The 57,671-nt window shown below is 66.7% G+C and carries 50 protein-coding genes, 1 tRNA gene and 2 pseudogenes (1 of these 53 running past the window's edge); 25 read left to right on the top strand and 28 right to left on the bottom strand.

From position 1 onward, the window contains the following. On the bottom strand, positions 1-433 hold the beginning of the coding sequence (locus ABLE94_RS12105; RefSeq protein WP_348806456.1) for a LysR family transcriptional regulator. The gene continues 521 nt to the left of window position 1, outside the view; only the first 433 of its 954 coding nucleotides appear in the window; its start codon is at positions 431-433; the stop codon falls past the left edge of the window. 78 nt (positions 434-511) lie between these two features. Between ABLE94_RS12105 and ABLE94_RS12100 the strand changes: the two are divergent. After that, positions 512-1,903: pseudogene (locus ABLE94_RS12100) on the top strand (MFS transporter). Beyond that, positions 1,900-2,649, top strand: a complete 750-nt coding sequence (locus tag ABLE94_RS12095; RefSeq protein WP_348806371.1) for a 3-hydroxybutyrate dehydrogenase — start codon at positions 1,900-1,902, stop codon at positions 2,647-2,649. The pseudogene ABLE94_RS12100 and the gene ABLE94_RS12095 overlap by 4 nt, the downstream one beginning before the upstream one ends. A gap of 10 nt (positions 2,650-2,659) precedes the next feature. On the opposite strand, the gene ABLE94_RS12090 is transcribed toward ABLE94_RS12095, so the two are convergent. Then, a complete protein-coding gene (locus ABLE94_RS12090) occupies positions 2,660-3,565 on the bottom strand; it encodes an SGNH/GDSL hydrolase family protein (protein WP_348808840.1) in 906 nt (301 codons plus the stop codon). 345 nt (positions 3,566-3,910) lie between these two features. On the opposite strand from ABLE94_RS12090, the gene ABLE94_RS12085 reads away from it, so the two are divergent. The 6 genes and pseudogenes from ABLE94_RS12085 (at position 3,911) to ABLE94_RS12060 (ending at position 11,442) form a co-directional block, all read left to right on the top strand. Then, positions 3,911-5,776 (top strand): oleate hydratase, encoded by a 1,866-nt coding sequence (locus ABLE94_RS12085; protein WP_348806457.1) that lies wholly within the window; start codon positions 3,911-3,913, stop codon positions 5,774-5,776. Positions 5,777-5,919: 143 nt separating this feature from the next. After that, the gene (locus ABLE94_RS12080; RefSeq protein WP_348806373.1) at positions 5,920-6,429 is read left to right on the top strand and encodes an SDR family NAD(P)-dependent oxidoreductase; all 510 of its coding nucleotides are present in this window, start codon (positions 5,920-5,922) and stop codon (positions 6,427-6,429) included. Positions 6,430-6,648: 219 nt separating this feature from the next. Beyond that, entirely contained in the window at positions 6,649-7,065 is a 417-nt protein-coding gene (locus ABLE94_RS12075) for a hypothetical protein (protein WP_348808839.1), read from the top strand. A gap of 168 nt (positions 7,066-7,233) precedes the next feature. Beyond that, positions 7,234-9,450: an MMPL family transporter gene (locus ABLE94_RS12070; protein WP_348808838.1), complete on the top strand. Its 2,217-nt coding sequence runs from the start codon at positions 7,234-7,236 to the stop codon at positions 9,448-9,450. 38 nt (positions 9,451-9,488) lie between these two features. Beyond that, positions 9,489-10,766, top strand: a complete 1,278-nt coding sequence (locus ABLE94_RS12065) for a sensor histidine kinase (protein WP_348808837.1) — start codon at positions 9,489-9,491, stop codon at positions 10,764-10,766. Then, positions 10,763-11,442 (top strand): annotated as a pseudogene (locus ABLE94_RS12060) (response regulator transcription factor). Before ABLE94_RS12065 ends, ABLE94_RS12060 begins: the two are co-directional and overlap by 4 nt. A 4-nt stretch (positions 11,443-11,446) precedes the next feature. Here the strand turns inward: ABLE94_RS12060 and ABLE94_RS12050 are convergent. From ABLE94_RS12050 to ABLE94_RS12035, 4 genes are all read right to left on the bottom strand, one after another. Then, entirely contained in the window at positions 11,447-12,148 is a 702-nt protein-coding gene (locus ABLE94_RS12050) for a hypothetical protein (protein WP_348808834.1), read from the bottom strand. A 109-nt stretch (positions 12,149-12,257) separates the two neighbouring features. Then, complete coding sequence (locus ABLE94_RS12045) at positions 12,258-14,000, bottom strand: cadherin-like domain-containing protein (RefSeq protein WP_348806379.1); 1,743 nt, start codon at positions 13,998-14,000, stop codon at positions 12,258-12,260. Between the two features lie 1,040 nt (positions 14,001-15,040). Beyond that, positions 15,041-15,325, bottom strand: coding sequence for a YciI family protein (locus tag ABLE94_RS12040; protein ID WP_348806380.1), 285 nt, complete (start codon positions 15,323-15,325; stop codon positions 15,041-15,043). Next, positions 15,322-15,456, bottom strand: a complete 135-nt coding sequence (locus tag ABLE94_RS12035) for a hypothetical protein (RefSeq protein WP_348806381.1) — start codon at positions 15,454-15,456, stop codon at positions 15,322-15,324. Before ABLE94_RS12035 ends, ABLE94_RS12040 begins: the two co-directional genes overlap by 4 nt. Positions 15,457-15,559: 103 nt before the next feature. On the opposite strand from ABLE94_RS12035, the gene ABLE94_RS12030 reads away from it, so the two are divergent. Beyond that, complete coding sequence (locus tag ABLE94_RS12030) at positions 15,560-16,402, top strand: LysR family transcriptional regulator (RefSeq protein ID WP_348806382.1); 843 nt, start codon at positions 15,560-15,562, stop codon at positions 16,400-16,402. Between the two features lie 40 nt (positions 16,403-16,442). Here ABLE94_RS12030 and ABLE94_RS12025 read toward each other — a convergent pair whose 3' ends face one another. The 3 genes from ABLE94_RS12025 to ABLE94_RS12015 form a co-directional block, all read right to left on the bottom strand. Continuing rightward, positions 16,443-17,546 carry a protein kinase family protein gene (locus tag ABLE94_RS12025; protein ID WP_348806458.1) on the bottom strand — a complete coding sequence of 368 codons (1,104 nt, stop codon included), beginning with the start codon at positions 17,544-17,546 and terminating at the stop codon, positions 16,443-16,445. 187 nt (positions 17,547-17,733) lie between these two features. Continuing rightward, positions 17,734-17,964 (bottom strand): hypothetical protein, encoded by a 231-nt coding sequence (locus ABLE94_RS12020; protein WP_348806383.1) that lies wholly within the window; start codon positions 17,962-17,964, stop codon positions 17,734-17,736. Positions 17,965-18,099: 135 nt separating this feature from the next. Beyond that, entirely contained in the window at positions 18,100-18,303 is a 204-nt protein-coding gene (locus ABLE94_RS12015) for a YgaP family membrane protein (RefSeq protein ID WP_348806384.1), read from the bottom strand. Between the two features lie 147 nt (positions 18,304-18,450). On the opposite strand from ABLE94_RS12015, the gene ABLE94_RS12010 reads away from it, so the two are divergent. Continuing rightward, positions 18,451-18,621 (top strand): hypothetical protein, encoded by a 171-nt coding sequence (locus ABLE94_RS12010; protein WP_348806385.1) that lies wholly within the window; start codon positions 18,451-18,453, stop codon positions 18,619-18,621. Positions 18,622-18,894: 273 nt separating this feature from the next. Here the strand turns inward: ABLE94_RS12010 and ABLE94_RS12005 are convergent. Beyond that, positions 18,895-18,968: transfer RNA gene (locus ABLE94_RS12005), tRNA-Gly, on the bottom strand. Between the two features lie 164 nt (positions 18,969-19,132). On the opposite strand from ABLE94_RS12005, the gene dcd reads away from it, so the two are divergent. From dcd to ABLE94_RS11990, 3 genes are all read left to right on the top strand, one after another. After that, positions 19,133-19,711, top strand: a complete 579-nt coding sequence (dcd, locus tag ABLE94_RS12000; RefSeq protein ID WP_348806386.1) for a dCTP deaminase — start codon at positions 19,133-19,135, stop codon at positions 19,709-19,711. A 232-nt stretch (positions 19,712-19,943) separates the two neighbouring features. Next, positions 19,944-21,371, top strand: coding sequence for a UDP-glucose dehydrogenase family protein (locus ABLE94_RS11995; RefSeq protein WP_348806387.1), 1,428 nt, complete (start codon positions 19,944-19,946; stop codon positions 21,369-21,371). A gap of 52 nt (positions 21,372-21,423) precedes the next feature. Continuing rightward, positions 21,424-22,755: a hypothetical protein gene (locus tag ABLE94_RS11990; protein ID WP_348808833.1), complete on the top strand. Its 1,332-nt coding sequence runs from the start codon at positions 21,424-21,426 to the stop codon at positions 22,753-22,755. 9 nt (positions 22,756-22,764) lie between these two features. Here ABLE94_RS11990 and ABLE94_RS11985 read toward each other — a convergent pair whose 3' ends face one another. After that, the gene (locus ABLE94_RS11985; RefSeq protein ID WP_348806389.1) at positions 22,765-23,565 is read right to left on the bottom strand and encodes a MerR family transcriptional regulator; all 801 of its coding nucleotides are present in this window, start codon (positions 23,563-23,565) and stop codon (positions 22,765-22,767) included. 62 nt (positions 23,566-23,627) lie between these two features. Beyond that, the gene (locus ABLE94_RS11980; protein WP_348806390.1) at positions 23,628-24,209 is read right to left on the bottom strand and encodes a TetR/AcrR family transcriptional regulator; all 582 of its coding nucleotides are present in this window, start codon (positions 24,207-24,209) and stop codon (positions 23,628-23,630) included. Positions 24,210-24,310: 101 nt separating this feature from the next. Here ABLE94_RS11980 and ABLE94_RS11975 point away from each other — a divergent pair, with 101 nt between their 5' ends. Further along, positions 24,311-25,897 (top strand): MFS transporter, encoded by a 1,587-nt coding sequence (locus tag ABLE94_RS11975; RefSeq protein ID WP_348806391.1) that lies wholly within the window; start codon positions 24,311-24,313, stop codon positions 25,895-25,897. Here ABLE94_RS11975 and ABLE94_RS11970 read toward each other — a convergent pair. The 6 genes from ABLE94_RS11970 to ABLE94_RS11945 form a co-directional block, all read right to left on the bottom strand. Beyond that, positions 25,859-26,998: a PDR/VanB family oxidoreductase gene (locus tag ABLE94_RS11970; protein WP_348808832.1), complete on the bottom strand. Its 1,140-nt coding sequence runs from the start codon at positions 26,996-26,998 to the stop codon at positions 25,859-25,861. The genes ABLE94_RS11975 and ABLE94_RS11970 overlap by 39 nt on opposite strands. A 7-nt stretch (positions 26,999-27,005) precedes the next feature. After that, complete coding sequence (locus ABLE94_RS11965) at positions 27,006-27,932, bottom strand: metal-dependent hydrolase (protein WP_348808831.1); 927 nt, start codon at positions 27,930-27,932, stop codon at positions 27,006-27,008. Continuing rightward, the gene (locus ABLE94_RS11960; protein ID WP_348806394.1) at positions 27,929-29,722 is read right to left on the bottom strand and encodes an SDR family oxidoreductase; all 1,794 of its coding nucleotides are present in this window, start codon (positions 29,720-29,722) and stop codon (positions 27,929-27,931) included. Before ABLE94_RS11960 ends, ABLE94_RS11965 begins: the two co-directional genes overlap by 4 nt. A 120-nt stretch (positions 29,723-29,842) precedes the next feature. Beyond that, a complete protein-coding gene (locus ABLE94_RS11955; protein WP_348806395.1) occupies positions 29,843-31,096 on the bottom strand; it encodes a pyridoxal phosphate-dependent aminotransferase in 1,254 nt (417 codons plus the stop codon). Between the two features lie 270 nt (positions 31,097-31,366). Continuing rightward, on the bottom strand, positions 31,367-34,897 hold the full coding sequence (locus ABLE94_RS11950) for a (Fe-S)-binding protein (RefSeq protein WP_348808830.1): 3,531 nt from the start codon (positions 34,895-34,897) through the stop codon (positions 31,367-31,369). A 189-nt stretch (positions 34,898-35,086) separates the two neighbouring features. After that, positions 35,087-36,493 carry a WS/DGAT/MGAT family O-acyltransferase gene (locus tag ABLE94_RS11945; protein WP_348808829.1) on the bottom strand — a complete coding sequence of 469 codons (1,407 nt, stop codon included), beginning with the start codon at positions 36,491-36,493 and terminating at the stop codon, positions 35,087-35,089. A 131-nt stretch (positions 36,494-36,624) separates the two neighbouring features. On the opposite strand from ABLE94_RS11945, the gene ABLE94_RS11940 reads away from it, so the two are divergent. Further along, positions 36,625-37,218: a SanA/YdcF family protein gene (locus ABLE94_RS11940; protein ID WP_348808922.1), complete on the top strand. Its 594-nt coding sequence runs from the start codon at positions 36,625-36,627 to the stop codon at positions 37,216-37,218. Between the two features lie 18 nt (positions 37,219-37,236). On the opposite strand, the gene ABLE94_RS11935 is transcribed toward ABLE94_RS11940, so the two are convergent. Then, positions 37,237-38,451 (bottom strand): acyltransferase, encoded by a 1,215-nt coding sequence (locus ABLE94_RS11935; protein WP_348808828.1) that lies wholly within the window; start codon positions 38,449-38,451, stop codon positions 37,237-37,239. A gap of 478 nt (positions 38,452-38,929) precedes the next feature. Between ABLE94_RS11935 and ABLE94_RS11930 the strand changes: the two genes are divergently transcribed. Beyond that, on the top strand, positions 38,930-40,312 hold the full coding sequence (locus ABLE94_RS11930) for a styrene monooxygenase/indole monooxygenase family protein (protein ID WP_348808827.1): 1,383 nt from the start codon (positions 38,930-38,932) through the stop codon (positions 40,310-40,312). A gap of 62 nt (positions 40,313-40,374) precedes the next feature. On the opposite strand, the gene ABLE94_RS11925 is transcribed toward ABLE94_RS11930, so the two are convergent. Continuing rightward, positions 40,375-41,391, bottom strand: coding sequence for an alpha/beta hydrolase (locus ABLE94_RS11925; protein ID WP_348808826.1), 1,017 nt, complete (start codon positions 41,389-41,391; stop codon positions 40,375-40,377). A 93-nt stretch (positions 41,392-41,484) separates the two neighbouring features. Between ABLE94_RS11925 and ABLE94_RS11920 the strand changes: the two genes are divergently transcribed. From ABLE94_RS11920 to ABLE94_RS11905, 4 genes are all read left to right on the top strand, one after another. Continuing rightward, on the top strand, positions 41,485-42,417 hold the full coding sequence (locus ABLE94_RS11920) for an oxidoreductase (protein WP_348806403.1): 933 nt from the start codon (positions 41,485-41,487) through the stop codon (positions 42,415-42,417). A gap of 75 nt (positions 42,418-42,492) precedes the next feature. Then, positions 42,493-43,383 (top strand): DUF1295 domain-containing protein, encoded by an 891-nt coding sequence (locus ABLE94_RS11915; protein WP_348808825.1) that lies wholly within the window; start codon positions 42,493-42,495, stop codon positions 43,381-43,383. Further along, a complete protein-coding gene (locus ABLE94_RS11910) occupies positions 43,380-44,525 on the top strand; it encodes an FAD-dependent oxidoreductase (protein ID WP_348808824.1) in 1,146 nt (381 codons plus the stop codon). The genes ABLE94_RS11915 and ABLE94_RS11910 overlap by 4 nt, the downstream gene beginning before the upstream one ends. 7 nt (positions 44,526-44,532) lie before the next feature. Next, positions 44,533-44,661: a hypothetical protein gene (locus tag ABLE94_RS11905; RefSeq protein WP_348808823.1), complete on the top strand. Its 129-nt coding sequence runs from the start codon at positions 44,533-44,535 to the stop codon at positions 44,659-44,661. An 85-nt stretch (positions 44,662-44,746) separates the two neighbouring features. Here the strand turns inward: ABLE94_RS11905 and ABLE94_RS11900 are convergent, their stop codons facing one another. Both ABLE94_RS11900 and ABLE94_RS11895 read right to left on the bottom strand, forming a co-directional pair. Beyond that, a complete protein-coding gene (locus tag ABLE94_RS11900) occupies positions 44,747-45,832 on the bottom strand; it encodes an NAD(P)H-dependent amine dehydrogenase family protein (RefSeq protein ID WP_348808822.1) in 1,086 nt (361 codons plus the stop codon). A 32-nt stretch (positions 45,833-45,864) separates the two neighbouring features. Beyond that, positions 45,865-46,938: a Rieske 2Fe-2S domain-containing protein gene (locus ABLE94_RS11895; protein ID WP_348808821.1), complete on the bottom strand. Its 1,074-nt coding sequence runs from the start codon at positions 46,936-46,938 to the stop codon at positions 45,865-45,867. A 126-nt stretch (positions 46,939-47,064) separates the two neighbouring features. On the opposite strand from ABLE94_RS11895, the gene ABLE94_RS11890 reads away from it, so the two are divergent. Beyond that, positions 47,065-47,718 (top strand): TetR/AcrR family transcriptional regulator, encoded by a 654-nt coding sequence (locus ABLE94_RS11890; protein WP_348808820.1) that lies wholly within the window; start codon positions 47,065-47,067, stop codon positions 47,716-47,718. Positions 47,719-47,739: 21 nt separating this feature from the next. Here ABLE94_RS11890 and trxA read toward each other — a convergent pair whose 3' ends face one another. From trxA to ABLE94_RS11870, 4 genes are all read right to left on the bottom strand, one after another. Then, complete coding sequence (gene trxA / locus ABLE94_RS11885; RefSeq protein ID WP_348808819.1) at positions 47,740-48,099, bottom strand: thioredoxin; 360 nt, start codon at positions 48,097-48,099, stop codon at positions 47,740-47,742. Positions 48,100-48,164: 65 nt separating this feature from the next. Next, positions 48,165-49,769, bottom strand: coding sequence for a glycerol-3-phosphate dehydrogenase/oxidase (locus tag ABLE94_RS11880; protein WP_348808818.1), 1,605 nt, complete (start codon positions 49,767-49,769; stop codon positions 48,165-48,167). 2 nt (positions 49,770-49,771) lie between these two features. Continuing rightward, a complete protein-coding gene (locus ABLE94_RS11875) occupies positions 49,772-50,602 on the bottom strand; it encodes a phosphotransferase (protein ID WP_348808817.1) in 831 nt (276 codons plus the stop codon). Next, positions 50,599-51,264: a class II aldolase/adducin family protein gene (locus ABLE94_RS11870; protein WP_425476187.1), complete on the bottom strand. Its 666-nt coding sequence runs from the start codon at positions 51,262-51,264 to the stop codon at positions 50,599-50,601. Before ABLE94_RS11870 ends, ABLE94_RS11875 begins: the two co-directional genes overlap by 4 nt. 274 nt (positions 51,265-51,538) lie before the next feature. Between ABLE94_RS11870 and ABLE94_RS11865 the strand changes: the two genes are divergently transcribed. Further along, a complete protein-coding gene (locus ABLE94_RS11865) occupies positions 51,539-51,964 on the top strand; it encodes a hypothetical protein (protein ID WP_348808816.1) in 426 nt (141 codons plus the stop codon). A 13-nt stretch (positions 51,965-51,977) separates the two neighbouring features. Here ABLE94_RS11865 and ABLE94_RS11860 read toward each other — a convergent pair whose 3' ends face one another. Continuing rightward, positions 51,978-52,604, bottom strand: a complete 627-nt coding sequence (locus ABLE94_RS11860; RefSeq protein ID WP_348806416.1) for a TetR/AcrR family transcriptional regulator — start codon at positions 52,602-52,604, stop codon at positions 51,978-51,980. A 76-nt stretch (positions 52,605-52,680) separates the two neighbouring features. Beyond that, positions 52,681-53,952, bottom strand: a complete 1,272-nt coding sequence (locus tag ABLE94_RS11855; protein WP_348806417.1) for an MFS transporter — start codon at positions 53,950-53,952, stop codon at positions 52,681-52,683. 276 nt (positions 53,953-54,228) lie between these two features. Here ABLE94_RS11855 and ABLE94_RS11850 point away from each other — a divergent pair, with 276 nt between their 5' ends. From ABLE94_RS11850 to ABLE94_RS11840, 3 genes are all read left to right on the top strand, one after another. Further along, positions 54,229-54,954 carry an SDR family NAD(P)-dependent oxidoreductase gene (locus ABLE94_RS11850; protein WP_348808815.1) on the top strand — a complete coding sequence of 242 codons (726 nt, stop codon included), beginning with the start codon at positions 54,229-54,231 and terminating at the stop codon, positions 54,952-54,954. Positions 54,955-55,084: 130 nt separating this feature from the next. Beyond that, positions 55,085-55,861 carry a hypothetical protein gene (locus ABLE94_RS11845; protein ID WP_348808814.1) on the top strand — a complete coding sequence of 259 codons (777 nt, stop codon included), beginning with the start codon at positions 55,085-55,087 and terminating at the stop codon, positions 55,859-55,861. Beyond that, positions 55,858-57,147, top strand: a complete 1,290-nt coding sequence (locus ABLE94_RS11840; RefSeq protein WP_348808813.1) for an aminotransferase class III-fold pyridoxal phosphate-dependent enzyme — start codon at positions 55,858-55,860, stop codon at positions 57,145-57,147. Before ABLE94_RS11845 ends, ABLE94_RS11840 begins: the two co-directional genes overlap by 4 nt. The last annotated feature ends 524 nt before the right edge of the window (positions 57,148-57,671 follow it).

Raw genomic sequence — 57,671 nt, 5'->3', positions numbered from 1 at the left:
TGGCCGTCACGATCTCGACGCTGACGCCCGGATGTCGGGAGCGCACGTCGACGGCGGCGGGCGCAGCGAGCAACGCGGAGAAGCCGTCGGTGGCCGACAGTCGCACGACGCCGCTGAGTGCGGGCTCACCCTGGCCGGTGTCGTCGAGATCATGCAGTGCGGCCTCGATGCGTTCGGCTGCGGCGAAGGCGCGTCGGCCCAGGTCGGTCAGTTCCCATCCGCCGGTTCCGCGTGCCAGCACCCGGCCGGCCAGCGCCTTCTCCAACTGCTCGATGCGGCGCGAGACGGTCGTGTGATTGAGGCCGGTGACGTCGGCGGCGGTGGTGAAACGCCCGGTCCGGCCGACCGCCAGCAGGATGCGGAGATCCTCGGAGCTGACCTTGTCCCAGCGCATATCTGCATTCTTGCAGATGTGGTGCGACGGATCGTCCATTGAACGCGCATCGATGAGCACCAATACCCGAATGAACGTGAGCGCCATCACAGTGGCGGTGTTCTGAGAGGAGTGGCAATGTCAAACGTCTCGAGTCCGGGGATCGGTGAGCCGGAGACGTACCGCCCATCGGGTCTGCGACGTGTGGTCGCCGCATCCATGGCGGGCACCATCGTCGAGTGGTACGAGTTCTTCCTGTACGGCACCGCCGCCACGCTGGTGTTCAGCAAGGTGTTCTTCCCGGCCGGCGGCAACGAACTCGACGCGATCATCGCCGCCTTCGTCACCTACGCCGTCGGCTTCGTCGCCCGACCACTCGGTGGTGTGGTGTTCGGTCACTACGGCGACAAGTTCGGCCGAAAGAAGCTGCTGCAGTTCAGCCTGATTCTCGTCGGTGCGTCGACCTTCCTGATGGGCTGCCTGCCGACCTACGCCGCGATCGGGTATCTCGCACCTGCCCTGCTGGTGGCGTTGCGGTTCATCCAGGGATTCGCGGTCGGCGGTGAGTGGGGCGGCGCGGTCTTGCTGGTCGCCTAACACAGTCCCAGTCGTCGACGGGGTTTCTGGGCGTCGTGGCCGCAGGCGGGCGTGCCGATGGGCAACCTCGTCGCGACCGTCGTGCTGCTGATCCTGACGTCGGTGCTCAGCGACGAGGCCTTCCTCGGCTGGGGGTGGCGCGTGGCCTTCTGGCTGTCGGCGGTGATCGTCCTGGTCGGCTACTACGTGCGGACCAAGGTCACCGACGCCCCGATCTTCGTCCGGGCGCAGGAGGAGGTCGAGGAGGTCAAGGCGTCGTCGTTCAGCGTCCTCGAGGTCATCAAGCTCTACCCGCGTGGCGTGCTCACCGCGATGGGCCTGCGCTTCGCCGAGAACATCATGTATTACCTGGTGGTCACCTTCTCCATCACCTACCTGAAGATCGTCGTGCACGCCGACACCGCCCACATCCTGTGGTGGATGCTCGTCGCCCATGCCGTGCACTTCGGTGTGATCCCGTTGGTGGGCAGGCTCTCCGACCGCGTCGGACGTCGGCCGGTGTACGCGATCGGCGCCGTCACGGCCGGTCTGTGGGGATTCTTCGCCTTCCCGATGATGAACAGTGGTCACAACACCGTCATCATGCTGGCGATCATCATCGGCCTGGTCTTCCACGCCTTCATGTACGCCGGACAGCCGGCGATCATGGCCGAGATGTTCCCGACGCGGACGCGGTATTCCGCTGTGTCCCTGGGCTATCAGGTCACCTCCATCGTCGCCGGGTCGCTCGCCCCGATCATCGCCGCGGCACTGCTCAGCCGATTCCACTCCTCGGTCCCCATCGCGATCTACCTGGCCGCGGCCGCCGTCGTCACCCTGATCGCGGTGTACTTCGCCCGCGAAACCCGGGGCATCACACTGGAATCCATCGACGCCGCCGACGCCCGCGACAACCTCGGAATGGGTTCGCGCCGTGAGCAGGTGAGCGCATGAGTGCGGAGTTCGCCGGACGTCATGCCCTGATCACCGGTGGCGCCAGGGGAATCGGAGCGGCGTGCGCGCGGGCGCTGGCCGACCGCGGCGCCGAGGTGCTCGTCGCCGACCTCGACGAGGTGGCCGCCAAACAACTCGCCGCCGACATCGGTGGGCAGGCCTGGGGTGTCGATCTCCTCGACACCGCCGACCTCGAGGATCTGCACCTCGACGTCGACATCCTGGTCAACAATGCCGGTATCCAATCGGTCGCGCCGATCGAAGAGTTCGAACCCGACACGTTTCGCCGGATGCACGCCCTGATGGTGGAGGCGCCGTTCCTGTTGATCCGGGCGGCGCTACCGGCCATGTACCGCAACGGTTTCGGACGCATCGTCAACATCTCGTCGGTGCACGGCCGTCGGGCGTCGGCCTACAAGTCGGCCTACGTCTCGGCCAAACATGCCCTCGAAGGGTTGTCGAAGGTCGCGGCGTTGGAGGGGGCGTCGCACGGCGTCACCAGCAACTGCGTGAGTCCGGGGTACGTCCACACCGAACTCGTCGACAAACAGATCGCCGATCAGGCTCGCGTGCACGGCATTTCCGAGGCCGACGTCGTCGAGAACGTCCTGCTCACCGAAACCGCGATCAAGCAGATGGCGACGCCGGAGAATGTGGCCTCGTTGGTGTGCTGGCTGTCGTCGGCGGATGCCGGCATGGTGACCGGCGCGTCCTACGCCATGGATGGCGGGTGGAGCGCGAGCTGAGGTCCGCCGGTCAGCGCACCTGCGTGCGAATCCACTCGGCGATCTTGGCCATACCGATCTCGTTCGGATGCCCCGATACCGCCAGCGACCGCGGCACCGTCCCCTCGAACCACGGCTGCGCGGCGCACGGGTCGTGACCCACCGAACGTCTCATCACATCGATGAACGCGGCGTCATACCGTTGCGCGATCCGTGCCTGGGCGGCATTGACTTTCGTCATGAACGAGTTCATCCAGCGGGCATCGGCATCCGACGCCGGGACGAACGGCCAACATCCGCGGGTGCCGATGACGCCACCGTGGCCGACGATCACGATCCGGGCGTGCGGCGCCGCCGCGGCCCGCACCGCCCGCACCGCCGAATCCATCACCGCCGTCATGTGATTCAGTGATCGGTCGGCGGCCGCCAGGTGCGCCCCGTTGGTCCGGCAGCGGGCATCGCCACCCGGCACCTGTGTGGTACACCGGCCGGCGATGGCGCCCCAGTTCAGATCATTGCCGCCGATGGAGATGGTGACGAGATCCGTGGACCGGGTAACCCACCGGATCTGCGGCGGGATCGGGCCGAAAGGTCCGTTCTCCGGGAGATGAGTGATGTTGGCCGCCCACGCGCCGGCGCATGAGCGGTCGACGAAACTGTGCGGTCCGATGCTGCGGGCCAGGACGCGCGGGTAGGACACCGAACTCTGCCAGCATCCGTTCGCCGGCTCGAAGGCGGGCAGCGACCCCGCCGCCCGCGAGTCGCCGAGGGCGACGTAGTTCAGCCCGGGCGGCAGGGCGGCAGCGGTCGGTGTACTGATGAGCGGTGCGCTCAGCGCGATGAGGATGACGATCGCCGACACGATGCCGGCACGCCGTGCGCCGATCGTCGTCCCGCGCCGACGCCGAGGATGTGTCCGCCTGACAATCGTTGTCATGAATGGATACGTTGCCCTATCTCGACACCCATTTCACATCGAGACGTGAGCTCACTGCTCACCGACTGTCGGCGGCCGCCGACGAAGGAATCGTCAGCATCCCGAGCACTCGTCGGTTGCTCGAGCACGAAGACCGTGGAAGCGACAAGATGCGGCGTGCCGGAGCAATGATCCATGCCGAGATACGGGGATGGTGGGTGCGCTCTTGTACATGCGGGCCACCATGTGTCGGACACGTCATTCCTGAGAGCAGGTGAAGTCACCTACGGAATTGGTCCGATGATCACCGGGGGATGATAGACGTGGATGACGGGGGTACGGAGAATCTCCAGCGAGAGGCAGACGGTGTACTACAGCAGTGGCAACTACGAAGCATTCGCACGTCCACGTAAGCCCAAGGGTGTCGACGACAAAACCGCCTGGTTCGTCGGGGCAGGCCTCGCGTCCCTGTCCGGGGCGGCATTCCTGATCCGCGACGGACAGATGTCCGGCGACAAGATCACCGTTTTCGAGCGATTGAAGCTGCCGGGTGGCGCACTCGACGGCATCAAGGAGCCCGAGAAGGGGTTCGTCGTCCGCGGTGGCCGCGAGATGGAGAACCACTTCGAGTGCCTCTGGGATCTGTTCCGGTCGATCCCGTCGATCGAGATCGAGGGCGCCAGCGTGCTCGACGAGTTCTACTGGCTCAACAAGGATGATCCCAATTATTCCTTGCAGCGCGCCACCATCAATCGCGGTCAGGATGCGCACACCGACAACAAGTTCACCCTCAGTGATCGGGCGCAGAAGGAGATGGTCAAGGTCTTCCTCGCCACGCGTGAGGAGATGGAGAACAAGCGCATCGACGAGGTCTTCGGCGACGAATTCTTCGCCAGCAACTTCTGGTTGTACTGGACCACCATGTTCGCCTTCGAACGCTGGCATTCGGCGCTGGAGATGAAGCTCTACATCCACCGATTCATTCATCACATCGGCGGATTGCCGGACTTCAGCGCCCTCAAGTTCACCAAGTACAACCAGTACGAATCGCTGGTACTGCCCCTCTACACGTGGCTGCTCGATCAGGGTGTCACCTTCCACTTCGATACCGAGATCACCGACGCCGACTTCGATCTGTCGTCAGATCGCAAGCAGGCCACCGCAATTCATTGGATCGCTGGCCCGCACAGCACGATCGGTGAGGCGGGCGAGGGCGTGACCGAACTCGGTGCCGACGACCTGTTGTTCATGACCATCGGGTCGCTGACCGAGAACTCGAACAACGGTGATCATCACACTCCGGCCACCCTCGACGAAGGGCCCGCCCCGGCGTGGGATCTGTGGCGCCGCATCGCCGCGAAGGATCCGTCCTTCGGACGACCCGACGTGTTCGGTGGCAACATCGCCAAGACCAAATGGGAATCCTGCACGGTCACCACTCTCGACAAGCGCATTCCCGAATACATCCAGAAGATCACCAAGCGGGATCCGTTCTCCGGCAAGGTCGTCACCGGCGGCATCGTCACGGTCAAGGACTCCAGCTGGCAGATGAGCTGGACGGTCAACCGCCAGCCGCATTTCAAACAGCAACCCGAGGACCAGATCGTCATCTGGGTGTACTCGCTGCTCGTCGACACCCCCGGTGATCACGTCAAGAAGACGATGTCGGAGTGCACCGGAGAAGAGATCGTCTCCGAGTGGCTGTACCACCTCGGGGTGCCCGATGACGAAATTGCCGACATGGCAGCCACTTCCGCGAAGGCGGTGCCGGTGATGATGCCGTATGTGACCTCCTTCTTCATGCCGCGTCAGGCCGGTGACCGACCAGACGTGGTACCGGCAGGGGCGGTCAACTTCGCCTTCATCGGGCAGTTCGCTGAGACGAGCCGCGACTGCATCTTCACCACGGAGTACTCCGTTCGCACACCGATGGAAGCGGTCTACACACTGCTCGACATCGAACGTGCGGTGCCCGAGGTGTTCAACTCCACCTACGACGTGCGCAGCCTGCTGGCCGCGACGAGCCGACTGCGCGACGGCGCGGTGGTCGACCTGCCCGGACCGAGCAAGATCCGCGACGCGATCCTGGGCAAGGTCCAATCCAACGAGGTCGGATCAATTCTCGCCGAGTACGAGCTGATCCCGGCCGTCGGCAAGGGCCGGACCATCCGCAACGACGCCATCGACCTCAACGGCACGATCGGCGATCGGGCCCCGGAGTCGGGGGACTGACCTGCGGCGGGTTCGCGGGTAACGGTCGGCCACCGCGGTACTGTCGCCCCGATACGGTGCGCCGCTGACCCTCGACGACAACGCCGACAGTCTGAAAGACGTTGCGCGACAGCTGGATAGCGATCGCGCGATCTCCCCGCGTCGTGGATGTCTCTGACATCGCGGCTGTGGAGGTCGGGCGGTCGCCGTCGGCGTCTGCGAGTTCGGCTGGAATCGATGTCGTGATCGCCAACGCGGGCATTCACAGTGACGGAACGGTCCGCCACGTCGATCCGGTCGCGTTCCGCCGGCTGATCGAGGTGAATGTGATCGGGGTGTTCACCACCGTTCAGGCGAGTACCGAGGCGATCATCGAGCGACGGGGGTACATCCTGATCGTGTCGTCGGCGGCCGCCGACCTGCCGATGGCCGGCGTCGTCGGTGAGGTGCTCGGACTCTTCCAGAGCCTGCGGCCCACCTACGAAGTGTCCCGGGAAGACAGAACGCTCGTGGTGAACATCGTGTCGATGACCTTCCTGATGCCGATCATCATGTTCGCCGTCATCCAGTTCCTGCTGACCGCGCTGATCCAAAGCCAGTCCGCGGCGGTCGCCATCCTCATCCCGGCACCTTCACATCGCTCGCCTCGTGAGCGAAGAGCATCGATCGGATGAGGGGACGCCCGAGTATCAGATTCGCCGCGATGATGAAGATGGTCAGCAGCACCGCCACCTGCGATCGTGGAGTGTGCCAAGCTGGTCTACTACTCGGGCGCCGGGTTCCTGGCACAATCCCCGCCCCGCCGGCGTGGACACGAACACCACCTCGAACGTCGGCGGTCCCGATTCACCGCCGTCCGGCGTTGACGGCGCTCTGCGGGGTTACGCTGGGGTGTGCTCAGCCTCTCACTCGTCGTCATCGCCATGGTCGCGGTGAGTGCGTGGGTGCTGTCCTATCGTCGCTCCACCCAGCCCCGCCGAAACCCGGATCTCTTCGTCGCCCTGTCCCAACTCAACGACCGGTCGGGGTCATCCGGCCCGTGGCGGGCCGCCGAGGTCATCGACGAGAAACATCACCTCGAGACCCGTGCCGCCTGGCCGTCGGCGGTGGTCGGGGCGCTGTCGGTGGGGGCCGCGGTGCTGATTGTGCAAGACCCGTCGAACATGATCGCCGGGGCCGGATTACGGTGGATGACAGGCGAATTGCTGGTGATCGCGCTTATCTCGGCGGTGTGGACGGGCTGGTGTGTCCACCGTGCCGCGCGGCTCGTGGTCGGGCAGGCCGATCTGCATCGCGGGCTGCCGAGATGAGGGCTCTACTGCAGGTGCAGTACTCGCTCGGCTCACGTGTCCTCCGATATCAGTAGCGAAAGTGCCTCCCACAGTGCGATGACCGCGCGTCGTCCTCGTCGGAGGATCGAGTCCGACGATTCATCCGGTCGATTCGAATGACCGGTTCATCAGAGGATGGGATTCGCTGTGGCTTCGATACTGGCACGTCTGGGTGCCTTCGCTTTCCGGCGACGGGCGACCGTGGCGATCGTGTGGTTGCTGGTTCTGGCCGGCACCCTGATCGCGATGCTCTCCGCGCCTCCCGCCCCACCCGACGACTTCTCCATGCCGGGCACCGAATCGCAGCGCACCTTCGAGCTGATGGACGAACGCTTTCCCGGTGTGAACGCGGAAACCGGCAGCGCGACAGTGGTGTTCGTCGCTCCGGAAGGTTCGCAGATCACCGATCCGCGATACCGCGCCACCATCGATGAGGCGGTCGCAGAGCTCGGATCGGTCGATCAGGTCGACCGGGTGGACGCCCCCTTCGAGTCCGATGCGGTCAGCGCCGACAAGTCCGCCGCCTATGCATCGGTGACCTTCGACGTCGGCGCCGCGTCGGTCACCACCGCGACGCGGACGGCCGTCGACGACGTGGTGGCCGGGGCCCGGGTCGGTGGCCTGACCGTCGATGCCGGTGGTGACGCCCTGGAATCGGGTGGTCCGACCGGCGTCGCCGAGATGATCGCGATCGCGTTGGCGGCGGTCATCCTGCTGGTCACCCTCGGCTCGATCGTCGCGGCCGGCCTGCCGTTGCTGACCGCGCTGGTCGGCGTCGGGATCAGCATGCTGTCCATCCTGGCGCTCGCTGACACGCTGGGATTGTCGTCGACGTCGTCGACGCTGGCGCTGATGCTCGGCCTGGCCGTGGGCATCGACTACGCACTGTTCGTGGTCTCCCGCTACCGCGAGGAGCGGGCTGCAGGACGCACCCCGATCGACGCGGTGTCGATGGCGGCCGGTACCGCGGGGTCGGCGGTGCTGTTCGCCGGGCTGACCGTCGTCATCGCGCTGGCGGGTCTCACCGTGATCGGCATGCCCATGCTCACCAAGATGGGATTGGCGGCGGCCGGCGCGGTCGTCGTGGCCGTCCTCGCGGCACTCACCCTGGTGCCGGCGATCATCGGCTTGGCCCCGCAACGGGTGCTGTCGCGGAAGGCGCGCCGCGACGGGGTGGTCGTCGTCGGAGGCGATGGTTCGACGAAACCCTCTGCGGCACAGCGCTGGTCGGGGTTCATCTTGCACAGACCGATCCTGTCCGTGGTGGTCGGGGTGCTGGCGCTCGGTCTGCTGGCCATCCCGGTCGCCGATCTGCGACTCGGCATGCCCGGCGATGAGTCGAAGTCGACGTCGACGAGTCAACGACGCGCCTACGACGAGCTGGCGACGGCCTTCGGTCCGGGCTTCAACGGTCCGCTGATGATCGTCGTCGACGCTCAGCGCGCCCCGGCTCCGGATGCCGCGGTCACCACGATCGCCGACCGGATCGCGGCGGTCGACGGCATCGCGTCGGTGTCCCCGGCGATGCCGAACGAGATGGGCGACACCGCACTGTTCCAGGCGATTCCGACGACCGCACCCACCGACGCGCAGACCGAGACCCTGGTGCATCACCTGCGGGACATCCGCGTCGACCTCGTCCGTGGCACCGGGGCCACGTTCACCGTGACCGGCAACACCGCGATCAACATCGACCTGTCGTCGAAGATCCAGGGTGCGCTGGTGCCGTATCTGGCGACGGTGATCGGTCTGGCGGTGCTGCTCCTGCTCATCGTGTTCCGCTCGATTCTCATCCCGGTCACTGCGGCGCTGGGATTCCTGCTCTCGGTCCTGGCGGCTCTGGGTGTCACCGTGCTCGTGTTCCAGAAAGGCGTCCTGGACAGCGTTTTCGGTGTGGAGGTCACCGGCCCCATCCAGAGTGCGGTCCCCATCTTCGTGATCGGCATCGTCTTCGGTCTCGCGATGGATTACGAGGTGTTCCTGGTGTCCCGGATGCGGGAGGCCTACGTCACCGGCGTCGGCGCCCGAGAGGCGATCGCCCGCGGGATGACGCAGAGCGCACGGGTGGTCGTCGCGGCGGCGCTGATCATGATGGCCGTCTTCGGCGGGTTCGTGGTCGAATCGGATGCGTTCATCAAGATGCTCGGGTTGAGTCTGGCCGCGGCGGTGCTGTTCGACGCCTTCGTGGTGCGTCTGTGCATCGTCCCGGCCGTGATGGCGTTGCTCGGGGACAGTGCGTGGTGGTTGCCGCGGTGGCTCGGCCGGATCCTGCCTGCGGTCGACATCGAGGGTGGTGCGTTGGACAAGTCCGACGCGGTGCCCGAGCCGGAATCGGGAACGCCGGCGGCGGGCAGCCGGGTGTAGCGAGGCGACCATCGCCGGCGCCGGGTGCGGGATCGGCCATGATGGAGACCAGGGGGCACGGGATCGAGGAGGTGGACGCCATGCGGGAGTCGACGGTGTGGCGGTCACTGACATCCCGATGGCGCGCCACGCCACACGTCTGGCTCGTCGATGCCGCCATCGCGGTCGCGGTCTTCGTGGCAGCCGTCGTCGGGGTGAACCTCGCCGACCCGGACGGGGTGCACCCGGGAAGTCTCCTCACCGCCGAGGCGCTGGTGTTGATCGCGTCGGCGTCGTTGCCGTTCGTGCGCAAGTTCTCTCCGGTGGTCGTCGCGATCACCACCCTGTGCATCGTGGTCCTCGGAATCCTGGGTTACGTTCTGACTCCACTTCTGTTGGCGCCGTTGATGGTTGCGCTGTTCCGGTTCGCGGCCGAGCACGCCGCCCGGGTGTCCTGGTGGACTGCGGCGGTGGTCTCGGTGCTCGTGATCGCCGCGGCGGTCGGAGGTCAGATCGACACCACCGTGGTGATCCGCACGCTCGGTCCCGCGCTGTGGGTGGTTCTCCCGGTGGTGCTCGGTACCCAGAGCCGGCTGAACGCGATGTATCTCGCCGCGGTCCACACCCGCGCCGACACCGCGGAACTGACGCGGGAGAGTGAGGCGCGCGCCCGGGTCGCCGAGGAGCGGGTCCGGATCGCCCGCGATCTGCACGACGTCGTCGCCCATCACATGACCGTCGCCAACGCGCAGGCCGGAACCGCTCTTCACCTGCTCGATGCGAATCCGGATGTGGCACGGGACCTGTTGGGCAAGCTCCAGAAGTCTACGGCCACAGCGATTGTCGAGATGCGTGACATCGTCCGCGTGCTGCGCACCCCCGAGGACGAGCCCGACGATGATCTGCGCTCGGCGCCCGGATTGGCGCAACTTCCGGATCTGCTGACGGCGGCGGCCGACGCCGGTGTGCGCGTCGACCTCGCCGTCGAGGGTGAGCCGATCGAGTTGGCCCCGGGAACCGACCTGACGGCGTACCGCATCATTCAGGAGGCCCTGACCAACGCCGCCAAGCATGCGGATTCGGCGCAGGCATCGCTCCGATTACGTTATGCACGTGACCACTTGACGATCACCGTCGACAACGCGGTGGTGGGCACGCCGACCCGGGCGTCGGGTTTCGGCCTCGTCGGCATGCGGGAACGCGCACAGTCGGTGGGTGGGGAGCTGCGTGCCGGACGGTTGCCGGACAACGGATTTCACGTGGTGGCGTCCCTGCCGATCACCACTCCCGAGCAGATGCCCCCGGTACGGCGGCCGGGTCGGGAGACGACGCCGTGATCCGGGTGCTGTTGGCCGACGATCAAGCACTCCTGCGCGAGACCTTCCGGATTCTGATCGATTCGACGCCGGATCTCGAGGTGGTGGCCGAGGCCGGTGATGGTGCCGAGGCGGTGCGGTTGGCGCGGGAACTGCGCCCGGACGTCGTCGTGATGGACATCCGGATGCCGCGGGTGGATGGACTCGCCGCCACCGAAAACATCTGCGCCGAGCCGAATTTGGCGTCGACGAGGATCATCGTGTTGACGACCTTCGAGACCGACGACCATGTGGTGCGGGCACTGCGCGCGGGCGCCGCCGGATTTCTCGGAAAGGATGTCAGCGCAGCGACTCTCGTCGATGCGATCCGCACGGTCGCCGGTGGTGACAGTCTGTTGTCGCCGGGGGCGACCAGGGCGGTGATCAATCAGATCGTCACCGGACCCGTTGCTGCACCGCAGGTGTCGACGCCCGGTATCGACGACCTCACGCGCGTGAGGTGGAGGTCGTGCGGATGGTGGCCGACGGTCAGACCAACGACGAGATCGCCGCAGAGTTGTACCTCAGTGTGCTGACCGTCCGCACGCACGTCCAGCGTGCGATGCACAAGGTCGGTGCGCGTGACCGTGCGCAACTCGTCGTCGTCGCCTACAAGAATGGGTTGGCCGCGCCGCGGGGTGGACGGTCGGCGCCGTGAATGATCATGGTAACGAAGAAGATTGGCGATAGCGCCGAGACGGGTCGGCCTCGTCTGCGGTCTTGCCCCGTAGCCGGCTCGTGGGCTGATTCCCGATCAGCACGGCGACGCCCCAGATGATCAGGCCGACGGCGAGAACGATCCCGTGGGCGATCCGGAGGACGCCGGGCACAAAGAACACCGGTAGGAACACGGTGAGCCCGAAACCGGAGATCGCCGCGCCCAGCCGGTTCATGGCCGGTCCGCCGCGATCCCGCGCCGCCTGCACGATCAGCGCGATTCCCACTGCGGCCAGCAGGATCCAGCCGATTCCGAAGGTGATCATCGGGACCGGGGCGTAGCGAAACCCGTCCGCGATCTGAAGGGCGTCGTAGTTTGCGTTGTCGCGGGCCCAGTGTCCGAGCGCGTTGAGTCCGTAGGCCTCGGCGCCGTAGTAGGGCAGCAGAAACGACGCCGCCAGCCATGCGGTCAGCTCCAGCGCCGAACCTGCGCTCGGGAGAAAGCGCAGGGCGACGGCGATCAGCACGGACCCGACCATGGCGCACAGGTGGGCCGCCATCCACGACAGTGCGGCGAACATCTCGGCACCGGCGCGGCGCTCCTCGGATCCGAAACCGCGGATCAGTGGGTACAACGTGAACATCACTCCCGCTGCGATCATCGCGATGCCCGAGATGGCCGGTGCCGAAGTGGCGGTGCGCGGCATGTGTGGAGTCAAGGGTTCACCCGTCGTTGTTGCGAGCACTGCTCTTTTAATTAGAGAGCAGTGCTCACAAAGTGTCAACCGCTGCGTCGCCACGCTGCGGCAGCGGGCGTCACACCGAGGGGGTTCCTTGTACGCCCGTGTTCTCGGCTGTAACGGCGGGATCGGCGGCCGGGACGGTCATTGTCGTCGACGTGGACAGGCCGCGACCGTCGGATGCGGTGACGACGAATGAGTCGGCGGTGATCGCGCCGGGCGTGTTGGTCGTGCACAGCCATTGGCCGGTGCTCGGGTCCAGGGTCACGATGCCATTCGTCGGCTGGGTGGTGATCTGGTAGCTGATGGTGTCGCCGGGATCCTCGTCGGTGGCGGTGACCTGGCCGGCCACTCCGATGGGGATCACCCGGGTGCCATCGGTGAAGCTGGTGGCGTAGAGCGTGGTGCCATTCGGGCTGACAGCGACGCCGCGTGGGTACGTGATCGCGTTGGTGCCGACGACGGCCCCGGTAGCGGTGTCGATGGTCGTGATCGAATTCTCCGTCGCGACGTAGAGACGTTTCCCGTCGGGGCTGACCGCGAGTCCGTTCGGATTCCCGATGCCTGAAATCGTGGCAGTCACTGCGTCGTTGTCGGGGTTCGACGTGTCGATGGAGACGACCGATACCGTCTGGTCGTTGGCAACGTAGAGGGTCGAGCCATCGGGCGAGATCACGACGGACTCCGGGTTGGCACCGACGTCGATGGTCTTCACGATGGTGTTGGAGGACGTGTCGATCACCGAGACGGTGCCCGGGTCGGTGTCGCTGGTGACGTAGGCGTACCCGCCATCCGGGGCGATGGCCACCCCAAACGGGTAGGTCAACGGAATCGTCGTGACCGTCGTGTTGGTTGAGGTGTCGATGACCCTTACCTGGTTGCCCGAGCCGGTGGTCACGTAGAGAAGCCCGCCATCCGGTGTCATCGCCAGATCCGAGGTGTCGCCTCCCGGCGGGATCTCGGTCACGGCGCCGGTACGCATGTCGATCACGGAGATACCGTCAAGGGTGTTCACGTACGCGCGCGATCCGTCCGGACTCATCACGAGCTGGATCGGCGCTTCGCCCACCTGGACAGTTGATTTCGTGCCGGTGGCAACGTCGAGGAAGGTCACGGTGTTGGCTCCGTAATTGACGATGGCAATCTGTTTGCCGTCGGCGCTGAGCGGGGTGACACCCCACGGCCATCGATCGGGGCTGTTGTTCGACTGATCAATGCCGAACGTCGTCGGCCCGCTGACCGGACTGCTCGTCGAGGTCGAGGACGCGATGGTCGGGGCGTGGTTGACCGCCTGCAGCGCAATGATCGGTACGGTCACGGTTGCGGTCTGGCCCGACGACGGTGTCGCCGAGAGCAGGTGCCAGTGCGCGCCGTTGACCGGTGTCTCATCAGACGCCGTGACCGCGAACGAATCCGTGGTCGAGGCGGTGCTCGCCGGGTCGGACAACCCGAGCACATAGTCGGGATCGGGTGCGTAGGAATAGGTTCCGTCCGGGTATACGACGACGGTCCCGTGTTCGGGTTGGGTGAGCACGGTGTAGGTCAGTACATCACCGTCGGGATCGGTGGCACCGAGCGATCCGGTCACCACGCCGATGGTGGGGTCGACGAGTTGCGACGTCGACGACATCGTCGGATAGGAGTTGAAAAACTTGCGATTGACCTGTTGCCAAGCGGCCCAGACGAATACCAGTGCAGGAGCCGGAGGCGGCGTGGTGGGATCGGCAGCGACAAGCGGATTGAATCCCAGCACGCTCAGGAGAGTCGCCACGAAGTGCGTCGGCGCATTCACCACGCGGACCCCTTGATCCGTGGTCACCGGTGCAGGTTCCTCGCCTACGACGTTCGACGAGGCCCGCGAGGCCACCGGCTCCAAGGGATCGCTCGCAGTGATCGTGTACGGGGTCGCGGATTCCGCTGGAGCGTCCGTGCCCGCCGCATTATCGGAGTTGCGCTGCAGTGTGTTTGATGGGGAGTCCGCCGATGACGGCGACGATGTCGGGGTCGTGGGAGAGTCGGACGGTGATACCGAAGGCGTCTCCTGCACATCGGCACCGATGGGTGTTTGATCCTGTATCTCAGTGGGTTCCACCGTCACCCCGGAATCCGCGGTGGGTTCCTCGCTGGTCGCGGTGGTTGCTGTGCTCGGCTCCTCGGTGGGAGTCTGCTCGAGAGTTGTCGGCTCGGTCGGGTCGGAGGCCACGTCGGTCTCGGCTGTCGATGACGGTTGTGTGTCGAGCTCTGTGGTGAGGTCGGTGTCAGCGGTCTGATCCGGGGTCGTTGACTGCTGATCATCGCTCTGGATGCTTGACGTCGAACTCGACGAATCCACCGGTTCTGCGGTGGCCGTCGACATGACGAGGGCCTGGCCACCCCACCAGAGCGCAGTCCCAATCCCTATGCCCGCCAGACTTGCTCGGAACCTACGCGTCGATCCACTGCATCCGCCTCTGGTCATCGTGCGTCCTCGCAGTTATGTCGGCAGGCCCTGCGGGCCTTGGGCGCGGTGCGCCGCGACAACGACGATTCCAGTACGACGAGGAGCCGCCAAGCCCCATCTTTGGGGGGCATCGGAACGGTGTCGGAGTGCCGGATGAAGCGCCACGGGACGGTCTCCCCACCCGCACAGGGACCCATCGACCAGACGCTCACCCTGCAGGACGCCGCAGACCGCCTCGGGCCCGACCCGGCTGTAGTGCGCGCCGTCACGAGCGTTCCACGGAACATTCCGTCGGAGGCGTTGGGTCTGCGTCTCGCCGGGAGGTCTTCAGTCGCCGGCTCCTCACCGGGCCCCGGGAAGCGGCATGCCGACGGTTGCACCCCCGGTTCGAGGTGTGGCTTCCGGTGTCGTGGTGACCATCAGCCAACGAATCCCCGATACGGCAGCAGGCCGACGATCGTGAACTTACTGAGTTGGGTTGCGGCCATGGGGAGTTCGGCCACGCAGGCCTCGGCGGCCGCACGGCTGTCGGCCTCGATGACGAATGCGGCGCCGGGAACGTCGTCGCGCAGCCAGATCTGCCGCACCACGCCCTTGGCGTAGAGCTCGCGGACCCGCTCGGTCTCGGCGGGCAGGACGCGCTCGAAATCGTTGTCGGAGAACAGCTCCAGCCGACGACGAGACAACACGAGGAACTGGCTCACGGCAGCTCCTCCATGGTGATCAGCGCGCCCAGGCGGGCGTCGCCGGGTCTCGAACTGTCCGTGGCCGCGTAGATGGGCGGCGACGATTCGGTGTGGTGCAGTCGCGCGTCTGGTGTGTCGAACGTGTGCATACATCGATCACACCGCGACACGTCATCGTCAACAACGATCAGAAACGGATAGGTATCATCACTATTCGTGATAAATCGATCCGGTCTCGTGTCGGTCTGACCGATGGAACTTCGCCAGGTCCGCTACTTCTTGGCGGTGGCCGACACCGGAACATTCACGGCCGCCGCAGATCGCCTCGGCATCGTGCAGTCGGCCGTGAGTCAGCAGGTCGCGCGACTGGAACGCGAGGTGGGTACGCCGTTGTTCGATCGCTCTCGACGCGCCCCGGTGCTCACCGCCGCGGGTACGCGGTTCCTGCCGGCGGCGCGTGCGTTGATCGTCGCGGAGGACGCAGCCCGGCGCGCCGCCCGCGACGGTCCCGAGGCGTCCCGACCGCTGCGGCTCGGCGTGCCGGGTGCGTTGTTCCCCGCGACGGATGGCCTCGCCGGCGTCGAGATTGTCAGCGTTGCGTCCGGTCAGCGGCAATCGTGGGTGGCTGCGGGCGAACTCGATGCCGCCATCGTCCACGGCGACGACGTGCGTGCCGATCTGCGCTCGCTTCCACTGCCACCGGATCGGGTCGTCGCGGTCGTGTCGCAGCAGCATCCCCTGGCGGAGAGGTCCCGAAACGCGGTCGACGACCTGGTGTCCTATCCGCTGATCTTCGCCGAGAATGCACTCGGCTCATACCTCACCCGCGCGGTGTTACGCGCTTGTCGTAGTGCGGGATTCGACCCGGCAGTGGCAACGGTCGGCGCCGAGACCGGCGCGGTGTCGGCGGTGCGTGCACGGCCCGACTCGTGGAGCGTGTTCTACGCGGCGCAGGCAGCGTTGCTGCGTGCCGACGAGCTCGGCGTCAGGTTCGTGCCTGTTGTTCCGGCACTGACGGTTCCGACCGCTCTCGTGTTCCGTGCGGACGCCGAACACCTTGGCAGACAACTGGTGCGGGCGCTGCGCGAGAAGTGAGGTGCGTGCGGCGGACACCACCGCACGCACCTCGGAACGGTCAGTGGGTCGTCATCTTGCCCGAGACCTCATCGATGGCACCCATCGTGTCGAGGTCTTCGGCCGCGGCGAGGAACCGCAGGGTGAATGCGCGTACTGCCGCCTCGGGTTGCATCTCGACCGGGGTTGCGAGCCACACCAGGAGGCCATAAAGCGGCTGTGCCCGGTATTGGAGCCACGCCTCGTCGGCTGGAACGTCAATCCCGTAGCCGGCCAACTCCTTCAGGTACCCAGTGACCAAGTCCCGTTCATGGGCGCGCCGGTCGTCGGTGGACAGCGAGGTCGAGAGGAAATAACTCACGTCGAGTGCCCAGCACCCCTTGCGAAGCACCTGCCAGTCAACGAAGATCGGTTCGCCACTGAGGTGGAAACCCAGGTTCTTCAGGTGTGGGTCGCTGTGGAGCAGGGTGCGGGGGACCTCCGCGTCGTAACGGAGCAATGCCTCGACCGCGCGCTTGACCCGCTCGGAATCGCGCAGCGCCTCAGGGACGGGATGATCGAATACCGTACCCGCGGCGAGCTTTTCGCTGGCGTAGTCGGAGAACATCTTGATCGCATCGGCCTGCGGCCCCTCATTCGGTGTCCACACCCACTCGAGGTCATCGAGTTTCGGCGAGTTCCAGAAGTGCGCGTGATAGCGGGCCATCGCCTTCAAGACCGCTTCTGCGCGAACCCAATCGATGGGTTCCTCGGCCTTGCCCCAGTCTGCGGCGACCACATCCTCGAGCACCAGGACAAACGAGCCGTCCTCGTCGCTGAGCTCGGCATGCAGGCACCGCGGCGTCGGTATGTCGACCGCCGGGAGGACGTCGTTGAAGAACTTGACCTCTGCGTGGTAGATGCCTGCTGCGGTGAACAGTTCGCCGAACACGTTGTCGAAGTTGGTCTTGACGAACAGTTGTGTCGGCAGGTCGGGCGACGGGTCTGCGTACTCCGCGGTGAGTCGCAAACGGGTGGACGTCCCCTGATCGACCTCGTCGACCTGTAGCGATGTGACGGTCGTGCCCGGGTACTTCGAGGCGAAGACCTCGGTGAGCCACTCGGCGGTGAAGTCCGACTTCTTGGCTGGAATCCGGGGTGATGTTTCCACGGCGGCTGCCCCCATCTGCACGTTCAGTGCGTTAACAGATTAATAATTGCACTACTATGAGGTAGATCTCCCTTGGATGTCAATGTGTTGCGCATCATCGGTAAACCGCACCGCTCGGCGTGGCCCTGTGCGGTGGGATCTGGGTGCTGTGACGGTGCCGTAGCGGGCAGCAGTAGCGACGCTGCTGGCCACGTGGTCGGTTTCAGGGCCGAGCCTGCGCTGGGGAGGAATCGGCGATCAGGACGAACCCGGCCATGGCGCACGGGTGGGCCGCCATCCACGACGGGATGGCGAACGCCTCGGCGCCGTCACGTCCCTCCTCGGAATCGAAGCCGCGGACAAGTGGATACAACGCGAACAGCACTCCCGCTGCGAGCATGGCGATGCCGACCTGGCCGGTGTTGAACCGGCGGTGCGTGGAGTTGTGGGTCACCCGTCGTGTTGAGCACCACTCGCGAAAGGGCCGACCCTTCTCTCGCTCGACTGTGGCAGCGGGCGTCACGCCGACGGCGTCTTTACGGCGTTTCGGCGGCGGTCGCCTGACTCCAGGCGACCGCCGCGCCTGGAATCAGGTGAAGGCCACTCCGGGCTTGAGTCCGAGCTTCTTGAACACAAAAGCCGCAGGACAGAATCCGGTGAACGAGGACTGCAGGAGGTTGAGGCCGACGAACACCGTCAGCCACAGCCAGTATCCGGAAACGAAGGCGCCGAGCGCCACGGAAATCAGGATCATGGTTCCGGCCATGATCAGGACGGCGCGGTCGATGGTCATGCGGGGGTCCTTCCGGAGTTTGGTTTATACCCCATGGGGTATTTGACAAGACGGTACCAGATACCCCTATGGGTATAGGGCCGTGCGGTCCACAAAGGGGACGACGATGAAGGCAACGAGTCAACCCTCAACCGGGCGGTACGGGGAGTGGCAGGCGTCGTCGCGCTGATCCTCGGGACCGCCGTCGGGGCAGGCAGTGTGCTGGGCGGCAAACTCGTGCTCGCCGCCGACACCGCGACCACCGAGAGTCGCTACGCGGTGGTCAAGGAGTCCGGGCGGCCGTACGCACCCACCAGCCTGTACCGGTACTGGGTATAGATGCTGCACCGGGCAGGGGTCCGAAGAGTGCCACTCCGCACGGCCCGATGAACGTGTGCATCCCTCATGCTGGCCGAAGGTGTGCCGATAACCACGGCGTCGGCTTGGGTGCGCCATTTAAGCGCTGAACCGCTGTTCCGCACTACGCCACGAGTGACCCCACGGCACTTACGAGAGGCTTCCGTCGTCCTGTTGTGCAATTTGGTGTGACTTCGAGGACTGATGAGGTTGCCTCAAGAGCGGACCGTAACGCTGTGACCTGCATGATCACCGTGGAGCCGATGACGGGAATCGAACCCGCGTATTCAGCTTGGGAAGCTGATGTTCTGCCATTGAACTACATCGGCGTGCTGGTCTCTACGACCTGCGACGAAAGACTAGCAAACTCCGCAGGCCGTTCCGTCGTCAAGGCCCTACCCGGTCCGGCGCGTCGCCCGCGACGGCGAGTTGCGCATGGACCAACACGACCGGACACGCAACTGAGGTGACCCCCGTCCGATAGCCTCGGACCGTGCTGCTTTCCGACCGGGACATCCGCGCCGCCATCGACACCGGGCGCCTCGCGCTCGACCCGTACGACCCCGCTCTCGTGCAACCGTCGAGTGTCGATGTCCGCCTCGACAGCCTCTTCCGGGTGTTCAACAACACCCGCTACACCCACATCGACCCGGCGCAGCGGCAGGACGAGCTCACCAGCCTCGTCGAACCGGACAAGGGCGAGCCGTTCGTGCTGCATCCCGGCGAATTCGTGCTCGGATCGACGCTCGAGGTGTGCACATTGCCCGACGACCTCGCCGGACGACTCGAAGGCAAGAGCTCACTCGGACGTCTCGGACTGCTGACGCACTCCACCGCCGGGTTCATCGACCCCGGCTTCTCCGGGCACATCACGTTGGAGCTGTCCAACGTCGCCAATCTGCCGATCACGCTGTGGCCGGGCATGAAGATCGGCCAGCTGTGCCTGTTCCGCCTGTCCAGCCCCGCCGAGCACCCGTACGGCAGTGCCGCGGTCGGCTCCAAGTACCAGGGCCAGCGCGGACCGACGCCGTCGAAGGCGTACCTCAACTTTGTGCGGGATATTTCGGGGTAGTCACGCGGCGAGTCTGGGCCCGGAGCTGGTGGGCTTGTTGGGCTGCCGGCTTGCGTGGTCTCGACTCGCGGCTCGCCCTGGGGGCTCGCAGCAGGCTCGACCGGCGAGTGATGGTCGGGCTGCGGCGAGGGAGACCTCGACCGGCGAGAAATGATCGCTGTTCACCGACGCGTCGACGCGGCGCCACGTCGTGGTGGGTTCCGCGATCATCGCCCCGCGTACGTCTACTGGTATGAAGCTGACCGTCATCGGATGTGGATACCTCGGCGCGACCCATGCGGCCTGCATGGCCGAACTCGGGCATGACGTCCTCGGCGTGGACGTCGACGCCGAGAAGGTGGCCCGGCTGCGTACCGGTGAGGTGCCGTTCTTCGAGCCCGGACTGTCAGACATCCTGCGACGCAACCTGACTGCCGGGCGTCTCGAGTTCACTACGTCGATGCAGGCGGCCGCCGACCACGGCAGTGTGCACTTCGTCGGCGTCGGAACACCGCAGCGGGCACGGGGATACGGCGCCGACACCTCTTACGTCTTCTCCGCCATCGAAACCCTCGCCGGACTCCTGCGTGGTGAGCATCTGATCATCGGGAAGTCGACGGTGCCGGTGGGCACCAGCGCCGAACTCGCCGAACGCATCGGCCACCTCACCGGAGACCTCGCCGACGTCGAATTGGCCTGGAGCCCAGAGTTTCTCCGTGAGGGATTCGCCGTCGAGGACACCCTGCGGCCCGATCGGATCGTCGTCGGCACCGACCCCGAGGCCGTCACCAGTGCGGCGGTGGCGGTGATCGGTGAGATCTACCGGGAGATCCTCGAAACCGGGGTACCACTGGTCACCACCGACTGGGCGACAGCCGAATTGGTCAAGACCTCCGCCAATGCCTTTCTCGCGACCAAGATCTCGTTCATCAACGCGGTCAGCGAACTGTGCGAGATCGTCGGCGCCGACGTGTCCACCCTCGCCGACGCCATCGGCTACGACAACCGCATCGGCCGCCGATTCCTCAACGCCGGACTCGGATTCGGCGGGGGCTGCCTGCCCAAGGACATCCGGGCGTTCATGGCCCGCGCCGACGAACTCGGCGCACACCGCACCCTCGGCTTCCTGCACGAGGTCGACGCCATCAACATGCGCCGGCGCAGCGCCATGGTCGACCTCATCGAACAGACCTGCCCCGGCGACCTCATCGGCGCCAACATCGCCATCCTCGGCGCGGCGTTCAAACCGGAGAGCGACGACGTGCGTGACTCCCCGGCATTGAGTGTCGCCGGACAACTGGCCCTACGCGGTGCCGCGGTGACGGTCTTCGACCCCAAGGCCACCGACAACGCGCGCCGCATGTACCCGATGCTGCACTTCACCGATAGTGCTCGCGCCGCGGCCGCCGACGCCGACGTGGTCGCGCTGGCCACCGAATGGGCCGAATTCGTCCACATGGCACCCGAGGAACTCGACGACGTCGTCCGCCACAAGGTGATCGTCGACGGCCGACGATGCCTTGATGCAGGTCAGTGGCGTGCATCCGGGTGGGAGTACCACGCGCTCGGCGGTGCGGTCCGGGACCGCAACACCGCCCCCGCGCGGGTCGGTACCGCGACCGCCGCGCAGGTCGGCGGCCCCTCATCACGGGCAGCGATTCGCCGACACGTGCTAGGTTGAACAACCACACAGCGGATGCGGGGAGGCATCCGGGCGAGTGTAGGGAAATTCGATGTCCACGAGTGCAGATACGGCCACCGCGCGTAGCGTCGTCCACGCTGCGCTCACCGATCGTGTCCGCACGCGGCTGACCAGCCGAAACTCGCCGGTCGTCGCGCTCATCGACCTCGACACCACGGGTGCCTCGGCCATCGTCGTCGACATCACGGCCGACGACGAGATCATCGCGGCGCCCGCACCGCTCACCGACGTGACGCCCCGCGCCCTCGATCTGGCACTCGCCGCCCACCTGATCGGTGTGGCCCGGGTACCGGCACCCGATTCCGACGTCGGCACCGCCGAACTCCGCAAGCTCGCCGGGCGCGCCCGCACCCGACTGGCCGCCTCCGAGGGCGCGTTCATCATGGGTGAGGAGCACGTCCGCCTCTTCCGCGTCACCCGCCGCGACATGGAGGTGGCGACGGCCACCCAGGCCGCGGAACTGTCGGCATACATCGACGACGTCCTCGCCTCGGTCGGTGCGCCCGACGCCGCAGTGCTCCTGACCTCGACGCACGTCCAGTGGCCCGGCCTGGACACCCTGCTGTCGCAGGTCCGCGGCGCGCCGGTGATGGTGCTCGATGACATCTCCGACGAGCCGCAGCCGACCCACGGAGTCGCGTTCGCCACGACGGAAGACTTTCTGACGCCATCCGACGACCAGACCTCCGAGGTCCGGGTCGTCGAACCCCCGGCCGATGCTCCGACCGCGGTCGCAACCGCATCGTCGTCGGTGGCTCCAGAAGCTGCCGACCTCGGGCCCCACGATGATCGGCCCTCCGATGGCCTCGCCACCGTGGAGCCGATCGGCGTCGACGATGCCGTCACCGATCAACTCGAGGCGATCACGGACCGACTCGACCCGGTGGAGGCACTCCCCGGATACCTCGCCGACGCCGATTTCGACGCCGACACCGATCTCGACGCCGACACCGATGCCGCCACCGTGGTGCCGCCCCCGGAGGCCGGTGACAGCCGCTGGTTCTCCCGACAACGCTGGCTGCTCGGCGGTGCGGTCGCCGGAGTCCTGGCGGTGTTCGGAGTCGCCACCGCCGTCGCCTTCACCGGCGGTTCGCCGGAGCCGGCGACGCCGAGTGTCGCACCGAGCGCCCCGGCCGTGGCCGCACCGCCCGCGAGCAGCGCGCCGCAGGAGTTCGCCGATCCCTCCGACCTCGTCGAAGCCCGCCGGCCTGCGGTGCTCTACACCACTCCGCCGCCCCCACCGCCGCCGGAGACGAGTACGCAGCAGCAGAATCAGAATCCGTCGTCGCCGAGACGGCAGGCCCGACCCCAGCCGCGGATCGTCATCCCGATCCCCGGGCGGCCGCCGATCGTCATCCCCTGACCGGGCCGATCAGGACACCGAATCCGGATCGTGCCCGGATTCCCTTGCGACGGTGAGGTAGTCGGCCAATTGCCGTTTCATCTCGCGGTCGAGCGCGCGGTCGAGCGCATTGTGCGCCGACACCTGGCCGGCTCGACGCAGGCCCATCAACAGGCGTGTGGTTCTTTCGGATTCGTCGTCGTCCGTCGGGATCCAGCCGTCGTCATGGCCTTCGGTGACCCGACGGCGGCCGGCGGAGATGAGGGTGTTGGCGACGCTGTCCATCGCCTCATCGAGGGCGGCATGCACGTCGAGAATGTCATCCAGTGACATCCCCTGGGCGACAAGCTCTCCGTAGGCGGTGACGGTTTCCGGATCGAGGATGGCGTAGGTGTTCGGCGGATTCCCGCCGGTGTCGGCACCTTCATCATTGACATCTGCGGATTCGGCACGGATCAACCGGAAGTCGGAAAGACGTTGCCACTGCTTGGGATCCGCGGTGCGCAGGATCTGCTCGAGTTCGTCGGCGGTGACAGTGGTGGGCGTGATGCGTGACCACCGTTCGGTCACCACTTCGCGCAGGCCGAGGACCTCGGCAAGGTCGTCGCCACGTTGCATGCCGGACAGGAAGTCACCGATGTGGCGGATGGTGAAGCCCCGCCCGAGCAGGTCGTTGATCACCTTGAGGCGGGCGAGGTGCTCGTCGGTGTAGATGGCAATGCGGCCGCGCCGGAGCGGTCGCGGCAACAGTCCCCGGTCCTGATATCCGCGCACGTTCCGGGTGGTCGTCCCGGCCGCGCGGGCCAGATCGTCAATCCGGTATTCGGTCACGGAGAGACATTCTCGCAGATCGGGAGTCCCCGATGGTTCACAGTCGGTGACTCCGGGCGCCGTCACGGTCGCAGCCCGTTGGCGATCAGCGCGAGGACGCCGTCGTAATTACGTACCGGATCACTGAACTCCGGCCCCGCCCCGGCCAGTTCGAGACTGATCGCCCCATGTACGCAGGACCACACCTGCATCGCGAGTTCGAGGGCGTCGCCCGGGCGCACCACGCCGGCGGCCTGACCGTAGCGGACGATATCGGCCAGGGCGGCGAAGGCGGTTTCCGCGGTCGCCACATCGGGTCGGCACTGCGAGGAGAACATCAGGCCGTAGACGACGGGATAGGCGAGGGCGAACTCGCGGTAGGCGCGCCCGCTGTGGGCCAGACGCGCTGCGGCATCACTGTGGGTCGCGCCCCGGATCGCGTGGCCGAACTCGGAGAAGGCGTCGCTGACCAGGGCATCGAGCAGTCCCTCCTTGCCGTCGAAGTGGTTGTAGACACCCATCGGCGCCACCCCGGCCTCCTTGGCGACCGCCCGGATGGTGAGCCCGGCGGCCCCGTCGCGTTCGAGGATGCGACGCCCGGCGCGAATGAGGTTGGTGCGGACCTCGGTGGCGGGCGTGCGACGTGATGGTGAAGCGCTCGGCATATTGACAACGTACTAGAACAGTGTTCTTCTTGTGTGGAACGTTGTACTACAACGTTGGGTCAACGTTCTATAACCTGCTTCCAACTCGAGAGGGGCGCATCATGCGCACTCGTTGGTGGGCGCTCGGCGCCCTGTGCTTTGCCGAACTGCTCGTGATGATCGACAACACGATCGTCAACGTCGCCCTGCCGACGATGGCGCGTGACCTCGACGCCGGGATCTCCGGCTTGCAATGGATCGTCGACGCCTACACCCTGGTGTTCGCCGGACTGCTGCTGACCGGCGGCTACCTCGGTGACCGCTTCGGTCACCGACGCATGCTGCTCACCGGCATCGCAGGATTCGTGGCGGTCTCGGCTCTCGCGGCGTCGTCGCAGACCCTGGGACAACTCGTCGCAGCCCGTGGTGGTCTGGGACTCTTTGCGGCGCTGGTCTTTCCGGCGACGTTGGCCCTGATCACGACGATCTTCACCGAACCCCGGCAGCGCGCGGCCGCGGTCGGTATCTGGGCGGCGACGTCGGGTATCGCCGTCGCGATCGGGCCCGTTCTGGGTGGGTGGCTGCTCGAGCACTTCGCGTGGTCGTCGGTGTTCTGGGTGAACCTGCCCGTCGGGGCGTTGGCCGCCGCCGCCATCGTCGCCGTCGTTCCCGGCACACGTCCGGAGACCGTGTCGCGCTTCGACATCGTCGGACTGGTGCTGTCGATCCTCGGCCTCGGACTGCTCGTCTACTCGGTCATCGAGGGCCCGAACGTCGGTTGGTCCGCCGCCCGCACCATCGTCGGACTCGGTGGCGCCGTGGCGATCCTGGCGCTGTTCGTCTGGCGGCAACTCGTCCTCGCCCATCCGATCCTCGACGTCCGGCTGTTCGCCAATCGCCACTTCGCCGCCGCGGCCGCACTGATCAGCGTGGCCTTCTTCGCGCTCTTCGGATTCATCTTCCTGATCACCCAGTACTTCCAGGCGGTCAAGGGATACGGACCACTCGACGCCGGCATCCGGACCCTTCCGTTCGCGGTGGTGATGGCGGTGTTCTCGCCGGTGGCGATGGCACTGTCGCACCGGTTCTCGCCCCGGCCGGTGGCCGTCGCCGGTGCGTTGCTGATGTCGGTGGGCTTCGCGCTCGTCGAAACCTCCTCGCGGACATCGGGATACTGGGAACTCATCGTCTGGTCGATGTCGCTGATGGCGATCGGGCTCGCGTTCATCTCCGGGCCCTGCACCCAGCTGATCATGGATGCCCTGCGGCCCGAGCAGGCCGGTGCCGGTAGCGCCGTGAACGACACCACCCGTGAGGTCGGCGGCACGCTCGGCGTGGCGGTGCTCGGCTCGGTGCTCACCTCCGTCTACGCCGCCGGTGTGACCGACAGGCTTGCGGCACTCGGTGTTCCGCGCGGTGCGGCCGACACCGCAGGCGAATCGGTGATGGCCGGTGTCGCGGTGGCGCAGCACGCACCGGCGGTCGCCGCCGATTCGATTCGCGTTGCGGTGCAACAGGTCTTCGTCGACGGACTGCACTCGGCGGTGTGGGTCGCCGTGGCGGTCACCGCATCGGCGGCCGTGGTGGCCGCGGTGGCGCTGCGCGGAGCCCCGCGGGGAGCGGAAAGATCGGTGACGGACGACGCCGCGGACGACGGATCGTCGTCGACGTCAGAGATCGAGCGTGAGGCTCTCGCCACTCGCCCGTGACACGCACGTCAGGATCTGCCCGTCGGCACGTTCCGGCTCGGTCAGGATGTTGTCGCGGTGGTCGATGCCACCCGACAACGTCCTGATCTTGCATGTGCCGCAGAAGCCTTGGCGGCACGAATACGGCACCGACGGGATCTCGGCGCGCAGCGCGGCGAGCAGTGTCTCGTCGGCGCCGACGGTGATCTCCTGCCCGGTGGAGGCGATGGTCGCGGTGAACTCGCGGCCGTTCTCCACCGGAGGTGGGGTGAAGCGCTCGTAATGCAACTCGATGTCCGGGCGATCGACCAGGTGGCGGCGCAGATTCTCCAGCATCGGCACCGGCCCGCAGCAGTACACCGCCAGACCCGAAGGCGCACTGCCGGTATCGGGGTCGACCTCGCCGACGAGTTCCTCCATGGTGGGTAGGCCGCCCTCGTCGTCGGTGCGGATGGTGACCTTCTCACCGAAGCGGGCCACCTCTTCCCGGAACGGAATCGAGTCGAGTGTGCGACCGGTGTAGATCATCGACCAGTCCAGGCCGAACTTCTCCGCGGCACTCAGCATCGGCAGGATCGGGGTGATGCCGATACCGGCGGCGATGAAACGCAGTTGTCGCGCGGTGGACCCGTGGCCGGGCAGCGAGATCGGAAAAGCGTTGCGCGGAACCTTGATCGAGACGAGATCACCGACCGCCAGGGTGTCGTGCACCTCGACCGATCCGCCGCCTCCGTCCGGGATGCGTCGGACCGCGATGCGGTAGGTGTGTCGGTCGGCGGGGTCGCCGCACAACGAGTACTCACGCATCCGGCCCGACGGCAGCAGCAGATCGAGGTGTGCTCCGGCGTGCCAGCGGTGCAGGATGCCACCGTCGGGGTCGGCGAAGGTGAGTGCGACCACGTTCTCGTCCTCGGCGACCACCTCGCGATGCACGATCCGTACCACGGTGATCCCGGTATCGGCGGTGGTGTCGTGCAGCGGCGACAGGGGCCGCCACAGCGGCCACCAGATCTTCGACAGCGCGGTACCGAAGGTGAGCAGCGGGTCGTGGCGCCACCGACCGTACAGATGAGGCGGGGGTGCGGTCATCGCCGTGGTGTGCGGATGTGCGCGCTGATTCATGAAGACCTCATCCCGCCCGACGGGCCGCCGGCGACGCCGCGAGGTAGGCGACCGCCTGTGCGGTGGAACCGATCTCGTTGGGATGGAAACCCGGGCGGAAGTAGCTGGTGGTGGCCAGGATGACCTTCCACATTTTGGGTAGGACGCCGGCGCGGACACCGCGGAAGTAGTGGTACTCGCGCTGGAAGAAGTTGTAGTGCAGGGTCGGATCGCTGGTCATGATGAATCGGAAGCCGCGGTTGACCAGCAGCAGCAGCACCGGCAACGCCACCAGCATCGCGCGGCCACGTCGCAGATATCCGTCGCCGAAGTAGACGGCCACCTCATGGGCGACCGCCCGGTGCTCGACCTCCTCGGCACCGTGCCACATGAACAGGTCCGACATCGTCGGATCGGCGCCGTGCTCCACCCAGGTGTTGTTGAGCGCGAAATCGCCGAGGATCGCCGTGTAGTGCTCGAGCGCCGCGATCAGCCACAGGCGCTCGATGAGATGCTTCTGCCGGGCCTGCGGACTGCCCTTGCTCAGTGGCCCCAACAACTTTCGGAAGATCCACTCCATCTGACGACAGAACGGACGGGGATCGATGCCGTGATGATCGAGGAACTCCCACAGGACGTGATCGTGGGCCTCGGCATGCATCGCCTCCTGCCCGATGAAGCCACGCATGGTGGCGATCAGCTCCTCGTCATGCACCAGCGGAAGGGCTTCGTTGTAGGTCTGCACGAACCAGCGTTCCCCCTCGGGCAGAAGGAGATTGAGCACGCTGACGAAGTTCGACGCGACGGGGTGGCCCGGAATCCAGTGCAGCGGGACCTGTGACCAGTCGAAGGCGACGTTGCGGGCGTGGAGTTCGACCGGTCCCGGGTCGGAGCCGTCGGCGTCGAGCGGTTCGCGGGAATCGCTGATCGAGTGGGCGTGGGCGTGGGCGGTCATCGGTGGGCCTCCTTGCCGGCGACGACGGGACGACGGGCGGCGAAATGTGAGATCCAGGGAGCGAAACGATAAATGCGGTAACCGATCTGGGCTTCCGGAGCGACCGGTACCACCGCCTTGTCGTCGAGGATCGCCGCGACGATGCGCGCCGCCACCTTGTCGGGGGTGAAGCCTCGTCGCCGATACAGCTCGGTGAGTCGCCGCTGTTCGGCGGCCTGGGCATCGTCGTCGAGTCCGGCGATGGCCGAGGTCGCCACGATCGGGGTGTCGATGAGTCCGGGGCAGATGGCGCTCACCCCGATGTGGTGATCGGCGAGTTCGCCCCGCAGGGATTCCGAGTAGAGCAGCACGCCGGCCTTGCTGGCCGAATAGACTCCGAGGCCCCGCTGTGGGGTGAACGCGGCGGCGGAGGCCAGGTTCACGATGTGACCGCCGGTGCCGCGACGGACCATCTGACGGCCGAACTCGCGGCATCCGGTGATCACGCCGCGCAGGTTGATGTCGAGGAGTCGATCGATCTGTTCGTCGGTGGCGTCCAAGGATGCCCCGGACAGGCCGATGCCCGCATTGTTCACGACGATGTCCGGAATGCCCTGCGCTGCTGCGACATTCGTCGCGAACTCGGCGAACGCCGCGGTGTCGGACACGTCGAGGGTGTACACCGCGGTGGCCGCGCCGCTCTCCTTGCACATCCGGGCGGTCTCCTCCGCCCCGGCCGGATTGATGTCGGCGAGAACGACGTCACAGCCGAGTTCGGCCAGGGCACGCGCGGTTTCGCGACCGATGCCGCTGCCGGCGCCGGTGACGACGGCCAGACGACCCGACAGCGCCTGATCCGGTCCGAATCGCCGGGCGCGGGTGAGGGTGTCGGGAGTCCGGGGTGAGCCGTTGAGGTAGGAGATGAACTCGCGCACGTTGTCGGCCACATACTCCGGATGCGTCGACGGAAGCCAATGCCCGGTGGTCGACGGCCGCCGCCACAGCTTGGCCACGTACTTGTGCGTGGTCGCGAATGTCGGTGGGCGGATGGCGAAGTCACGTGTGTTGAGGAGTTCGAGCACCGGAACGGACACCGTACGCGGGGCCGGGAAGAATAGTCGCCGACCGATGTTCGCGCGGTAGTAGCGCACACCGGAGTTCATGTCGCGGCGCAGGGTGGGCCCGGTGTGTACCGCGTCGCGCGGGGTGCCGTCCATGAGGTGCAGGAACTCCCGCCAGGCCCGCGGGTTTCCGAGGACCCCGAGGAACAGCCGCGGAGCCACCGGCAGGTGGAACAGGCCGATGTAGGTGGAGCTGATGGCCTGTGCGATCGAGTTGCGGATGTTGCGTGGCGTCGGGTGGGTGATGTTGTGGCGCAACAGCGCACCCACCTGATCGAGACTCGGGCCCGAGATCGAGGTGAACGACGCGATGGCCATCGAGGCGTCGCTGCGCGACACCGCCTCCCACGTTTGGATGGAACCCCAGTCGTGCGCGACCACATGGATCTTGTCGTTCGGTGCGACGGCCTCGGCGACGGCGAACAGATCGTCGGCGAGATTCTCGATGCGGTAGGCGGAGACGCCGTCCGGGCGGTCGCTGTCGCCGATGCCGCGAGTGTCGTAGGCGAAGACCCGCGCATCACGGGCGAGGTCGGCGGCGACGTCGTCCCACACCCGGTGGGTGTCGGGCCACCCGTGCACCAGCACGATCGTCGGCATCGCCGATTCGTCGCGTGCGCCGTCCACGACCGCCTCGAAGACGGCGAGGTTGACCTCACCGCTGCGAACCGTGCTGCGTTTCCATTCCACCGTCGAACTCCCGTCGGCCTCTCAACCAATGGAGGTAGACGTTACCAACGGTTACATCAAAAGCCAACGAATCCGGGGTTTGCGCTGATCAACCCCGGAAAACCGGTGGTCAGGCGGGTGTCACTGCCGATACGACGCCAAGAAGTTGCCGATCCGTTCGATCGCCTCACCGAGCTCTCGGGCCCAGGGCAGCGTGACGATCCGGAAGTGGTTGTGGTCGTCGAGGTTGAATCCGGTGCCCTGGACCACCAGGATCTTCTCCTGCAGGAGGAGGTCCTGAACGAACAGTTCGTCGTTGTGGATCTCGTGGACCTCGGGATCGAGGCGGGGGAAGGCGTAGAGCGCGCCGGATGGCTTCACGCAGCTCACGCCGGGGATCTCGTTGAGTTTCTCCCACGTCACGTTGCGCTGCTCGTAGAGCCGACCACCGGGGTGCACCAGGGCCTCGATGCTCTGATACCCACCGAGCGCCACCTGGATGGCGTGTTGGCCGGGCACGTTGGCGCACAGGCGGGTGGACGCGAGGATGCCCATGCCCTCGATGAATCCCTTGGCGTGGTCCTTGGGTCCGGTGATGACCACCCAGCCGGCCCGATAGCCGCACACGCGATACGCCTTGGACAGTCCGTTGAAGGTCAGGCACAGCAGATCGGGGGCGAGCGAGGCGATGTTGGTGTGCACCGCGTCGTCGTAGAGGATCTTGTCGTAGATCTCGTCGGCCAGGATGAGCAGGGAATTGCGGCGGGCGACGTCGGCGAGTTGCTCGAGAACCTCGCGCGAGTAGACCGCACCGGTCGGGTTGTTCGGGTTGATGATCACGATGGCCTTGGTGCGCGGCGTGATCTTGGCCTCGATGTCGGCGATGTCCGGATTCCAGCCGTTGTCCTCGTCGCAGCGATAGTGCACCGCCGAGCCGCCGGAGAGTGCGGTCATCGCCGTCCACAACGGGTAATCCGGCGCCGGGATCAGCACCTCGTCGCCGTCGTTGAGCAGCGCCTGCATCGTCATGGTGATCAGCTCGGACACACCATTGCCGAGGATGACGTCGTCGACGTCGAAGTACGGGAAGTCGGGGATGAGTTCGTAGCGCGTGACCACGGCACGACGCGCGGACAGGACGCCGGCGGATTCGGAGTAGCCCTGCGAGTACGGCAGGGCGTGGATCATGTCGCGCATGATGACGTCGGGCGCCTCGAACCCGAACAGCGCCGGGTTGCCGATGTTGAGCTTCATGATGCGGTGGCCCTCGGATTCCAGACGCGCGGCATGCGCGTGTACCGGGCCCCTGATCTCGTAGCACACGTTCTGCAGCTTCTGCGACTGCTCCAGCGGCTTGAGGTTCTGATTCAGGTGGGATACATAAGGCCTACTCACGAGTTCAATTGTCGCAGCCGCAGGCAAATCGGTTTTTTCGGGCGTCGACGTCGACGTTCACAGCGCTCTCCCTGACGTTGGCAGCGCCTTCTCTCGCACTGACAGCGCTCGGTCTCGCACTGACAGCGCTTTGTCTCGCACTGACAGCGCTTGAGCAAGCGCTGTCAACGAGGAGTCGAGCGCTGTCAACGGTGACGAGAGCGCTGTCAACGAAATCGGGCCCGTCCGATTCGTGCGAATCAGACGGGCCCGATGGCCGATCCCGTGCGCTCAGGCCTTGTGGCCGGGCCGTTTCTTGCCGGCGGCGATCCCGAAGCCCTTGGCCTTCGACGCACCGGTCTCGCCGAGGGTGCGCTCGTCGGGGGCCGAACCATTGCTCGACGGTGCCGGAGCATCGTCGACGGGCTCAGTCACGGCTGCCGGTTCCTCGACGGGCTCTCTCGGTTCCTCGGCCGGCTCACTCGGCGTCTCGGCCGGCGCCGTGGACTCCTCGGTAGGCGTGGCCGCGGCAGGCTTGGCCGCTGCCTTGCCGATGCCGCCGGGGCGTTTCTTGCCCGCGGACATGCCGAAGCCCTTCGCCTTCGCGGGCTTGTCCTCGGTGAGTGCACCTTCCGCGGGCGCTGTCGCCGACTCGGCGGACTCACTCACGGTCTCGGCCACAGACTCGGTCGGTGCCTCGGCGGGCGCCGCGGACTCCTGGACGGAATCCTCGGCCGGCGCGGCAGCGGCAGGCTTGGGTGCTGCCTTGCCGATGCCGCCGGGGCGTTTCTTGCCCGCGGACATGCCGAAGCCCTTGGCCTTGGCCGGCTTGTCCTCGGTCACCGTCGCCGCACCCGCGGTCTCGGTCGACGCGGCGGCCGGTTCGCTGACCACCTCGGCCGGCTCACTCGACGCCTCGGCGGGCGTCGCCGGCGCGGCTGCAGCCGCAGCACCGGGCTTTGCGCCCGGTCGCTTCTTGCCCGCAGACATACCGAAGCCCTTGGCCTTGGCCGGCTTCTCCTCGGTCAGTGCGGCACTGCCGGCCGACTCGGTCGACGCCTCGGCAGGTGCTGCGGCTTCCTCCGCCGGCGCCGGCGCCGACGCGGCGGGCTTCTTGGCGCCTGGGCGCTTGGCCCCGCCCATGCCGAATCCCTTTGCGGCGGGCTTCTTCTCGGCCGCGGGCGCCTCAGCGGTGGCCTCCGCGGCCCCGGCCGACGCCGCCTCCGCCGGTGCGGCCTTCGCGGCGGCACCCGGCTTCTTGCCGCCCTTCATGCCGAATCCCTTTGCGGCGGGCTTCTTTTCGGCAGGCGCCGACTCGGCGGGTGCCTCGGCCGGAGCGGCCTTGGCAGCGGCGCCGGGCTTCTTGCCGCCCTTCATGCCCAGACCGACCTTCGGCTTCGGCTTCGAACCGGCATCGGTCGTCGCCGAAGCAGCGGCCGCCGCGGGAACCTTCTCCTTCTCGGGTTCGGGTTCCGGCTCGGGCGCGGGCTTGCCGATCGGGCCGAGGAAGCGGCCGCCGCGGGTCACCTCGGGGGCGCCGCGCTTGACCGACTCCAGCAGCAGCTGTGCGACGTCGACGACCTCGACCTTGCCCTCGTTCTCGGTTCCGGACGTCCGGGCGGTCACGCCGTCGGTGAGCATCACGCGGCAGAACGGGCAACCGGTGGCGACCTTCTGCGGTACGTCGCCGCCAATATCACTGCCGAGCGTGTCCAGCGCCTCGTCCACCCGGTCGATGTTGATGCGCTTACCGATCTGCTCTTCCATCCACATCCGGGCACCACCGGCGCCACAGCACATGGATCGTTCGCCGTGACGCGGCATCTCCCGCAGGTTCGACCCGGATGCGGCCATCAGCTCACGCGGCGCGTCGTAGACCTGGTTGTGGCGACCCAGATAGCACGGGTCGTGATAGGTGACGCCCTCGCCGAGCGGGGCGACCGGCACCAGACGCTTCTCCCGCACCATTCGGTTGAGAAGCTGGGTGTGGTGCACCACTTCGTATTTCGCACCCAACTGCGGGTACTCGTTGCCCAGGGCGTTGAAGCAGTGGGCACAGGTGACGACGATCTTCTTGCGCTGCTGCGGCGCCGTCGAGAAGACCTCGTTCATCATCTCGATGTTCTGCTGGGCGAGCATCTGGAAGAGGAACTCGTTGCCCGCGCGGCGAGCCGAGTCTCCGGTACAGGTCTCGCCCTCGCCGAGGACCAGGAAGTTCACCGCGGCGATGTCGAGCAGTTCGGCGACGGCCTTGGTGGTCTTCTTCGCGCGGTCCTCGTACGCGCCGGCGCAGCCGACCCAGAAGAGGTACTCGAAGCCCTCGAAGGACTCGACGTCCTTACCGAACACCGGGATCTCGATGTCCATCTCGTCGATCCAGTTGGTCCGCGCCGAGGAGTTTTGACCCCACGGGTTGCCCTTGTTCTCGAGGTTCTTGAACATGCCGGCCAGCTCGGTCGGGAAGTCCGACTCGATGAGCACCTGGTAGCGGCGCATGTCGATGATGTGGTCGACGTGCTCGATGTCGACGGGGCACTGCTCGACGCAGGCGCCGCAGGTGGTGCAGCTCCACAGCGTCTCGGTGTCGATGACCGCACCGAGCTGCTCCGGGTCGAACGCGCCGTCATCGGAGGTGATGCCGTCGCCGCCCCCCATGAGCCCCTTGGACTCGCCGACCAGCTTGCGGGCGGCCTCGGCACGCGCGGCCTCCGGGATCTTTGCCAGCTTGGCCTCGTCGACGTTTCCGTCGGCGTCGACCAGGCCGACCTCGTCGCCGCCCATGTCGGTACGCCCACCGGCGATCAGATAGGGCGCCTTGGCCTGCGCGTGGTCGCGGAGCGACATGATGAGCAGCTTGGGCGACAACGGCTTACCGGTGTTCCACGCCGGGCACTGCGACTGGCAGCGACCACATTCGGTGCACGTGGTGAAGTCCAGCCAGGCCTTCCACGAGAAGTCCTCGGCCTTGCCCGCACCGAACGCGTCGACGTCGGGATCGGCGGTCTCCATGTCGAGGACCTTGCCGCGGCTCATCATCGGCTTGGCCGCACCGAGGGCGACGCCGCCGTCGGGCTGACGCTTGAGATAGATGTTGAAGAAGGCGGCAAAGCGGTGCCAGGCCACGCCCCAGTCGATGTGCGAGCCGACCACCGCGAGCCACACCATGCCGCTCATCAGCTTGATGACCGCGGCCCCGGTGACCCAGTACTCCGACGACCCCTCGAACAGCTGCGCGAAGTAGTGGGTGAAGAACGACGTCCAGATCGGCGGGTCTTCCAGGCCCGCCGAGATCTTGAAGGTCTTGACGAAGACCATGCCCAGGCCCTCGAGCAGCACGACCCATTCGACGAAGTAGGCGGCGCCGAACCGCGAACCCGAGAAACGGGAGATCCGCTCGGGCACACGGGGATGGTTGAGCTGGCGAATGATCATCAGCGTGACGATGCCGATGACCGTGCCGAGCCCGAGGACCTCGTCGGCGAAAATGTAGATGCTCCAGGAACCGATGATCGGCCAGTGGAAGTGCGGGTCGAAGATCTGACCGTAGGCCTCGAACCAGAAGATCGCGCCGATCAGGAAGCCGAACATCACCAGCCAGTGCGCCCAGCCGACAGTTCGGAACTTGACCATGCGGGTGTGGGCGACGAACTCCTTGAGCATCGTCCACAGGCGGGGGAGCACCGGAAAATACCGGCCGCTGTCGATGCGCTGGCCCTGGGCGATGGCACGCACCATGCGCCAGACTCCGCGCAGGAACAGCGCCCAACAGAACAGGCTGATGACCGCGGCAATCGTGCCGATGGTGATCGTCGTGGCATTCACGGCGTCCGGCCCCTCTCTGGTTGTCTTCAGACCCTCCGGCGCTGGCTGACGGGCGCGGGGTCAGACGTCTACTACAGGTAACCGTAATTGCTGGGGGTGAGGCAGCGCTGCCAAGGCTGACCTAAGTAACGCTCGGTCGGTTACCGGTGGTGTCAGACAGATGATACTTGTCAGTAACTTACTGTCCAGTCAGATAGTGGGTGGTGTGACGCGCGCGACCTTCTCCAGCTCGTCGAGCGCGGTATCGAGATGCGTGAGCAGCCGCTGCAGGCTGGGCAGCTCCTTGCGGGCGCCGATGAGCCCGAAATTGATGTGCTCGGCGGTCGAGGTCACGGTGATGTTCAGCGCCAACCCCTCCATCGCAACCGACACCGGATAGACCCCGTCGAGCCGGGCGCCGTTCCAGTACAGATTCCTGGTGGGTCCGGGGACGTTGCTGATGATGATGTTGAAGTTCGACGGTATGTGGCCGGCGAGGCCGGGGACGATCGTCAGCGCCAGAGGCGCCACCGCGGCCGCCCCGTACGCCAGGGCCTGCAACGGGGAGAGTCCACGGATGACCTTCTTCGACTCGCGTATCGACCCGACCAACGTGGCCAGGCGGCGTTCGGGGTCCGGCTGATCGGTCGCCAGATTGGCCAGGATCGCGGTGACGGCATTGCCCTCGTGGTCGTCGCCTCCGATCCGGGTGGACACCGGCACGGCTGCGATCAGCGGCGCGGCCGGGAGTTCGTCGCGATCGATGAGGTAGGACCGCAATGCCCCCGCGCACATGGCGGCCACCACGTCGTTGATGGTGATCTCCAGCTCGTCGGCGATGGCCCGCAGGCGAGCGGTCTCCCACTGCTGCGCCGCGAACCGTCGGGCGCTGCCGATCGAGACATCGAGCATCGTGCGGGGCGCGGGACTCACCGGGGAGGTGAAGTTGTCGTTGGACACGGTGTTCCAGGCGATCTTCGCCGCGGCCGGCGCGATTCCGGCGATCTGTCCCGCGACGTCGAGGGCTGCACCGGCGGCGCCGAGGACGCCGGAGACGCTCAGCGGCGATGCGCCGGCGGGCTTGCGTTGACGCGACGAGACGGACGGATCCCACGGTGACGTGCCATTGCGGTCGGCCGGATCGGGCGACAGGGTTCGCTCCAGCATGCGCAGTGCGGAGACGCCGTCGAGGAGGGAGTGGTGGATCTTGGTGTAGAGCGCGACCCGGCCGTCTTCGAGACCCTCGATGATGTGCAATTCCCACATCGGCCGGTTGCGGTCGAGCAGCGCGCTGTGGTGCAGCGACACGTAGCGGAGCAACTCGCGGATGCGACCCGGTCGGGGAAGTACGGTCCGGCGCACGTGATAGTCGAAATCGATCTCGTCGTCGTAGGACCAGGCCAGCAGCCCCATCAGCGCCACGGGCGTCGCGGGACGTTTGCGGAACAACGAGCGCACCTCGGTGCCCGCGGAGAAGCGGTCGATCATCTCCTCGGCGAGTTCGCTGCCCGACTGGCCCTCCCGGGGCACGAACAGCTGTAGCCCACCCACATGCATGGGTTGTTCACGGGTCTCGGCAATGAGGAACATCGATTCCGTGACCGGCATGTATGGCATGGCGCCCCCTTTGATCCCTGATGGATCCCTGAAATGGGCGATCCTGCGGTGTGGGTCCCATCACAGTACCGCCGGAGGAGATCCGTGCGTGTACCGGTCCGTGGTGACCTCTACCGTGGTGCCCTGTGGGGATGCGAGCGGTGGCCGGACGGGCGTTCCTGATCGCGCTGATCGCCGTCGAACTCGTCATCACCGTGGCGGCGACCTGGGTCTATGTCTCCGCGTACGGGAGGGTGGTCGACGAGCGCGACGTCGCCGCCGGCGCCACCATCGTCGTCCTCGGGTCGCTGGTCGACGACGGGGAACCGGGTGACTATGTGCGGGGCCGCCTCGATACCGCGCTGGAGCTGTACCGGTCGGGGCGAGCGGATCGAATCATCAACTCCGGCAACGGGAATTCGGACGCAGGAGATGAACCGGCGGTGATGCGGGCCTACCTCGAGGGCCACGGCGTCCCGGCCGGGATCATCGTCGACGATCCCGCGGGATTCGACACGGCGGCGAGCTGCCGGCGGCTGCGGGACGAGTTCGACGTCGACGATCCGGTGATCGTCACCCAGGACTTTCATGTCTCGCGGGCCGTGGCGTTGTGCCGCAGCCTCGGAGTCGATGCGACCGGGGTGGCGGCGCACTGCGACTGCTCGTGGCCGACCGTGCTGCGCAACCACATTCGCGAGGCCGTGCTCGCCCGGCCGCGGGCATTGCTGACCGCAGTGACCGGCTGACGTGGTGTTGGCCGGTCGCTACCGGCGCCGCAATGGCAGTCGCGGACGACCGGTCAGATAGAGCGAACCGGGCAGGTGACGCAGCACCTCGACCAGCAGCAGCGAACCGGCCAGAGTGGCGACGTAGACGACTGCGGTACCCCAGGGCTGGCCCAGCGCCGCCAGGATGGCCGGGCGTCCGTCGACCTTCGGATAGAGGAGGAAGAACAGCACCAGCACGTGGCACAGGAACACGCTGAACGACCGGTTGGATGCGAACGAGACCGCCCGGGCGAATCGCGGGGTGAACTCACGCCAATGCTCGGCCCAGTGCGCGGCAGCGGCATACAGGCACGTCATCGCGACGATCAGGAACGGGATCAGCGTCGGGAAGAACGCGGAGTCGTTGTCGTGGACCGGATGCCCCTGCACCTTCACGCCGTATAGGTAGACACCGACGGCGAATCCGCCGGTCAGCAGGAGGGCGCCGGCGAGCCACCAGGCCTTCCCCGACAGCCAACGCCCGATCTCCTCACGGTGTACCGCGGCGATCGCGCCGTAGAAGATGAAGAACTGATACGGGATGAACGTCGCGTAGTGATGCCACCAGTACGGCGCGACCGACGCGGGCGGTTCCCAATAGGTGATGATCAGCGTGATCGCGACCTGCACGGCCAGGCTGCCGGCGAGAAGCCAGCGATGCCGGCCGACGGTGGCCCGTACCAGCCACAACACCAGCGGGAACAGCAGGTAGACCTGCAGCATCACGAACAGGAAGTACATCTGGAACCCGGACAGACCCCACACGACGAGCTTGCCGAACTCGTTGAGGCTGGTCGGCACGTCCGACAGTCGGCCGTTGGCCCACATCGCCTGGACCACCCAGTAGATGAACGACCAGATCAGGTACGGGAAGATCACCAGCTTGATCCGGCGACGCCAGAAATCGAGTGTGGAGAAGTCCGCCTTGTCGAAGTTCTGGTACATCAGCACGAAGCCGGTGAGCGCGAAGAAGGTGTTGCGGGTGAAGTGCAGCAGCAGCGAGGTCGTGTTGACCGGCAGGCTGGTGAATTCGTTGGTGGTCTGGGTGAGGCAGTGGACGAAGATGACCAACGAGAAGGTCGTCGCCCGGATCAGGTCCACATGGTGCAGGTAGGCCCGCCGAGTGCGGCCGGCGACGCCGGTGGCGACCGTCGATTGTGGAGCTGATGGCTGCACGCCGGTATCGGTCGCGCGCGTGACTGCGGTCGTCATACCCCTACTCTCGGACAACGGTGCGGGCGGCTGGCCCGTCGATCGCCGGTGTGCGGCGCTCCCCGCCCCGGAACCGGCGTCAGCGGAAGATCGGTCGCATCGTCGCGATCGGCAGGGCGGTGATCCATCCGCAGCCGTGATCTATCCGTGATCTGACGTCAGAGTAGCAGCGCAACCTTGGCGTTCCCTGGGACGTATCTGCCAGACCGTCCCAGGCGTGAAAAACGTCACAATCGACACGATCCGGACATTCGTCGGGCCGATGCCCGCCGCGGCGGCCCCATGTCGACGGTGCTGTATGTCGACGGTGCTGTATGTCGACGGTGCTGTATGTCGACGATGCAACTTCGGTGAACGTAATCCTGTCGCCTCGATCGGCAACCCGGCACCCTGACTCGCACCGCCCACTCGTGCGAGTTCGTACTCCGGGCACCACACACGACCAGCGCGACGCCCGTCGCAGGAGAGGACAACAACCATGGCCGAACAACCCACGAAGTCGGTGGCAATCGTCGGAGCCGGACTGGCCGGCACGAGTGCCGCACTCGGCTTTCTCGACGCCGGATTCGACGTCACCCTCTATTCGGACCGGGATCGCGCGTCACTGCGCGACAAGGTCCCGCCGACCGGCGTCGGCGTGCTGTTCGGCAAGTCCCGCGAGTGGGACGCCGAGATCATCGACGATCTCTACCAGGTGGGCAACACGACCGGCATCAGCGTGCGCCTGCACTCCGGCAGTGGTGACGAGCGCGCCGACGTCCTCGAGTTCAATCCCGACTACGGCTATGTCGCGCAGGCGGTGGATCTGCGTCTGCGCGCCGACGACCGGCTCGGCCGCTTCCTGGACCGCGGCGGCCGGTTCGACGTCGGGCATGTCGACACCGCTCGTCTCGACGAGATCGCCGGATCACACGACCTGACCCTGGTGGCCACCGGCAAGGGTGGTCTGTCGGCGCTGTTCGGGGTGGACGAGTCCCGGACGCACTATCACCAGCCGCAACGTCGGCTGCTGCAGGTGACCCTTGAGGGCGTCGACCACGGTCCGGACACCTTCGGCTACCGCAGCCGGGAAGGTGGGGCGCACTCGCTGTTCAACCTCGACAGTGAGAACGGTGAGATCTTCGTCGGTCCGTTCCTGCACAAGGACGCGGGTGCGACCTGGTCGATCATCGTGTTCGCCAAGACCGACGGTGCGTGGGCGCCGAAGATCGACAATGTGGTCGACGCGCAGTCGGCACGTCAGACCGTCGTCGACATCTTCACCGAGTTCTTCCCCAAGGACGCCCCGGTGGTGTCGTCGCTGCGGGTCATCGACTCCGACCCGTACTCCTGGCTGACCGGCGCGGTCACCCCGACCGTGCGTCATGCGGTGGGCCGCACGGTGAGTGGGCATGCGGTCGGCGCGATCGGCGACACCGCCATCGCCGTCGACCCGGTGGCCGGCCAGGGTGCGCAGAACACCCTGATCCAGGTCGCCGAACTGGTCAAGGCGGCACGCGCCCGACTGGCCGCCGATCCGAACGCGACGTTCGACGCCCAGTGGCTGCACGACGAGTTCGAAAAGCATTGGGAGCGTCGCGGTCACGCCTCGGTCGAGGTGACGCGTCTGTACCTGGGCGACCCGGACTACGCCACCCACCTGGAACTGTCGTTCCCGGCGGCCGCGGTGAACACCGACATCGCCTCGGCGTTGTTCGGGCTCCTGTCGGAGCCGAATCCGCTTCTGCCCCTGCGCACCCGCGACGATGTGGTGGGATTCATCTCGGCCGTCGCCGGTGAACCCGCCGACGATGTGCTGGCACGTTTCATTCCGGCCGGACAGTTCTCGGCGGCACCGGCGCGGGAGTCCGTGTCGGTCTGATCCGGGTTCGTGCGATGAGCGGCATCGGCCGGCGGGGTGTGTCCTCGCCGGCCGATGTGTTGTCAGCGTCCTCCGGTGGGTGGTGCCGTTCCGGCCGGCCGGCCCTGGTGGGTGGTCCCCACTTCGGTTGTCGCGTCGACGATTTCGTCGAGAAGTTGCGGGAAGGTGGCCGATGTGGTGCGCACGATCGATGAATGTGTCTGTCCGGCAAGCACAACCACCTCCGCATGGCCACCGTCCGCGTGCACCGCGGACGCATAGGCGTAGGTCAGCAGCGCCGGAACGGTGGTGTCGCGCGAACCGACGACGGCGATGATCGGAACCGACGGATCGATGTTCTGGATCGGATCGACCGCGGCGAAATGCCCGGGCACCTGGGCGGCGGTACCGCCGAGAACGGTGATCGGGTTGCGGTCACCCAGCCGCACCGCGCGACGGAGGTCCAAGGGTCCGGAGATGGAGACGGCCAGGGCCGGACGGTATCTCGGTGGCCCGGACGGATCGCCGGGGAGCGGGCGGCGCCGGGTTGCCGACCACACGGCGAGTTGTGCGCCGGCCGAGTGCCCGATCACCACCGAGCGTCGCGGATCGATACGTGGAAACCGCTGCGCCAGAGCGGGAATCGTGTCCATGGCGGCAGCGATGTCGCTGAAGGTGGTGGGCCAGCCGCCGCCACGGCCGACCCGGCGGTACTCGATGTTCAGCACCGCCAGATCGCGGTCGGCGAGTGCGACCGCGAACGCGGTGAAACTGGCCGCACCGACACGGCTCTTCCACGCGCCACCGTGGATGAGGATGACCAGCGGGAGGCGTCCGGGGCGCGTCGCGGTGGGCAGGTAGAGGTCCATGTAGTTCTGCTGCGGGTCGGCGACGCCGTCGCTCACCGGATAGTCGATGCGATCGACCGACATGTACGGCGTCGATGCCATCACCGGTGGTGCCGGGAGTCCGGCCATGCTGGTCTGTCCCGACGAGGCGGACACTCCCATGGTGAGCGCCACGACGCCGAGCACACCCGCCGTCAGCACCCGAGCCCGCGCGGTCCGACGACGCCGAACGGACGCACGCACCGGAGCCACCCGTCCATTGTGCGGGCTATTGGCGGAGCACGCTTCGTGACCGGGCGCCGGCATGTGAGGATGTGATCCGAGCCGAACACAGGAGGTCCGACGATGGCGCGCAACGGATGGGGGCTTGCCGACGCACCCTCGCAACGCGGGCGTGTGGTGGTGGTGACCGGCGCCAACTCCGGCATCGGACTGGAAACCGCTCGGCAGTTCGCGCTGCTCGGTGCGCACGTCGTCTTGGCCTGCCGTAATCCGCGGTCCGCCGCCGCGGCGCGTGACGACATCGCGGCGACCGTGCCCGGAGCTCACCTCGACACCGTCGGACTGGACCTGAGTGACCTGTCGTCGGTGCGTGAGTGCGCCGACACCCTCATCGCCGACCACCCGGTGATCGACGTCCTGGTCAACAACGCGGGCCTGATGCGGCAACGTCGGGAACTCACCGTCGACGGCTTCGAGATGGACTTCGGAACGAACTTTCTCGGTCACTTCGCGCTCACCGGCCACCTCCTCGGTGCGTTGCGCAGCGCGCCCGCGGCGCGCATCGTCACCGTCGGCTCCAAGGTGTACAAGGCTGGCCTCATCGACTTCGACGACCTCACCATGGAGCACGGGTTCTCGGCGGCACGGGCATACGCCCGCGCCAAGTTCGCGCAACTGGTGTTCGCGGTGGAGTTGCAGCGGCGACTGTCGCGCAGTGCGGGGTCGCCGATCTCGGTGGCCGCCCATCCCGGCGCCACCCAGTCGGGTGTGATGCGGGATCAGGTCGCAGTTCTGCAGTGGCTGTTCACGACCCCGTCGTTGCGGTGGGTCCGCCGCACCTTCATCATGGAAACCCCTGGTGGTGCCCTGATCTCTCTGCGCGCGGCCACCGATCCCGCGGTTCTGGGCGGTCAGTACTACGGCCCACGCGGACCGTTCGAGTTCAGTGGTCCGCCCGTCCAGGTGACGCTGACCGACAAGGCCACCGATCCCGTTCTCGGACAGCAGCTCTGGGAGACCGCGGGGAAACTGACCGGGGTGGATTTCGGGTTGTAGGCGGTCGGGCCGACCCACAATCGGGTTGGACGATCGCGGCCCACGCCCCCGGCAGTGCCCCTACCATCACAGACAATGACTCGCACAGGTGCTTTCGTCCGGATCGGGATCGCGTACGTCCTGGCGATCGGGGTCGGCCTGATCTGGCTGATCTGGGGACCCGGCACCGCGATGCTGTGGCTGGATTCGCTGATCGCCGATGTGCTCGCCACCCTGGTGATCTTCGGTTTCAGTCGCCTCCATCACAATTCGAGCTTCTACGATGCGTACTGGAGTGTCATCCCACCATTGCTGGTCATCTGGTGGTGGGTCCGGGGTGACGCCGGAATCGGGGCGTGGCATTGCTGGGCGATCGTCGGTGTCGTCACGATCTGGGCGGTTCGGCTGACGGTCAACTGGATTCGGACGTTTCCGGGTCTTCATCACGAGGACTGGCGGTACCCGATGTTGCGTGAGCGCGCCGGTCGTGGCGAGTTCGTCGTCGATCTCACGGCCATCCATCTGTTCCCGACCCTGCAGGTGTTCGTCGCACTGATGCCGGTGTATGTCGCCGTCCGGGTGCCCGATGCACGGCTGCCGTGGCTGGTCGTCGTCGCCACGGCGGTCGGACTCGGCGCGGTTGCCCTGGAAACGCTGGCCGATCGGCAGCTGCGTGTGTTCACCGCGGACGCGGAGCCCGGCACGGTGATGGATCGAGGTGTGTGGTCGTGGTCGCGGCACCCGAATTACTTCGGCGAGTTCGGCTTCTGGTTCTCGCTGGCGCTGTTCGGAATCGCCGCGGTACCCGGCGACGCGTGGTGGATGTTCATCGGGGCGGTGGTGATGCTGGCCATGTTCCTCGGGGCGAGCATCCCGATGATGGAGCAGCGCAGCCTCGAACGACGCCCGGCCTACGCCGAGGTGATGACGCGGGTGCCGATGTTCGTTCCGCGCCCGCCGCGATCGGCACGTTCCGCCGGCCGATGACGCGACCTCGGGTGATCATCGCCGGAATGGGAGACACCGGCATGCTCACCGCCATTGCACTGTCGCGGCACGTCGACGTCGTCGGGATCTCGCTGACCGACGCGCTGGTCAGTGGTCAGGAACTCGGTCTGCGACTGGCCCGGCCGGATGTCTGGGCCGGCGAGTACGCGCTGCCGTATCGGAACTACCGAAAGCTCGACGAGGTGCGAATCATCCAGGGCCGCATACTCGGTGCCGACCTGGACCGACGGACGGTCACCGTTGATACCGTCACCGGCGGCACACTGACCGAGCCGTTCGACGCCCTGGTGATCGCCACTGGCGTACGCAACGGATTCTGGCGCACCACCGACCTTCGGTCCACTGCTGCGGTGCGCGATGACCTGGCCGCGCACCATCATCGGATCGCACAGGCGTCGTCGGTGATCGTCGTCGGCGGGGGAGCCTCGGCGGTGAGCGCCGCGATCAACATCGCGACGCGCTTCCCGACCATCCGCGTCGACCTGTACTTTCCCGCGGAAACGCCGCTGCGACAGCATCATCGACGCGTCTGGACCACGCTACGACGACGCCTCGAGGCCGCCGGGGTGGGACTGCACCCCGGTCACCGGGCCGAACTCACCGGCGTCGACACCGACGACATCGGCAGCGGACCGGTCCGCTGGAGCACCGGACAACCCGATGCCGTGGCCGACGCCGTCATCTGGGCGGTCGGCGCATCCACGCCGAACACCGGGTGGGTGCCGGCGGAGATCCTCGACGACCGCGGATTCGTCACCGTCACACCACGATTACAGATCCCGGATCATCCGGAGGTGTTCGCCGTCGGCGACGTGGCGGCCACCGATCCGCTACGGTCGTCGGCACGCAACCGTGCCGACCGCCTCGTCGCCCACAATGTGCGTGCTCATCTTGCCGGACGGCGACTGCGTGCCTACCGGCCGCCGCGTCGTCGCTGGGGATCGGTGATCGGACCGCAGGCCGATGGGCTGCAGGTGTTCGCCCCTAACGGCCGTGTGTTCCGATTCCCGGCATGGTCGGTGCGGACCGTCCTGTGGCCGGTCATCGTGCGCCGGGGCATCTATCGGGGTGTGCGAGATCGGCCGAGCGTGTGGGCGAAGAGCCCACCCGACGAGGACTGACACCTGTATGCTCGGGGTTCGGTACCGCCGAGAGAGGGAGGATCTCACCATGGTCGACAACGTTCTGTGGGATGCCATTACGTCCAACGACTCCGTGCTCGACGCCCTGCTGTTCATCTTCAGTGGCGTGAAGTAGTACTCCGATACCGACGACGCCCCGATCTGGCGAGATCGGGGCGTCGTCGTGTCCGGAGCACGGACATCTTCTCCAACCGGAGGTGTCAGAGAGCGAAACGTCCGGCGAACGCACGCAACGGCAGGTCCGTGCTGGTGATGATGCCGGGCCGGGCGGCGACCACCGACCGGAGGGAGTTCAGCGCCGGCATGCCCGTCACGGTCATGCCGATCGACGCGAAGTTCTCGGGTTTGGACAGATCGACGCCCGGCCGCGGGAAGATCATGTGTTTGCTGTAGATGCTGGGATCGCCGGTGACCTGGGTGATGTAGCAGGACTTGATGTCCCACGCCGGATCGGTGTGCGGGGTCATCTGCCATTCGAGGTGTGACTCGATCCGTGCAACGCCGTCGACCATCCCCCGGTAGGAGATGTAGTTGGCGCCCAGCGATCCCTTGGGCAGTTGGTACCAGCCCAGATCGATGTCCTTGGTACACGCCCCGAGTTCGTAGTTGAACGTCACCTCGTCGAGTTCGAGATCGAATGCGTCCGCCATCAGATACACCGAGTCGGCGAACACTGCCGTGTACTTGTGCAGCGACTCCGGAATTGACGGATCATCCACGGGGCGTCCGTATCCGACCTCCTTCCACGTCTCCACCGAGTGATGGCAGGACACGTCCACCGACTCGATGACGGTCACGTTCTGGATCTCGGCGACGTCGGCGGTGTGCACGATGCCGAGGATCTGATTCAGTCCCGGGTTCATACCGGTGCCGTAGAACGTGGAACCGCCTCGCTCGCAGGCCGATTGGATGACCTCGCTGACCTTCCGGCCGGACGGGTGTGACCAGTTGGTGTCGCGGTGATAGCCGGTGATCCAGTCCGCGGTCGTCACGACGTTGATGCCGGCCTCCAGCACGCGTTCGTAGAGTGCCTCGTCGGGGAACACGCCGTGGAAGGTCACCACGTCGGGTTCGGCGGCGATGATCTCCTCGACGGTCCCGGTCGCGGTCACACCGATCGGGTCCAGACCGACGATCTCACCGGCGTCCCGGCCGATCTTGTCGGCGGTGTAACAGTGCAATCCGACGAGTTCGAGGTCGGGGTGTCGTTGAATCCGTTCGATCATCTCGGTGCCGAGATTGCCTGTGGCAACCTGGAATACCCGAATCTTGGTGGCGCTGCTCATGGAGTGTGACCTCTCTTGTGGGGTGACGGGCGTCAGGCCGATGCGGACACGGCCGAGGGATGCAGCGGAACGATCGCCCCGCTGTGTGGGGCAGCGGGATCGAGACCGATCGGCGCACCGTCGTCGGGATAGAACTGGCGCGCCCACTCGCGCAGTGCGGTGAATCCGCGGAACTCCCTGCGGGACAAGGCCGGTGGATCGGAGTACCGCTGGTGTGACCAGATCTCGACGTCCGCGGCGAACTGTTCGATCACCAGGTCCGCCATCGACCGGCCGTAATCGGTCATGTCGCCGGCGTCCTCTTCGCCGGGTTTGCGTCCGATCCACACGGTGAATCGGATGTCGCAGGTCGAATCGTCGACGGGGGTGACCGCGGGCATGGTGCGGTTGGAGATCATGCCCCACGACTTGGTGACCGAGCAGCCGAGTCCGGCGTTGATGGAATACACTCCGCTACCGGCGGTTTCGAGGGTCTTGCCCGCCTCGAAGGCGATGGTGAAGTCGACGTAGGACACCGGTCCGTCGAAGTCGTGCCGGGTGAACTCCGGCATGAACGGGGTGCCGTGCACGAAGGTGAAGTGCGCGAAGTCGACGCCGTTCTCGAGGACGTACTGCGGGTGTAGTTCCATGCCCCGCCAGCAGCGGATGGCGGCGGGCACCGGCCGGTAGTAGAGGCGGGCCTCGTCGGCGTCGTCGCCGAATCCGGCGAATACGTCAGGGACGTCGAAATACGGTGCGCGCCCGTGCTTGTCGTGCCAGATCCACACCGACTCGTTGCGTTCGACCACCGGATGACTCCGGATGCGTCGGCCCTTGTTGGGTCGCTTCTCGTACGGGATGCAGACGTTGCGGCCCTCGCTGTTCCACTGCCACCCGTGGAAGGGGCACTGCAGATTCTCGCCGTGCACGCTACCGCCGTAGCCGAGGTGGGCGCCGAGGTGTTCGCAGTAGGCGTCGAAGACCGACAACCGTCCGGATGCCGATCGCCAGGCCACCATGTCGCGGCCGAAGTAGGTCATCCGGTGGACCTCGCCGACCGCGATCTCGTTCGACCACGCCACCTGGAACCATCCGGTGGGTTCCATGGACAGGGGTGTCTTGGTCACTGGTGGCGTCCCTTCGATGACCGCGGCGAGGGCTGATGTCGCACGCTCTGGTCAGAAAGGTAGAACCCTCTGCGAAAAAATACAAGAGGGTTCTATGAAAAGGGTGGGGCTGGGTACGATGCCGGTATGACAGACGTCGAGGTGAGCGCCCGGCGCCCCAACAGGCGGGGGCAGGCGACGCGGGACGCGATGCTCGACGCCGCGGTCACCTCGCTGGCCTCGGGTGATCCGGGGTCGGTGTCGGGGAATCGGATCGCCAAGGACATCGGGGCCACGTGGGGGGCGATCAAGTACCAGTTCGGCGACATCGACGGCCTGTGGGCGGCGGTGCTGCGTCGCACCGCGGAGCGCCGAGGCGACCTCCCGGTGCGCGATTTCCCGTCGGGCACCCCGATCGGCGAGCGGGTCCGGGCCGTCGTCGACCTCATGTACGAGGGGTTGACCGCGCCGGATTCCCGGGCGATCGAGACGTTGCGCGCGGCGCTGCCCCGGGATGCGGCCGAACTCGAACGGCTCTACCCGCAGACCGCGGCGGAGTTCGCGTCGTGGTCGCCGTCCTGGAATGAGGCCTGCCAGCGACTCTTCGGAGGACTCGGCGTCGACCCTGCCCGCGTACACGAGGTCGCCGAGTTCCTGCCGGGCGCGATGCGCGGGCTGGTCTCGGAGAAACAACTCGGCAGCTACAGCGACCTCGACGTCGCCCGACGGGGACTGGCCAGCGCGATCGTGGCCTACCTGGACCGATCCGCCCCGGACGCGCCGGGCGCGGACCGGCCCTGAGCATCGGAGGTCATCGGCCGGTCACTCGGCGGCGGCGACCTGCGCGCGCACCTCGTCCATGTCGAGGCCTTCGACGGCGCTGATCAGCTGTTCGAGCTGCGGTGCCATCAGCGCGCCGGCCTGGTTGAAGACCATGATGCCGTCGCGGAAGGCCATCAGCGTCGGGATGGACCGGATGCCGAATCCGCCGGCCAGCTCCTGCTGCGCCTCGGTGTCGACTTTGCCGAACACGATGCCCGGGTGTGCCTCGGCCGCCTTCTCGAAGACGGGCGCGAACATCCGGCACGGACCGCACCAGCCGGCCCAGAAGTCGAGGAGGACGATGCCCTCGGCGTCAACGGTCTCGGAGAAGTTCTCCATGGTGATCTCACGTGTACTCATGGCACGTTCAATGACGCGTGGTGCTGACATATTCCCTGATCCAATACCCTGTGGGGTATATGACATCAGTCGTCGGGAAGGCCGAGTGTGTTCCGCGCGGCCGCGACCTCGGCGACGACGCGGGCGTCGTCCCAGCCGAGCTCCGCGCCGGCCAGGCGGCCCATCTCCGCGAGGTCGTCATCGGTGGGCGGTGCCACCGTGCCGATACCGGTGCGGCGGATCAGCAGGTCGGTCAGCGATCGTGGCGATTCGTGCCGGGCGGAATGCACGAGGGCGGCCAGCGGAATGCCGTCATGGGTCACCGTGCGGGCCAACTCGGGCCGCTCGTCGGCGAGTCCGATCACCGCGGGCGCGTCGCTGCCGTAGATCTCCTCCACGATCGAGACGGATGTCGCGTCCAGGGCGGTGCTCGACCGTCCCGAACGCCGGGTGCCCTCGCATCCGACGAGGAGGCGGGTGGCGGTGGTGCTCGGCGAGACCGACAATCCCGCGCTGCGGGCCAGGGAATCGACCGCCTTCTGCGCGAAGGCGCGGGAGTTGGTGTACTTGCCGCCGGTGGCGGAGACGATCCCGGCCATCCCCTGCGTGCGGTGATCGACGAGTTCGGATGCGCGACTGGCGTTGTAGGTGTCCTCGCCGGCTTGCTCGGTCAGCGGGCGCAGCCCACCGTAGGCGGTGATCACGTCGTCGATGTCGAGGTGTACCGGCACCATCGACGCCTCGTTGATGGCCGAGATGAACTTCTCCACGGCCGCGCGGGTGAGCCGCCACTCGTCGACGGGGCCGTGGTACGGCGTCTCGGTGGGACCGACCAACGACAGTCCGCGCCACGGCGCGAAGCTGAAATGTCCGTGGCCGGACACGGTCAGCACCATCGTCGGCGACAACTCGCGGGTGACCAGATAGATCCCCTCGGATCGCACCGTGGGTTCCGGTCCGGCGAGTTGTTTTGTGATCGGGCTCGCGGCCAGCACGTCACGAGCCCACGGGCCCGTCGCATTGACCGTGACGCGCGCCCGGATCTCACCCACGCGACCCGAAAGATGATCGCGCACATGGGCTCCGACGACGCGCCCGGCGCCACCGATGATCGTCTCCACGCCGACACCGTTGGCCACGAGTGCGCCGTGGGCGGCGGCGCTGCGCAGGAACGCCAGGGTGAGTCGCTCCGGGAACGCCATCATCGCGTCGTGGAAGAGGGCGCCGGAGTCCAGATTCGGCAATCCCCGGGTCACCAGGGCGTCGTGGCTCAGAATGCGGTGTCGGGGAATGTGTTTGGCCGGATCGGCGATGCGGTTGCGGTCCGCGGACAACAGGTCGTAGGCGGTCAGCCCGACGCGTTCGATGATCCCCGGATTCGGGAGCACCATCCCGATCGGGCCGACCAGGTTGGGGGCGATCGACATCAGCGTGCGCCGCTCGGCCAGCGACTCCCGTACCAGGCGCACGTCGAACTGCTTGAGATAGCGCAGCCCACCGTGGATCAGTTTCCCGGTGGCCGCCGACGTCGCGCCGCCGAAGTCGTCGCGTTCGACCACCGCCACCTCCAGGCCGCGGCTCGCGGCCTCGTACGCCACGGCTGCTCCGGTGATCCCCCCGCCGATCACCAGCATGTCGACTGTGGTTGTGGCGCCACCGAACTCGGTGCGGTGCAGGGTCGTGGTCGCCACCGTCAGCACTCCTCGATGTCGGCGCGGATTCGTCGCAGGAGATCGTCGCGTTCGCTCTCGACGTCGAGCCAGCCGAGCCGCAGGACGCGCACCGCGATCATCCACGGGTCGATGTCGGCGGAACCGATCCCGGACAGTTTCTGGTACTCGGCGAGATAGAAGTGCAGCATCACCCGGCGAACGCTTTGGTAGACAACGCGTTGCAGGGCGGAGATGCCCGGGAACAGTTCGGCCTCGGTGAACAGCAGTCGGGTCGCCGCGACATCGGCGGCGGGTACGCCCGCGGCGGTGGACTGCCAGTCGATGGTGGCCAGACCGCCGTCGTGCTCGAAGACGTTGAGCGGGTGAAAATCCAGGTGCAGCACCGAATCCCCACCGGGTAGTGCCCTGATCCGGCGGCGCACCGCGGCCCGTTCCTGCTCGGTCAGCGCCGAGAGCGGTTCGGAATCCAGCAGATCGACGGCCACCTCCCGGATGTCGGTGAAGGCGGTACTGCGGTGGGAATGAATCCGCGCGTGCTCGCGGGCCAGCGACCGCGCGACGGCCGGGATGCGATACGGGCGCCGCTCGGCGACGGTGGTGAGCGGATCGCCGGCGACCCGGTCGAAGATGATGCCGACCCGCCCGTCGTCGAGGAGGAGTTTGCCGTGGCAGGCGATCGGCGTGATCCCGAGGGTGTGCACCTCGATCGAGTCGTGCACCTCCTTGTCGATGGCCGCGACCGCGGTGTCGTTTCGGGAATCGCGGAAGACCTTGAGTACCTTGGCTTCTCCCCAGGGATAGATGTCGCTGGTACGACCGGTGGCCATCGGACGGCCCAGTTGATGACTCATGGTGTGTCCTTCTGCCCGTAGCGGATGCGCAGGGCGTGCTCGATCACCGCGAGTTGCTGCTCGTCGTCCAGCGTGCGGGGGGTTCCGAGTGCGTGTGCGTGCCAATACAACTCGCAGAGCCATTCCAGCAGCGCGGCGTTGTCGACGGCCTTGTCGAGATCGCTGCCCAGAGCGACGGCGCCGTGATTGGCCATCAGTGCGCCCAGCCGGCCGTCGAGTGCGGAGTGCACCGCCGTGGCGAGTGCCTCGGTGCCGAAGGTCTCGAACGGGGCCACGCGCAGGGAGCCGCCGAGTCCGAGCTGCTGATAGTGGATGACCGGCAACTCGTCGCACACCACCGCGACCGCGGTCGCGAACCGCGAATGGGTGTGCACGACCGCGTTGATCCCGGTGAACTGCGGCTGCCGGTAGACGCCGAGATGCAGCTCGATCTCCGAGGAGGGTCGGTGATTGCCGGCCACGATGTCGCCGGTGAGGTTCACCACGGTGATGTCGTCGACGCCTGCCTCACCGAGGACGGTGCCGGATGCGGTGATGGCGACCAGATCGCCGTCACGGGCGCTGACGTTGCCGGCCGAGCCGATGAAAAGGCCGAGGTCACCGAGGTGCCGCGACGCTGCGGCCACGCGCGCGCACAGGGTGCGGGTGGTTTCGGATATCACTCGTCCACCCTCGGGGGTTGCGAAATCAAAGTCAAGTCTGATTTCACGCGGCGCGCACCTCGCTGGATAGGATCACCAAGATGTCTCAACCGTCCGATCACTCCGTCGGCACCGACCTCGATTCGGTGCCGCTGCGTCGAGTCCCCACCCAGACGCGGTCGCGGGAAAAGGTCAGCCGCGCCCTGGTCGCCGCCGACGTGATCGCACGCCGCGACGGCGTGGAAGCGCTCACCCTGACCCGTGTCGCCGAGGAGGCCGGACTGTCGGTCGGGCGTTGCACCAATACCTCCCGGATCGCGAGGCCATCGCCGCTGCGCTCGTCGCCCGCTACCACGAACGCATCGAGGCGCAGATGGACGCGATCATCGATCGCGTCGAGGTGGGCGCAGTCGACGATCCGGTGCGCGAGGTGATCGGCCGGATCGCGCAGATCTACACCGAGGAACGCAGTGTTCGCCTGGTCCGCGCGATGGGTGCGGTGGCCGCCGACGGCGGGCGCGCCCACAAGGCGCGGATGGTGGACAAGCTGCGCGAACTGATGGTCCGCTGCGGCATGCCCGGGACCGACATGGCCGTCGTGCGGATCGTCTTCGCCTCCGCCGATGCGGTGATGCACGAGGCGTTCGCCGGCGACGAACCCGACGCCACGCTGCTCGCCGAACTCGAGACGATGCTGCGCGCCTACCTCGATCAGCGGTGACGGGCCCCCGACCTCAGCGTTGATGACCGGACTCCCCGACGATCTCCAGCGCCGACAGTCCGACCATCAGCGCGCGTAGTCCCAACAGGAGACCCTCGAGATCCTCCCCGCCGGGATCGGCGATCCGATGGAGGGAGAATCCGTCGATCATCGCGAGCATGGCGTGGGCGGCGAGGGGATTGTGTACCCCACCGGCCCTGAGCGCCCGGCCGGCGACGTCGCGTGTCGCGTTGATGATGGCGACGACGCGTTCGCGCAATTCGGGTTTGCGGGAGGCGTAGAGGTAGATCTCGAACTGGGCGATGGTGTGCGGATCGTCCTCGTTGCGGATGAAGTCGACGAAACTGTCGATCAGCCGCCGCGTCGACGAGCCCTCGCCGACCGCTCCCTCGAGCGCGCCGAGCCGGGCGACCTCGCGATCCATCGCCTCCGACACCGCCTCACCCATCAACTCGTCGATGGATTCGAAGAAGTAGCTCGTCGACGAGGCGGGCAGGCCCGCGGCGGCGGCCACCGCGCGGTGTGTCACCGCCGCGAGTCCCTGCTCGGCCATGATCTCGATGGTCGCGTCGAGGAGTTTCTGGCGGCGCTGGCGGCTGCGTTCGCGGACGCCCCGTTCGCTGGTCGGGTTGGCGCTCATCGGTGCGGAATCGTCGTTGTGAGCACTCGGTGGGATCTCTCCGTGGGTGTGGGGTGGGTGAGGTGGGCTCTGAAGATCATTTCACCGGCACTCCGGCCGCCGGCCGCCACCGGGTGGACTCGAGCCGGCGGACCGCCGGGATGACCGCGACGAGTCCGGCGGCGGGGATCAGGAAGGCCAGCCCGATTCCCGATCCGGACGCGACGGCACCGATCGTCACCGCCCCGAGGATCACGCCCACATAGTTGAACAGGTTGACCCGCGCGATCACCTCGTCGCGGCGGGCCGGCAGGATGCGCCCGGCCACCGCGAAGGTGACCGGGATCAGGATGCCGCCGGCGACACCCGCGATGGCCAGGCCGACGATGGCGCCGGCGAACGCGGGGACGGCGGCGATCACCGCGCATCCCGCGATGCCGATGGCCAGCGATACCCACGCCAGCCGGGTCACGCCGAAGCGAATCTCGAGACGGTCGGTGACGAGCCGGGAACCCAGCGTGGTGACCTGATACATCGCGTAGCCCAGCGGCGCGAGGTTGGCCAGGTTGTCGAATGCGTTGGTGAGATAGACGGTGCTCCATGTCGCCACGGCGGAGTCGAGCATGAAGATCGCCATCAGGGTCACTCCCACCAGCCAGATGGATCGGCGCGGCATCGGGATTCGCCGCGGCTCATCGCCGGTGGTGTTCTCGGTGTTTTCGGCGGGCGAGGCCGCGCCGTGATGGTCGGGGTGGAGTTCGGGTGCGGCCTGTTCGCGGGACGGGTCGAGCCCCATCACCCCGAACGCCGCCACCGCGATCTGCGCGACGGCGGCGGTCAACAGCGCCCCGACCGCACCCGCGGCCGTCGACAGGAATCCACTCATCGCGACGGCGCCCAGCGCCGCGGCAGCGGTGTACGCGGCGAAGAGCCGGCCCAGGTACGGACTGCCGGTTCGGGCCTCGAGCATGGTGCCCTGGATGTTCTGGGCGGCGTCCATCGTCCCGAGCCCGATGCCGTAGATGACGACCGACGCCATGAAGATCGCGAACGCCGGCGCGAACGCCATGGAAGCGATGGCCGCCGCCTGAACCGTCAGGGCAGCGCACACCGCCACGCGGCTGCCCCACCGCACCGAGATCAGGTCCGCGGCGATCGACCCGACTCCCGCCATCACGCAGGTTCCCAGCAGGACCAGGGCGACACCTTGGTCATTGATGTCCCACGTGTCCTGGAACGACGGCAACGCGGTCATGACCGCGGCGTAGCCGAGGCCCTGTGCGGCGTATCCGCACGCGGCGGCGGCCTTGCGAACCCGCAGTGCGGGTTGCTGTCCGATGGCGTCGGACCCGGTGGGAGTGATCTGCATTCGAGGATCCTTCGTGGTCGTCGACTGATTGTCGCGCGTGTGTGCCGGCCTGTGCACCCGTGTCGGAATGTGTGTGTTGCTGTGCGGTTCTGCCGGGGTGTGAACTCGGCTACAAACTCTGGACTGATGTCCTGTTATCTCCATTAGGGGGCCTGGGAACAAACACGGCAAGTACATCTGAACAGTGTTTACACGTCGGAAACCCGGCGACGCCGACGGCGACCTACGCTCATTCCTGAGCAAATGTCCAGACTTGATGGCACACTGTCTCCGACGATGCGGACCACCTCCGTGGCCGACGACGATGAAGGGATCTCCATGTCCACTCCACCGACCGTCCTGGTCACCGGAGCGAGCTCCGGAATCGGCAAGGGCTTCGCCACCCGATACGCCCGGCAGGGCCACGACGTCGTGCTGGTGGCGCGGCGAGCCGACCGACTCGACGCGCTGGCCGCCGAACTGGAGAACGCGCATTCGGTCACCGCCACCGTGGTATCGGCAGATCTGCCCGACCCCACGGCGGCGGAGACGATCGGCGAGCACCTCGACCGCGAGGGCATCGAGGTCGGAATCCTGGTGAACTGCGCAGGTTTCGGTACTGCAGGCCCGTTCATCGAGGAAGATCCGGCCCGGCTGGCCGATGAGATCGCCGTCGACGTCGTCGCACCGACACTGCTGACCCGCCGATTCCTGCCGTCGCTTGTCGCCGCGGGTACGCGAGGTGCGTTGATCATGGTGTCGAGCACCGCATCTCATCAGCCGGTGCCGAACATCGCGGTGTATGCCGCATGCAAGGCCTATGTCACCTCGCTGACCGCAGCGATCTGGAAAGAGCTGTCCGGCACCGGAGTACGCGTACTGGCTCTGTGCCCCGGGCCAACCGACACCGAATTCTTCGAGGCCGCCGGATCCGATCGGTTCAAGTCGGACGGGTCGGCACGATCGACGAGGTCCTCGACGCCGCGTTCGCGGCCCTCGACCGTGGCGGTGATCCCGTCGTGACCGTCGGACGGGGTAATCGCCTGCAGGCCTTCGCGGCCAAACTCGCCCCCCGTCGACTGACCTTGGCGGTCGGGGCCACCTCAACCACCCGCGCGGAATGACGCCGCCGGCAGAGAAAGGCAGACATCTCATGTTGCTCGACTTCGACGATCGAGTACGCGCGTCGATCAACCTCGAGGCGGTGTTCGGCGCGCTGCCGACACTCGCCGACCTGGTGGTCGAGGCGCGGACGATTCTGGCGCAACTGGACTCCGACGTCACGTTGACGTTGCGGGCACCGGGAGGGCTAGGAGCACGGTATACGTTCGGCCCCAAGGGTATTCGTTACGGTGGTGGTGCATCCGGTCCCAGCCTGTTCTTCACCTCCGCCGGGCACCTGAACGCGGTGGTCGACGGGGCGTCGCAGCCCATCCCGGTGACCGGGCCTCGCGGATTCCGCTTCCTCACCAAGGTGTTCACACCCCTCACCGAGCTGTTGTCGGAGTACCTGCAGCCCGACGAGAGCCGGTTGAGCGATCCGCACTTCCGGGAGACCAGCACCCTGCTGATGCTGGAGGTGGTGGCCGGCGCGTTGTCGGTCGTCGCGAATCACGATGAGAGCGGCCGATTCTCGGCCGCACACATGCCCGACGGCAGAATCGACATGCAGATCGGCGAGGATCGGACCTACCGATTCGCCGTCGCTGACTCGGTGATGCGGCGCGCCACGGTCACCTCGTCGGCGCCGACCGCGGTGCTGCGCTTCGCCGACCTCGACGTCGCCGGCGACGTCCTGAGCGGACGCGAGAACTCGCTGTCGTGTGTCAGCGACGGCCGGATCTCGATGTCCGGCCTCATTCCCCTCATCGACAACCTCAACCGCATCCTCGACCGCGTCGGGGCCTACCTCGGAGACCACGACCAATGACCGAGTCGACCATCACCGGCGGCGGAGACCTCGCCGACCTCGAATCCTCGTCGGATACCTACAGTTACCGTAAGAGCAACGACGCCTTCGATCGTGCCGTCAAGGTGATTCCCGGCGGCATCTACGGTCACCTGTCGCCGACGGAGGGTATGCACATCCCGCGGTCGGCGTTCCCGAAGTTCTCCGAACGCGCCGAGGGCACCCGATTCTGGGATCTCGACGGCAACGAGTTCATCGACTACATGTGCGGGTACGGCCCCAACGTATTGGGCTACGGTGACCCGGATGTGGCTGCGGCCGCCAATGCGCAAGCAGCCAAAGAGGATACGGTTTCGGTACCGTCGGTCAAGCTGGTGGAGTTCGCCGAGCTGATGGTCGACACCGTCGCCAGCGCCGACTGGGCCTTCTTCGCGAAGAACGGTGGCGACGTCACCACGCTCGCCATCATGACGGCGCGAGCCGCGACCGCGCGGCGACGCATCGTGTTCTTCTCCGGCTACTACCACGGCGTGCATCCGTGGACGCAGAAACTCGACTACCCCGGCGTGCTGGCGCAGGACGTCGGCGGCAACACCGAGGTGGCGTGGAACGACATCGACGCTCTGCGGACGGTGTTCACCGAAAACCGTGGCGAGATCGCGGCATTGATCGCGCAGCCGTACAAGCACGGCAACTTCGCCGACAACGAACTGCCCAAGCCCGGCTACTGGGCCGAGGTCCGCAAGCTCTGCGACGAGCACGGTGTGGTCCTCATCGTCGACGACGTCCGTGCCGGCTTCCGCCTCGATCTGGCCGGTAGTGACCACTTCTACGGATTCGAAGCCGACCTCATCTGCTTCTGCAAGGCAATCGCCAACGGATACAACGTCTCTGCACTGTGCGGCAAGGACAGTCTGCGCTCGGCAGTCAGCTCGATCACCTACACCGGCAGCTACTGGATGAGTGCCATCCCGTTCGCAGCCGGAATGGCCACCATCGAGAAACTGAAGGCCCTCGACGCGCCGAAACTCTTCCGCGAATTGGGCACCACCCTGACCGACGGTCTGGTCGACGTCGCCGCATCGCACGGTCTGACACTCGTCGCCTCGGGGGAACCGGCACTGTTCTACCTGCGTATCGCCGACGACCCGTCACTCATGTTGCACCAGAGATGGATTGCCGAATGCGTCAAGCGGGGCGTCTTCCTGACCTCGCATCACAATCACTTCATCAACGCGTCTCTGACGCACGACGACATCGCGCGAACCCTGGAGGTCGCCGACGCGGCGTTCAGGGCAATCGTGTGACTTGATGGCGCCGGTCGCGGTCGGGGCGGCCAGCGTCATCCCACCTGTCCCAATCCGCCGGTCGAGCCACCTATTCCGCCGGTCGAGCCGGACTCATCCGCTGGTGAGGTCGCGTATTCCGCCGGTCGAGCCGGCCTGATCTGCCGGTGGGATCGCCTGTTTCGCCGGTCGAGCCGGCCTCTTCTGCCGGTGGGATCGCCTATTCCGCCGGTCGAGCCGGGCGGAGCGATAGCGGAGCCCGTGTCGAGACCTGGTGGGTTGGGGCTGGGAGTTGTTGGGCGGGTTGCATTGTCGGCTTACGAGGTCTCGATACGCGACGAGCTCGCTTCGCTCGCGCGGCGCACTCGACCAGCGGGGGTTCGGTTGGGCCATTCGTTTCGCCGGTCGAGACATCCCAGGGCGTTAAGTTGTCAAGCTGCGGCTTCGGGCGTTTGGTCTTTCCATGCGATTTCGGGGTCGTAGGGGACTCCGCGGACCAGGCAGCCGTGCAGGATGCCGACGAGTCGGTTGGCGACTTGCCGTAG

It is taken from the genome of Gordonia sp. VNK1, from assembly GCF_040049135.1.
GTDB classification, from domain to species: domain Bacteria; phylum Actinomycetota; class Actinomycetes; order Mycobacteriales; family Mycobacteriaceae; genus Gordonia; species Gordonia oleivorans.
This window is presented reverse-complemented; position numbering and strand designations above follow the sequence as displayed.

Excerpts from the sequence above, each read along its gene's own strand:
- ABLE94_RS12015 (WP_348806384.1), bottom strand. The coding sequence starts at position 18,303 with ATGACCATCGACCGCGCCGTCCTGATCATGGCCGGAACCATGATCCTG.
- ABLE94_RS11930 (WP_348808827.1), top strand. The coding sequence starts at position 38,930 with ATGGCCGAACAACCCACGAAGTCGGTGGCAATCGTCGGAGCCGGACTG.
- ABLE94_RS11995 (WP_348806387.1), top strand. The coding sequence starts at position 19,944 with ATGAAGCTGACCGTCATCGGATGTGGATACCTCGGCGCGACCCATGCG.
- ABLE94_RS12025 (WP_348806458.1), bottom strand. The coding sequence starts at position 17,546 with ATGGGGGCAGCCGCCGTGGAAACATCACCCCGGATTCCAGCCAAGAAG.
- ABLE94_RS11905 (WP_348808823.1), top strand. The coding sequence starts at position 44,533 with ATGCTCGGGGTTCGGTACCGCCGAGAGAGGGAGGATCTCACCATGGTC.
- ABLE94_RS11855 (WP_348806417.1), bottom strand. The coding sequence starts at position 53,952 with ATGCAGATCACTCCCACCGGGTCCGACGCCATCGGACAGCAACCCGCA.
- ABLE94_RS11845 (WP_348808814.1), top strand. The coding sequence starts at position 55,085 with ATGTTGCTCGACTTCGACGATCGAGTACGCGCGTCGATCAACCTCGAG.
- ABLE94_RS11860 (WP_348806416.1), bottom strand. The coding sequence starts at position 52,604 with ATGAGCGCCAACCCGACCAGCGAACGGGGCGTCCGCGAACGCAGCCGC.
- ABLE94_RS12030 (WP_348806382.1), top strand. The coding sequence starts at position 15,560 with ATGGAACTTCGCCAGGTCCGCTACTTCTTGGCGGTGGCCGACACCGGA.
- ABLE94_RS11945 (WP_348808829.1), bottom strand. The coding sequence starts at position 36,493 with ATGCCATACATGCCGGTCACGGAATCGATGTTCCTCATTGCCGAGACC.
- ABLE94_RS11990 (WP_348808833.1), top strand. The coding sequence starts at position 21,424 with ATGTCCACGAGTGCAGATACGGCCACCGCGCGTAGCGTCGTCCACGCT.
- ABLE94_RS11840 (WP_348808813.1), top strand. The coding sequence starts at position 55,858 with ATGACCGAGTCGACCATCACCGGCGGCGGAGACCTCGCCGACCTCGAA.
- ABLE94_RS12035 (WP_348806381.1), bottom strand. The coding sequence starts at position 15,456 with ATGCACACGTTCGACACACCAGACGCGCGACTGCACCACACCGAATCG.
- ABLE94_RS11915 (WP_348808825.1), top strand. The coding sequence starts at position 42,493 with ATGACTCGCACAGGTGCTTTCGTCCGGATCGGGATCGCGTACGTCCTG.
- ABLE94_RS11940 (WP_348808922.1), top strand. The coding sequence starts at position 36,625 with ATGCGAGCGGTGGCCGGACGGGCGTTCCTGATCGCGCTGATCGCCGTC.
- ABLE94_RS11935 (WP_348808828.1), bottom strand. The coding sequence starts at position 38,451 with ATGACGACCGCAGTCACGCGCGCGACCGATACCGGCGTGCAGCCATCA.
- ABLE94_RS12095 (WP_348806371.1), top strand. The coding sequence starts at position 1,900 with ATGAGTGCGGAGTTCGCCGGACGTCATGCCCTGATCACCGGTGGCGCC.
- ABLE94_RS11850 (WP_348808815.1), top strand. The coding sequence starts at position 54,229 with ATGCGGACCACCTCCGTGGCCGACGACGATGAAGGGATCTCCATGTCC.
- ABLE94_RS11975 (WP_348806391.1), top strand. The coding sequence starts at position 24,311 with ATGCGCACTCGTTGGTGGGCGCTCGGCGCCCTGTGCTTTGCCGAACTG.
- ABLE94_RS11900 (WP_348808822.1), bottom strand. The coding sequence starts at position 45,832 with ATGAGCAGCGCCACCAAGATTCGGGTATTCCAGGTTGCCACAGGCAAT.
- ABLE94_RS12090 (WP_348808840.1), bottom strand. The coding sequence starts at position 3,565 with ATGACAACGATTGTCAGGCGGACACATCCTCGGCGTCGGCGCGGGACG.
- ABLE94_RS11920 (WP_348806403.1), top strand. The coding sequence starts at position 41,485 with ATGGCGCGCAACGGATGGGGGCTTGCCGACGCACCCTCGCAACGCGGG.
- ABLE94_RS11875 (WP_348808817.1), bottom strand. The coding sequence starts at position 50,602 with ATGAGTCATCAACTGGGCCGTCCGATGGCCACCGGTCGTACCAGCGAC.
- ABLE94_RS11910 (WP_348808824.1), top strand. The coding sequence starts at position 43,380 with ATGACGCGACCTCGGGTGATCATCGCCGGAATGGGAGACACCGGCATG.
- ABLE94_RS11970 (WP_348808832.1), bottom strand. The coding sequence starts at position 26,998 with ATGAATCAGCGCGCACATCCGCACACCACGGCGATGACCGCACCCCCG.
- trxA (WP_348808819.1), bottom strand. The coding sequence starts at position 48,099 with ATGAGTACACGTGAGATCACCATGGAGAACTTCTCCGAGACCGTTGAC.
- ABLE94_RS11965 (WP_348808831.1), bottom strand. The coding sequence starts at position 27,932 with ATGACCGCCCACGCCCACGCCCACTCGATCAGCGATTCCCGCGAACCG.
- ABLE94_RS11980 (WP_348806390.1), bottom strand. The coding sequence starts at position 24,209 with ATGCCGAGCGCTTCACCATCACGTCGCACGCCCGCCACCGAGGTCCGC.
- ABLE94_RS11890 (WP_348808820.1), top strand. The coding sequence starts at position 47,065 with ATGACAGACGTCGAGGTGAGCGCCCGGCGCCCCAACAGGCGGGGGCAG.
- ABLE94_RS12050 (WP_348808834.1), bottom strand. The coding sequence starts at position 12,148 with ATGCCGCGCACCGCCACTTCGGCACCGGCCATCTCGGGCATCGCGATG.
- ABLE94_RS12065 (WP_348808837.1), top strand. The coding sequence starts at position 9,489 with ATGATGGAGACCAGGGGGCACGGGATCGAGGAGGTGGACGCCATGCGG.